Source organism: Actinomadura syzygii (assembly GCF_008085905.1).
GTDB classification, from domain to species: domain Bacteria; phylum Actinomycetota; class Actinomycetes; order Streptosporangiales; family Streptosporangiaceae; genus Spirillospora; species Spirillospora syzygii.
Genome location: NZ_VSFF01000001.1, coordinates 222,096 through 279,766, shown reverse-complemented (window position 1 = coordinate 279,766; position 57,671 = coordinate 222,096). Strand labels below are relative to the sequence as shown.

Genomic DNA, 57,671 nt, shown 5'->3' with positions numbered 1-57,671 from the left:
CCGTTCTGTATCTGCCGATGCACGGGCTTGACTACACTCGTCAGGATTCAAGTGCTTTCGTCGTGCTGGATACCGCGAAGTTAGGGGATCGGTGTCCGTTCGAGACTGGCAGCACGATGTGCTGCAGGAACTCGGTGTTCTGGAAGCCGGTCTTGTTCCTCCGGGGCCGCGCGCCGACCAGCGGCATGAAGCCCCGTCGGGCGCCGCTCCGTCAGGTGAAGGGCAGGACGGTGCCCCTCCAGCGGCCTTTCGCCACGTCGACGTCGAACCGGAGACCGCGCCGCCCCACGATGAACGGGAGCCGCCCGTCCCGATTGCGTCTGATGAGGCTGACTGGCAAGCGGAGCTTGAGGCGCCGCGAACACGTCCGGAAAGGCAGCGGCCAGAGCCGGACCCGGCCGTGCCCCTTCCCCTGACGGACGGACCGACCGAGGATGCCGGCCGACCGGAGTCGCCGCCGCCCAGCCTGCCGCCCAGCCCGCCGTCCGGGACGGTCCTGCCCGCGCCGACGAGCGGCTCGCAGCCCGTGACGGCTCCGGAAGCTCCGCTTGGCGCTGTCCCCGCGCCGTCCGCGCCCGCTCCGGCGTCCGCGTTCTCTCGGCCGTCCTCCCCAGCGCATGGGACGTCCCCGGCAGTTCCCCCCAATCGCGCGGATCAGCCGTCGCCTGGCGACCTGGTCCGGGGCAATCCGCACGGTGATCCGGGCGTTCGACGGTTGCGCCGGGGCGTGTGGAGGGCCGTGGGTTCGTCGGTGGCCAACCAGGCGCAGCACTCCGCCGATCTCGCGGCGGCGCTCGGCAGGCCCGTGCCGTCGTGCCGAAGGATCGCCGTCACGAGCATCCGCGGGGGCGCCGGGAAGTCGACGGTGACCGCCCTCGTGGCCGACGCCATCCGGGCGTATCGCCAAGATCGGACCATTGCCATCGACGCCGATCCGGGACTGGGATCGTTGCCGATGCGGCTGGGCGTCACCTCGACCCGCTCCGTGCGGGATCTCGCTGCCGCGCGGTCGCGGTCCTGGGAGGAGATGTCGGCCTTTCTGGCCAGGACCCCCCAGGGGTTGTGGGCGCTGTCGGGCACCTCCGGCGGCCAGGTCGGTGAGGAACTCGACTACACCGTCTTCGACCGGGGGGTCGGACGGCTGAGCCGCTACTTCGCCGCCTCGGTGGTCGACTGCGGCGCGGGGCTGGTCTCCGGCCTGCAACGCAGCATCCTGCGCTCCGCGCACGCGCAGGTGTTCGTCGCCCCCGGGACCAGCGACGGCGCGTTGAGTGCGCGGTCGGCGCTTGACTGGTTCGTGGAGAACGGTCTCGAATCGCTGCTGATGCGCACCGTCATCGTCTTGGTCGCCCACACTCCGCACCCCGATACGGATCTGGAACGCGCCCGCCAGTGGCTCGCCGCCGGCGGCCTCCGGGTCGAGATCATGCCGTACGACCGGCACCTGGCCACCGGCGCCGTCATCGACGCCGACCGGATCGGCGGGGCCAGCCGGACGGTGGCGCTCCAGGTCGCCGCGCAGGTGTTCGCGCATTCGCTCACCTGGACCAGGACGTGAGCCGGGAGATCATCGTGCTGTGCCCCCGGCGGCCCGGGATCGGCGCGTTGCTTGAGCGGGTCGGTATTCGGGTCGGGGTCCGCGGGGACGACGGCCTCAAGGCGCTTTCGCAGGCCGCCGCGACGCAGGTCTTCGATGCCGCGGACCGGATGCTCCTGGTCATCAGGGATCCCGTCCTGGTGGAAGTGCCGGGGGAGGCAGAGCGGCTCCTCGGCATCGAGGTGCCGTCGCCGGTGTGGTGGGTCGAGATTCGTGCGGCGGCGGGCGTCGCCGAAGGCGAAGAACTCGCCGCGCGATGTGCCGGGGAAATGATCGTCCTGGACGGTGGAATCATTTGTGATGGGACGAGGCGGTGAGCGACCAGGCGGCCTCGCCCTCGGCCGGAGGAGCCGACGCCCGCACGGATGAGGCCGAGGTCTTCCTCGTCGACCGGCAGCCGGTGGCGCTCAGCCCGAGCCTGTCGGAGGCGGCACGGGAATGCGCGGCGTCTGGTCGCAAGCCGCAGATCGTGACGTGCTACGAGACACGGCTGACCGTGCCGATGCGGGAGTTGACGGGCGGCGGCGCGGAATGGATCGTCAGGGCGGACGGCGGCTATTACGACGGCAACACGGGTCGTCCGCTGCACTGGAATGGATCGGCTTTCGTGCCCGTCCCCGACGCCCAGGACTACGCCCCCGGTTACAAACGGCGCCCGGACGAGCCACTGGGCACTCACCTGACCCTTGTTCTCCGGGCGCCGCACCCCGCCAACGGACCACTCGGCGGGATCGTCGAAGACCTCATGCACATGCTCACCGGGGAGGCCCCGGCCGGGTGGGGGCCCGCCGAGCCGGCCCAGCACCTCTGGAGCTGCGTCGACCTCGGTGCCTTCGTCCGCGGTCAGCGCGGCCTCACGCCGCCGGTCGTGAGCGTCGGGGCCGGCATGTTCCCCGCGATCGCCTTCACGGAGTACGCCCAGAGCCGGGACGGCGGCCACAACGAGCTGACCACCCTCGTCCTCGGCTGCCCACCGGGTGAACCGCCCCCGGTGAAGGAACTGCCGGCGTTGATCGGTGAGATCGCGAGCAGACATCCCCTGGTCTCGCTCCTCGCGCATGTCCGTCCGGGACGAGCCGATCTGACCGTGGGCCCTCAATGGGCGGGCCCGTCCATGCCGGTGGCGTTGGCTGTCCGCGGAGACCCTCCCGGCCTGAACGGCGTCCCCGCGGCCAGGATCGGTCCGCCCCAGGCGCCGGTCACCTGGTTCAGCCTGAGCAGTGGCAATCCTCGCGACGATTGGCGGAACTACCACCGGCTCCTCCAACAGCTCGGCCAGCGGCGATGAGCCTGGCATTCCGTCCGCTGCCGTCGCGGATCCGCGGTCACGGGGCCGATCGTTGCGGGATCGTCTAATGTCGTGCGACGAGATCACTGTTCTGGAATGAGGGCAGGATGCGTGGAGCCGGGATGGGAACGGCGGGCATATGCCTGGTGTTGAGCGCGGTCGTCGGATTCGTGCCGGCCGCCGCGAGTACGCAATTACCCGGCCGGGCCCACCCGGCCATGAGAAAACCGAGCCCGCCGGCCGTGAAGAAGCCGAAAGGGCCGAATGCGCCGGCGTCCTCAGAATGCAATCCGAGCAAGGGCTACCGAGGAACCATCGGTGAGTCGTGGGCGCAGAAACGTCTGGGCCTCGAGCGTGTCTGGCCTTTGACCCGGGGGCAGGGCGTCACGGTCGGGCTGATCGACAGTGGCGTCGAGCCGGACCATCCGATGCTCACCGGTCAGGTGTCGCGGCTGGTCGACCTGTCCGGTGCGAACACGGGCGGACGCGACTGCAACGGGCACGGGACCGGGGTGGCGGCCCTGATCGCCGGCCGTGACATGAGCGACCGGAAGATCCCGTTGAGCGGTGTGGCGCCGCAGTCCAGGCTCTACGTCATCAAGCACCAGAACGGCGACAGCGACCAGGAGGGCGGCGCGCGGCTGCCCAACGCCATCAGGGAAGCGGTGGCCGGCAACGCCAAGGTCATCAACATCTCGATCAGTACCGGTGATTCGCCCGCGCTGGCGGAGGCCGTCACGTTCGCGCAGCGCCGCGACGTGGTGATCGTCGCCGCCGCGGGCAACGTGCGCAAGACGGACGGTGCCGACGGTCCCGCCTTTCCGGCCGGCTACCCGGGCGTGATATCCGTGGCGTCACTCGGGCCCGAAGGCGACCGGGCCGAGACCTCCGGGCCCCGCTCGAAGGTCGATGTCGCCGCCCCCGGCAAGGACGTGGTCACCGCGTGGACCCGTGGCGGCTACAACCTCCAGGCCCAGGGCACCAGCTTCGCGACCGCCTACGTTTCGGGCGTCGCCGCGCTGGTCCGGTCTCGCCGCCCGGACCTCGACCAGCGGCAGGTCGTGCACAGGATCCTCAGCACCGCGGACGGGAACGTCGGTGAGGGAACCGGCCAGGGCATGGTGAACCCGTTACAAGCCGTGACCGCCGTCCTCCCGGGGGAAGGCGCCACCGCCTCGCCCGCACAAGCGGGCCCCGCGCGGTTCGCCGGCAGTCCCGAGACCGACCACCGAACGCGCACCGTCGCCGTCTCCGTCGCCGGAGGGGCGCTCAGCGCGGCGATCCTGGCGGCCCTCGCCGGCGTCGTGGTCCCCTTGGGACGGCGCCGCGCATGGCGGCCGGGCCGCGCGTCCCATCAGATCGGCACGGGCGAGGACGACGCGACCGTGAGCACCAGAAGCGGCCCCATCGGCCTTCGCCCGCACCGCGGCGGCACGGAGTAGCCCAGCCGCGGCGCAGCTCCGGCGAGCAGGTCAGACGGGCCGCTCGCCGGCGTCCCGGTGGACGGTCTGGATCAGGCGGGCGCCGCTGCGCCGCTTCGTGAACGTGCCGCGACCCGGGGGCAGCGGAGCGGGCCGGACCTCCCCGAACAGCTGCCCCTCCTCCCGGCTGCCGGACATGATCAGCGCGGGGGCGGCCATGTCCTTGAGTTGCTGGAGCACCGGCTCGAACAGCGCCCGGCTCACCCCGCCCATCGCGCGCGACAGGATCAGGTGAACTCCGACGTCGCGGGCTTGGGGGAGGAACTCGACCAGCGGCAGCAGGGGATTCGACGCCGTGGCCACGAGGTCGTAGTCGTCCACGAAGAGGAAGACGTCGCTGCCCTTCCACCAGGACCGGTCGCGCAACTGCTGGGCGGTGAGATCGGCGGGCGGCAACCGGTCCTTCAGGGCGTCGACGAGGTCGTCCACCAGTTCGGCCGCCGCGGTGGGCGAGGCGGCGTAGCCCACCCGGTGCTCGGTGTCGGCCGTGTCGAGCAGCGACCGCCGGTAGTCGATGAAGATCATCTTTGCTTCGGCGGGGCTGTGCCGCGCGACGATGCCGTCGGCGATCTGGCGCAGCAGGTTCGACTTCCCGCACTCGGTGTCCCCGACGACGACGAAATGCGGGTCGGTCTGGAAGTCGAGCGAGACCGGCGCGAGGGCGTCCTCGTCGATTCCGATCGGCACCCGCCAGCGCTCCCGCGGCACCTCCGCCAGCGCCGAGGCGGGCAACAGTTCGGGAAGCAGCCGCACCGGCGGGGCCGTGGGGCCCTGCCAGGCCGCTCCGATCGCCTCCACCAGTTCGGCGACGCCGTCGGCCAGGTCGCCGGCGGCGCCGCGTCCGTCGATGCGGGGGAGCGCGGCGAGGAAGTGCAGGCCCTCCCGGGTGAGGCCGCGGCCGGGCCGGCCCTCGGGCACGTTCTCGGCCAGCCGGCGGTCGATCTCCGACTCGTAGCTGTCGCCGAGCCGCAGTTCGAGGCGTGTGCCGAACATGTCGCGGATGCCCATCCGGAACTCGGACCACTTGCCGGTCGTGGCGACGATGTGCACGCCGTATCCCAGCCCGCGGGCCGCGAGGTCGGTGATGGTCTCCTCGAGTTGCTCGTACTCCTGCCGAAGCGTTCCCCAGCCGTCGACCACGAGGAAGACGTCCCCGAACCCGTCGCCGGGGATCGTGCCCGCCGCGCGAAGCCTCCGGTAGGTGGCGATCGAGTCGACGCCGCGTTCGGTGAACTCGCGTTCGCGCTGGTCCAGCAGGGTGTGGATCTCGGCGACCGTGCGACGCGCACGGTTGGCGTCGAGCCGGCTCGCGACCCCGCCGACATGCGGGAGATCGGCGAGCGCCCGCAGCGTTCCGCCACCGAAGTCCAGGCAGTAGAACTGCACCTCCTCCGGCGTGTGCAGCAGCGCCAGCGAGGTGATCATCGAGCGCAGCATGGTCGACTTGCCGGTCTGCGGCGCGCCCGCGATGCCCACATGCCCGGCCGCCGCGGAGAGGTCGACCCAGAACGGGTCGCGGCGCTGGTCGAACGGCCGGTCGATGACCCCGACCACGGCCGCCAGCGTTCCGCGTCCCTCCCATTCGGCGCTGGTCAGCCCGTACTGCTGCGTCACTGACAACGGCGGGACCAACTGGTCGACCGTGGGCGGCTCGTCCAGCGGCGGCAGCCAGATCTGGTGAGCGGGCGGACCGTGCCCGGCGAGCCGGTCGATGACGGTGTCGAACAGGCTCTCCGCGGCCTCCGGCTCAGACCGGGCCTGCGGGGCCGGCTGTTCGACCTCCTGCGGCTGGATGTAGCCGACGCCGTACGGGAGGATCATCCGTCGCGCGCTCGGCCCGTGCTCGACCCGGGCCGCCTGCTCCTCGGCGACCGGTCCCGACACGTAGGCCGCCTTGAACCGCACCATGTCGGTGACGTCGACCTTCAGGTAGCCGTTGCCCGGCGCCGAGGGAAGCTCGTAGGCGTCCGGCACGCCGAGCACCACGCGCGACTCCATCGCCGAGAACGTGCGCAGGCCGATCCGGTAGGAGAGGTGCGTGTCCAGGCCGCGCATCCTGCCCTCTTCGAGACGTTGCGAGGCGAGCAGCAGGTGCACGCCGAGCGAACGGCCCAGCCGTCCGATCATGACGAACAGCTCGGCGAACTCCGGCTTGGCGGCGAGCAGCTCGGAGAACTCGTCCAGCACGACGAAGAGCGTGGGCACCGGCGTCAGGTCGGCGCCCTGCTCGCGCGCCTTCTCGTAGTCGCGGAGCGAGACGTAGTTGCCCGCGGCGCGCAGCAGTTCCTGGCGGCGAATCATCTCTCCGTGCAGCGCGTCGTACATCCGGTCGACGAGCGGGAGCTCGTCCGCCAGGTTGGTGATGACGGCCGAGACGTGCCGCAGCCGTTCCAGCCCTAGGAACGTCGCGCCGCCCTTGAAATCGACCAGGACGAAGTTGAGCGTCTCGGACGAGTGCGTCATCGCCAGACCGAGCACGAGCGTGCGCAGCAGTTCGGACTTGCCGGAACCGGTCGCGCCGATGAGCAGGCCATGGGGGCCCATGCCGCCCTGGGCGGACTCCTTGATGTCCAGCTCGACCGGTCGTCCATCGGTGTCTACTCCGATGGGCACGCGCAACCGGTTGCGCGGTGCGCGCGGTTGCCAGGTTGACCGCAGGTCGATCGCGTCCGGGCCGCTCAGCCCGAACAGCGAGGTCAGCGTGAGGTTGCCGGCGAGCGCGTTCTGCTCGGGCTCCGGTGGCGCGTCCGCGCGCAGCGGCGCCAGCCGCAACGCCAGCCCCTCCGCCTGGGGGTAGGAGAGGGCGTCCGCACGGCCCAGCGGAGTGGTGACGTCCTTGCCGGTGCGATCGCGTTCCAGCATTTCCAGGCCGTCGGACGTCACCCGCAGCCGGAGCATCGTCGCGTCGGAGGTCGGGGCGACCGACTCGCCGAGGTCGATCACGCACACGTTCTTGATGCCGTCCGCCCCGATCTGCGAGTCGGCCGTCACGGCGCCGCCGTCCACGATCACCACGTGGAAGGGAAGGTCCTGGCCGTCGGCGCCGACACCGGCACGGAACCGCGGCCGATCCTTGATCTCGTCGCCGATCAGCTTCTCCAGCGCGGACAGCGAGTGGGCGAACATGCGCACCGGCCCGGCCGCGTCCTGCATGGTCGGGTGCAGGCAGTGCGGCAGCCACTTGGTCCACTGCCACTGGGGCATCCGCTCCGCCGACACGCAGAGCGAGATACGCAGGTCGTCGGGAGTGTGGAAGGACGCCATCTGCGCGACCATCGCGCGCGTCATCGCCCGTGCCGCCGCCGCGTCCCCGTCGACCTTGATCCGGGCGAACGCGGAAAGGGACACCGACACCGGCAGATCCGGGACGGTCGAGTGCGCGCGCAGGAATCTGCGGAGCGCGCCCGCGCACATGGGCTCCAGGTCCTCGATCGGCCTGGTCTCCGGGACGATCAGTTCCAGCGCCAATTGTTGCTTGCCGAGACCGATCCGGACGTTCCCGAAGTCCTCGTCCGCGGGACGCCGTTCCCACAACCGATGACTCAGCACCAGCGACCACAACGTCCGCGGGCTAGGGCCGGTCCACTCGAGAGCCTCGCGTTGCTGCTTCGCGACCTTTCGCACGCGTGACCGGATCTGGTCGAGATATCGGTAGTAATCGCGGCGGGCGGCGTTGAGTTGTTGCTTGCGTTCCCCGGCGCCCTGCCCCATGTGCCCGAAGCCCATGCCGACCATCGACAACATGAACAGGCCGCCGGCCACCCACATGATCGGATTGCCCTTTCCGGCGCCGCCCGAACCGCCCATGAACATCAGCCCCATGGCGGCGCCGCTCGCCGCCATCGGCAGGTACATCAGCGCGTTCGTGAAGCTCTGCCGGACCGCCTCGGGGATCTCGGGCGGCGGCTCCAGCATCAGCTCGCCCTCGGGCAGCCGCGGCGGCGGCCGGCGCTCCGGACGACGTACGAGAACGATGCTCACCGTTCGGACCCTTCCGCGTCACCGGCGCGAACACCCGGACCGGCAATCGATAGGTCAGGCGGGTGACCGCATGTGGCATTCGGTACTTGTACGAGGTCGCACGAATGACCCCGATAGGTGGATCGGGTAGATCGAGGCCATCCGCGCCAGACATCGGCTCTGCGTAACGTACCCCCGTTCATGACCGATGGCGTAAGTTCTGTCGCACTGATAGTCAAAGTGCGGTCCTCGTGAAGAACCCCAGCCGAACCAGGTGGAAAAGACCGGAGGTCCGAGCTGAATCCGACGACTGGTGCCGACCTGTGCCGTATCGCCCTGGTAGCTCCGGGGCGCCGCATCGATCTGTCGCTCCCCGCCGACGTCCCCCTCGCGCACATGCTCCCGACGCTGCTCCAGGCCGCGGGCGGTGACCTGGCCAACGCCGGTCTCGCGCACTCGGGCTGGGTGCTGCAGCGCCTCGACCAGACTCCGTTCGACGAGTCGAAGACGCTCGCCGGCCTCGGCGTGCGCGACGGTGAGGTGCTCTACTTCCGCCCCGAGATGGTGCAGCTCCCCGAGCCGGCCTTCGACGACGTCGCCGACGTCGTCGCCACCGGGATCAATGAGCACTCCGACCGCTGGAAAGCTCGCGACACCCGCCGCTTCGGCCTGCTGGCGAGCGCCGCGCTGCTCGTCGCGGGCGCCGTGGGACTGCTGCTGTCCGGTCCCGCCTGGGGCATCATCGCGATCGCCGCCGCGGTCATGGCCGTGGTGCTGCTGCTCGCCGGATTCGTCCTCTCCCGGGCCCTCGGCGACTCCGGCGGCGGGGTGGTCATGGGCTTCGGCGCGCTGCCCTACGCCTTCCTGAGCGGGCTGGTGGCTCCCGCCCGTCCGGTCGGGCTTCTGGATCTGGGCGCGCCCCACGTCCTGGCCGCCACCGCGGCGACGGCCCTGGCCGCCGTGGTCGCGGCCTTCGCCGTCGTCGACGGCGTCCCGACCTTCCTCGGCATCGCCTTCGCCGCCCTCTTCGGAACCCTGGGAGCCGGGCTCGTCCAAGCCTTCGATCTGAAGCCGAGCGGGACGGCGGCCGTAGCCGCCGCGCTCTGCCTCGTCCTGACGGCCCTCATCCCGTCCCTGGCCTTCCGGCTCGCCCGGCTCCCGCTGCCGCCCGTTCCCGAGAACGCGGAGGAACTCCGCAGCGCGCAGATCTTCGACGGGCCCTCCCTGCTCCGTCGCACCCGGGAGGCGGACCGCTACAGCACGGGCCTCGTCGCCGGCGTGGCCGTCGTCTGCCTGGGCGCACAGCTCATCCTGGTGACGGCCCAGGGGTGGAAAGGCACGACGATGAGCGTGTGCGTTTCCCTTGTTCTCCTCTTACGCGCCCGCGTCTTCCACAGCCGTGTCCAGCGCCTGTGGCTTCTCGGCAGCGGCCTGGCAGGGGCGGCGCTCCTCGGCTGGTCCTGGGGTACGACGTCCTCACCCGCCACGTTCGTCGCCGCGGTCGTCCTGCCGATGGTCCTGGCCGTGACGGTGATGCTCGTCATGGCGATGCGCCTGCCGGACCACAAACCCTCGCCGTTCTGGGGCCGAGCCGGTGACATCCTCGACCTGATACTGATCGTCAGCCTGTTCCCGCTCGCGATGGCCCTGCTCGATCTCTATTCCTGGCTACGCGGCTTGGCCGGCTGAGATGCAGACACGTAAGGACCTCTACCAGGCGCACAAGCTGATGACCCAGCGCGTCGCGCTCGCCCTTCTGCAAGGCAAGCCCGGTGCCGCCGAGTCACCGCTCCGCCGCACCGGGGTGGGCGCGCTGTCCGGCCTCATGGTCGTCGTTCTGATGGCCGCGGGCTTCGGCGTCACCGGCATGCTCTTCCCGGGTGGTACCCGCAATCTGGAACAACCTGGTCTCGTCCTCATCGAGAAGGAGACCGGCGCCGCGTACTCCTACAGTGCCCAAGAGCGCCGCCTCATCCCGTTCCTCAACTACGCCTCCGCCCGCCTGGCGATGACCAACAACGACGTCCAGCGCAAGCTCGTTTCCAGTCGCTCTCTGGCCAAGTACCCTCGCGGTCCCATGACCGGAATCCCGGGTGCCCCCGAGTCCCTTCCCGATCCTGGCAAACTCGTCCGCGCCCCCTGGTCGCTCTGCGTGCGGAACACGGCCGCGTCCGCCCAACTCCCCGAGTCCCTGGTCTCCCTGGTCGGCGGCCGGGACGTGGGCGGCCACGTCCTCACGGATCGGGAGGCCGTCCTTGTCCGCGGCGGCGATCAGACCTGGCTGGTCTGGCGCAACTCCCGGCTGCGCATCTCGCCCGACGCCGCCCGCACGCTCACCCAGGCCCCCGTATCCGCGATCGACGAACGCTGGCTGAACGGCCTCCAGCAGGGCCCCGACTACGCCGCCCCGGACGTCCCCGGCAAGGGCGAGAAACGCGCCGGCCCCGATGGCCAGCCCTCAGCCGCAGGTCAGGTCTACAAGGTGCGGGCGATCGCGGGCTCCGCGGAACGCTGGTACGTCCAACTTCCCGACGGCCTTTCCGGCATCTCGGAAACCCAGGCGGGTCTGCTCATCTCCGCCGGCTCCTCCGGCCCGGAACGGCTCATTCCGCCGACCACGGCCAATGCGAACATCGCCCCGACGAGCCTGTTCAGCCGGGACCTTCCGGAGCATCCGCCCGCCCTCGCCGCTCATGACCCGTCAGCTCCGCTCTGCGTCGTCTATCGGGACACCGAGAAACTTTCCACCAATGCGCGCTTCACCGTCGGAGGCATTCTCCCGTCAGGTCACACGGCCAATCCTTCTGGCCCAGATCAGATAATCCTCCCTGGTGGAGGTGCGTTCGCCGGGACGCTCACCGGCCCCGGCCAGGGACCCCAATCTTTCTCGCTCATTACCGAGCAGGGCGTACGCCATCCGATCCCCACATCTGACGACGCCGCCAAGCTGGGTTACTCCACCGGCTCCGCCGCTCCCGTCCCGGCCAACCTGCTCCAGCTCTTCCATCTGGGCCCCGCGCTCACGTCAAGTGCCGCGCGACGGTCGGTTCCGGCCGGCTAGCTTTGAGTTTCGGGAACTTGATCACGTAAATACAGATAGCGCCACGACAATCCGGACAGACCTCAACCCTCCTTTCATAACAAATCCCTTGACTTCTGGACAGTCGATCTGTGACGTTTGTATCGTCGTGTTTGATTGGGTCACGGGGTGACGTCGCGTAACCAACGGGGCAGTGATGGCGATTGGTTCGCGCCGGGCGTTGTGATCAACCCGCCTACCAACGTGCAGGAGCGCGCAGATGACTGACCGGTCGACACATAGCCGGGATGGAATGCGTCGTGGTGCCGACGCCATCGAAGAAGCCGAGAACAAGCTGCGGAAGACGCGGTCCCGCCTCGCCTCTGAGCAACAGGCACTGGCCGCCACCTGGAAGGGCGACGGCGCGACGGCGTTCGTCAACGTCTTCCAGCGTTTCGACCAGCAGTTCGTCAAGGTCCTGACCGACCTGAACACGATCCAGCAGAAGTTGGGCGACGCCCGCGTGACCTATGCGGCCAACGAGGCCGAGACGGTCGCCCGGGTGAACGCACTCAAGGGCCTCATCAACGACTGAGCCGACTCAACGCACCGACACCGGAGGAACGAGATCATGACCGATCTGACGCGAGTGCATTTCGGCTCCATGAAGCAGGCCCAGGCCAGTTTCCAGAACGCCCTGAACGAGTACAAGGCCGCCCTCGACGAGCTGGAGGGCAAGATCAAGTCCACCCTCGCGGAGTGGGAGGGCGACGCTCAGCTGGCCTACCGCAGGGCACAGACGCAGTGGAACCAGGCCGGCGTCGAGCTCGGCAACGTCGTGCACCGCATGGGATCCGCCATCGGCGAATCCCACGACGGCTACCGGACCACCGAGAACCGCAACGCCGCCAGCTTCGGCGGCTGACCAGGGGCGTTGTCGATCCCATGCCATCAAAGCCAGGTGCGACCCCGTCCGGACCTCGTCCGGACAGCGAGCACAGCCCGGAGAAGATGCGCCAGGTCGCCCGGGCGATGCGCGCGGAGTTGGCGAAACTTCAGGCCGGCACCAGCGGCCCGCCGACCTCGGTCGGCGCCATCGGCGACTGGGACGTGCCCGAGGACCTCGCCAAGAACGTAGGGACCGCCCACGAGTCGATGCTGGGGTATGTGGCTCAGTTCGCGGCGGTGTACGAGGGCCTGATCGCACGTATCGAGTCTTCCGCGAAGAACTTCGACCTGAGTGAACTGGCCTCGCAGAACTCCAGTAAGAAGGCGGGCCAGGGGTTGGAGCCACAGCCGAAGCACGAGAGCCAGAACTAGCACACCGAGGTCCGGGGGAGGCCAAAGGCATGGGCGAGTCCTATCCGATCAGGCATGGGGCGATCGGTAAGGGAAGTCCCGAGCAGTTCGACTACCACCAGATCTACCAGAAGATCCGGGCCGCCGACTCCGCCGGGCTGCACAATCTCTCGCGCACCTACGAGGCGTTGAGGAAACTGCTAGACCAGGCTGAGTCGGACCTCGCCTTCCACCATGGCCGGTTGAAGGCCGCGTGGCCGGAGGGGCCATCGTCAGAAGCGGCGCTGGGACAGATCAAACGGCTGGAAAACGCCGCGGGCGAGCTTGCCAACGCCAGCAATGCGTTCGGGTTCGCCCTTCAGCAGGCAGGCAGTCAGGTCGATACGTATAAGCAGAACGCCCCGGCTGAGCCCAAGGGCCCCTTCGGGGTCGGCCCTCTCCCGGACCCCAAGCATGAGTTGATGATGGAGAAGTACGGGAAGGATCGCGAAGCTCGGCAGTACATGGCCAGGATGAACCAGAGCCTCGCCGACGCCTACTCGATCGTCCCAACCTCGATCAACATGGACCTCCCCGGCAAGGACCGTGAGCGGGGCTACGGGGCGCCGGGAGCCGGCGGGGGAAGTTCATCAAGTGTGGGAAGTCCCGGTGGTGCCCCTGGAAGTACCGGGGGCGGCAACGGCGGTGCCTCCGGCGGAGGGGCGGCGCCGACCCCCGGCCGACTTCCGGACGTTTCCTCGCCGCCAAGCCATCCTGACCCGGGACATCTGCCGCCGGGAGGTGGCGGTGGCTCGGACCTTGAAGGAGTCGCGCCGGGGACTCTCCCTCCAGCGCAGGGTGGACCTGGACTCAGTACCCCACCGCCTGGACCCTTGGCGCCCGGTCCTGGGGGTGGTCAAATCGGGCCCGGCATGCCTCCGGGCATGGGGCTTGGCCCAACGCCTCTCAGCCCCGGACTCTCCGGGCCGGCGAGGCTGGAGCCCGTCGTACCGGCCGGCACCGGAGGGAACCTACGCCCGTTCCTTCCAACATCAGGCGCTCCAGGTGTTCCTGGCCCTGGTCCGATCGGTCAAGGCCCCAGGGGCTCTGGGCCTGTGTCTGGCGGATCGCCGCCGCGAGGTCTGCGGCCGGGGCCGCTCGGCTCCGCCCCGATCGGGGGCGGCTCGTCCACGACTCCTGGCACTCAGCGTCCGGGGAGCACGCCGGGGCTACGCGCGCGGACTCCCGGGGCCTCGGGATCTGGTGCTGGTGGAGTGATCGGCCGAGAGCCAGGGACCGGTGCGGGACGAACCGGCACAGGCTCCCGGTCTGCATCCCGCAGCACCGCTCCTGGAGGAACCTCGGCGTCCTCTGGAGGGAGCGCCCGCAGACGCAATCGATCGGATGAACGGGAGACGTGGCTTTCTGAGGACGAAGATGTCTGGAGTGACGATGAGGGTACGGCACCTCCCGTGATTCAGTAGCTGAGCGACATGCTCAGTCGACCCGTTGCCGACCGAGGAAGGAGCCCTGTGCGGGCGAGAGCGCGGTGGTTAGGAGTGCTCGGCGCGGTTGTGGCGCTGCTCCTCCTCTCGCCGACGCCTGCGTTGGCCGTCCCTGAGCCGCGCAAGGAGCTCTACTGGTTCGATTGGTGGGAGCTGCAAAAGAAGGTCTGGCCGATCACCACGGGTAAGGGAATCACTGTCGCTGTCGTCGACAGAGAGGTCGATATTGACCTGCCGGATCTTAAAGGCGCCGTCCTGCCGAACGTGAACATGAACGATGTCCGCATGAAGCCGGACCCTGAGAATGGCGGGCATGGGGCCGCGATGAGTGCACTCATCGTAGGCCAGGGACGCGGAACCGGAATGGTCGGTGTAGCGCCGGATGCCAAGGTCCTTCCGCTGTCAGCCCAGAGCGCGGGTGCGTGGGCGAAGGCACTGCGTTACGCCACCGACCACGGAGCGAAGGTCGTCAACATCTCCCAGGGCGACGTGACCTTTCAACCGTGTGACCCCCTTCTGCAGGCCGCCGTCTCGTACGCAGTTCAACGAGACGTCGTCGTAGTGGTTTCCGCCGGCAACGAGGGACGCCACGGTGACTGGAGAAGTTCGCCGGCCAACTGCGCCGGCGTCTTAGCCGTCGGCGGCCTTGACGGGCAGGTCGAGCCGTGGTCCGGGTCGACCCCCGGTGAGTACGTTATGGGGGCGGCCCCCGCGGTGGAGGTGGGCAGCATTGATGGCTTCGGCCATTTCGTTGGGCGAGGGCACGCGGGAACTAGTCCAGCCGCGGCCCTAACCTCCGGTGTGGTTGCGTTGGTCCGGGCCAGGTTCCCGAACATGCCCGCTCGCGAGGTGGTTCGCCGAATTCTGGCAACGGCCAAGGACGTGGGCAAACCCGGCTGGGACGACGTAACGGGCTACGGCTTGGTCCGTCCGTACCGAGCGCTGGTCGACAACGTTCCCGCCACCGCGCCGAATCCGGTGTACGACCGCTGGCAGGCGACACAGGCAGGTTCTCGGCCCTCCGTCCGGCCATCGACGGCCTCTCCGGCTGCGAAGTCGGCGAAGAAAACATCGGGAAATACTTGGTGGGTATGGCCTTCTCTGTTCGGCGCGGTGGTCGCGATCGTTGCGGGATCCCTCTTCATATACCGCAAGCGGTTACGACTATCTCGTTGACATGAGGGTGGTGACGGACGTGCCGCATTCGGTACCCTACGCCGATATCTCTGCCGGGGAGCGCATCGGGCAATGACGACCAGAAGGAACAGCCTCAAAAAGCAGCTCAATGAAGAGGCTCCATTAGCCCCCAAGGACCAGTACGAGGCGAGGGAAAGACTGCGCGCCGGAACGATCCGGGCTGAGCCGGAAGAGCAGGATGCCGCATCGCAGGATGCACCGACATCCCAAGACCTTGACACATCCGGCTTGGCGCTTCCAGGTATTTCGCCGATCCCGATCCCGATCCCGGCGTCGCCGAGCCCTTCGGTCGACAAACCAGTGGATGCGGAATGGCTCGATATGGGCATGGGGTCGAATCCACCTGCCCCGATGCCGCAGCCGGACGACTCTGCGGAGACCGGTGACGATGCGGCGAACGCAGCGGACGTCGAGGAATTCGAGACCCATATGGAAGATCTGCGGTCTAGGGCTGATTCCATGTACGGTGAACTTGTGGAGAAGCGGATCAGCTACACGGATCCGACGGACACGATCACGGTCACCGCGGATGGTTTCGGGGAGATCATTGACATCCAGTTCGCTGTCGATCGAGCACTCGACGCCAGGCAGATCAATCTGGCCCTGACCCGTTCACTCTCCGAAATGAAGGCCCTCGCCGAGGCGGCCCTTCCAGATATGGCGGGCGCCTTCAACCTTCCGACCGAGGCGAGTGTTCTCCAGCGGCTCGACGATATCTCGGTGGACGCCTACGTCGATCTGGATGACGCGAGGTCACAGTTGATCGAGCAGCATGCCATGGAAACCCTGGTGAAGATACGGGATCTGAAGCCTGCCCAGGAGAACCGGACCATCGAGGAGCGAATCGGCCGCGGCCTGGGCAATCTCAAGATGACCGTTGCGGGTGATCCCGTGCAAGTGGAAATCAAAAAGGAAGCCATCCGTGACGTCACCCTTGAGCGCCTCGCCGAGGCGATCCTCGCTGCTCTTGGATCGGCCGGCGAGCGAACCGCTGAAATCCGGGAGGCCGAAGTGCGCGAGATCCAGCGTCGTTATGGCAGGCTGATGTATTGAATGGGCCCCACCGTTGATTGGACTTTGGTAGCGCCGAGGATGCTCGACTAATAGTGGGAGGGAAACTTGACCGGGTTTCAGGTCTACCGTAGGACGCTTTACCGGCACGCCAAGGACTTGGACGCTCATCGGAAATCAATGGCCACGGAACTCAAGCGCGCCACCGCCAACCCTGATCTCAATCTTACCGGTGATGACGTGGGCTGGTTCGCCAAAGACGTACTGGGCGCGTACCAACTTGAGAAGCAGTACTTCCTGTGGTCCTTGCAGCAGAACATCAATGCGGTTCACGATGTTCGCATCGGCGTGCTGACCGCGGCGCGGCTGTATGGTCAGAAGGAGAGCGAGGTGGCCGCCTCGCTCAGGGCCTTGCGGAAGTCAATGAAAATCTATGGTCCCGGCAAAACTCCCGATGACATGCACTTCTGATGCAGAAATCATTGCTGCCGCGGAGGAAGAGACATGACTGAGATCAACCTTGAGCCGGGCTTCTATCAAGGTAATGCCTATCCTGAATCCGTCAAGTTCGCGATCGATTTCACTGGCCAGCTCGGGATCAAGCAGGTCGGCGACCTCGTCCACAAGATGTGGGGGAACCCCGCCAAGCTCGACCATGCGGCGGAGAGCTGGAGCTATCTCGCGCAACACGTCCTCGCCAGCACGCAGGGCGAGTTGGAGAAGAAGGCGGCGATCTTCGACGGCGGCGGCTGGGAAGGTCCCGCGAGGTCCTCCTACGACAAGTGGATCAACAGATTCGGCTTGCGGGTCGGCGTGCCGATGTCCGGCAGAGCCAGCGAAATGAGCGGCGTGATGTCCGACCTCGCGAAGCATCTTCGTTCGGTCCGAAGCCAGATCATCTGGCTCTGTGGCGAGTTCGTAGCCGCCGTGGGCGGCGGCGCGTATCTCAACAAGAAGGGCGGCGGTCTGCACGCGAAGTCGCCTAGTGCGCCTTATGAGGGCAAGCATGCCGGGGGCAAGGCCGGTAAGGGAGGGGCCCTCATTTTGCTGGCCATACTCTACATAGTCTGGGACTTCGTGAAGAAGCTCCAGTCCCTGTTCGACAAGCTCACCGGCGACATGGCCGCCTTCAAAGCTCGGATATACAAGGCGAGAGAGAAGGTGCTCGTTTATCCCGCATCGCCGGTGACCTTGATGGCGAACCCGAACAGGTGGTCTAAGTAGCTTGCTTCGACGCGCGTTCCTTTTTCTGGTTGTAGCGCTGGTCGTGGTGGGCGTGGTCTGGGGCAGTGCGCCGTGGCGCAAGCCTTGGTGGCCGGGCCGAGACGAAGCGTCAACAGCGCCTGCGCCGTGTACGGTCGTCGACCTGCCTTCCGTCCGCGCGGCCGTGGGTCTCCAACCGAAGCCGGGCCAGGACAGTGAGAAGAAGTTCGAGTTTCACACTGTCGTGTCTTGTTCCTGGTCCTTCGTGGACGACAAGCAGGACCCAATGGATCCGGCCGAAGCGGGACTGCGGCTCGAATACGACGTTTATCACGGCGACGGCGGACGCGGCGGCGGCATTGAAGGCGCTCAGCGGCGGTTTGCCTCTGCCAAGCGGGTCGCTTCTCACCTGCCGGATTCGGGTTCCGATCAGGTAAGCGATGCGGAGTTGGGGGACGAGGCGTTCGCCAGGTCCGTTTACAGGCGGGCCGAGGTCGTTGTCCGTCGCTCCAACGCCGTCATCACGGTGACCTTGACGACACCGAAATCCACGCAGGCTGATTCATTGGCTGCCGCACAACGAATCGCGCAAACGGCAGTCGCAGAGCTGTCCCTCGACGCATGACGCCGCACACCGCGCGGCCGGTCGGCCTGGTTCATCCAGTTTGGCAGGTGGGAATCGACTGATTCCTGGGTCCTTCGCGAGCTGGACGCTTGACTTGTCGTCCTGATGCGCCAGCTCGACGGCGCGACAGCGGAACTCGGGCGGCGTGGTGAGGGCATGACGGGCATCATCTCCTGATGATCAAGGGTGACCTCAGGCCAGCCGTCCGTGCTTGGGGAAGCTGACCCTGACGCCGCACGGCTCGCCCTCCGAATGGACGCCCGCCAGGTCATGCCCATCAGCGCTTCTTCGGGCGGCCTACCGTGGTGAGATACCGGGCAACCCACTCCATACCGATCACCGCCAGGACAAGCGTGATCCAGGAGAACATTCCGCTTGTCAGGTCGCCGAGTGCGACGACCGCCACGACCCCGCCCAGCGCACCGCATGGCAGTGCCACACCCCAGCGGACGGTCGGCGACGTCCGGCGGGCGATCACAACGGCGACGAACCCGGCTGATAACGTCACCAGTGCCGTGATCAGCGCGGCGATCGAGCCACTCCGCCCGAAGAGCTGCTTTTCGGTGGCGTCCGGAACAATGAGCCAGGCGAAAAGTGTCCCACCGAGACTGACCTCCGCTATGCCCGCCCACATCAGCGCCTCGGTACGCCCAGGGATAAGGTCGATTCGCTTCATACCAGCAGAGGCTATCCGCACCGGCGTGCACGAGACCGGATCATTGAGTCGAATGGCAGTGATCCGTTAGATCGAGGATGTTCGCGGATAAGCGCTGGTGATGGTGGTCATCTCCCACCCCGACACGCCGCTCGATCATGGCCCGGCAGGCCGGGGCTCACCGCCGACGGCGACAGCCCGTGCTCCGCCGCCAACGTGCCTGAACCCGTCCGCATCTACGGGCTGCACAACTGGGTCGAACAGTCCTACAAGCAGATCAAGGATGAACTCGGCTGGACCGACTTCCGGGTCCGCTGCCCGATCGCGAATCCGCCGCCAAAAGACCCTGATGCATTGCGCCTTCACCTCCTTTGCATGCCACCTTGATCCAACGGACCATCGATGGTGTCCATCAACCAAGGAATCGACATTAAACCTCCGGTCGACCGTGATTTCGTTACCCTCTTCTAATGAATCAGTAGGTCAGCAGGCCCGGGGTGTGCCACGGGAGACGGGCTCGCAGGTGGGAAAGGGACCCGATGGACGATCTCAATCGCGAGTTAGCGCGCTTCCATCGTTACGCGGAGCACATGCGGACGCTGGTCGGCGAGGCGCAGTCCAAGGCGCCGCCGCGCAGTGAAGGGACCGACTCCGCCGAGGTAGTGCACGTGGTGCTCGGGCCGGACGGGATCCCGGCCTCCATCCGGGTCGCGATGGACTGGCGGCAGAGGACGAGTCCGCAAAACCTCCGATCCGCGGTGATCGAGGCCTGCGAGGCTGCGATGGCCGAACGGCTCGGCGCATGGACAAGGTCGCTGCAGCAGGACGGGTGGCAGGACCGGATGGACAGAGTTCAGGCGGGCTTGGACGGCAAATCCGCTCCCGAGCCGGAGACGGGTGGTCTACCCCCGGCTTTCCGCCGCGACCCGAACAGGCCGCCTCCCCGCCCCGTGGACCAGATTGCCGAGGACATGATCAGGGCGTTCGACACCCTCGACGACCGGGAGGCGCGGTCCGCGGATATGGCCACCGGAATTGTCACCGGCTCGGGCACCTCCGGTCGGCTGACCGTCACAGTCAATCCCACCGGCCTGGAGTCCGTCACCGCCGAGGAGTCCTGGCTGGCCGGCCGGTCGGGTGACACGCTCACCGCCGCGTTCGAGAACGCGCTCGCCGCGGCCAAGGCCGATCTCAAACGCGCCGCTCAGGATCCGGCCCCCGGGTCCCGAACCGCGATGAAGGACCTGTTCGACGAGACGCTGGCCCTGCTGAACGATGCATCTCGTCTGTCGGAATGACTCGAAGGGAAGCGACCGTTGAGCCCGATTCTCAAGGTTCTGACCCAAACCCTGCGGAGTGAGGCCGGCGTCTGGGACGCCCAGGCCGAAGCCATCGCCGACGCCGGGAACAAGGCGGATGGGCTGCATCTCAACCGCATTGAGGCTGGCGTCTTCCAGGCTTTCGTGACCGCCTACGGGACTACCACCGGCGAAGTGGTCGCCCGGTGTCGCGAAGGCGAAGCGCGTATGAAGGAGATCGCCAACGCGCTGCGCAAAGTGGCCGGCAACTACGACAAAACCGAGGCTGAGGGCGCGGCCTTATTCAAGCAGATCTTCTAGTCCAAGCAGGAGTCTGGAATGGGATTCTCGATTGCGCAGTACCAGGCGGCGACTGACAAGATCAATGTCGGGATGACGACCATCACCAACAAGATGGGAGAGATTCCCGGCGCGGTCGAGAAGGCGCAGAGTCATTGGTATGTTCCTGGCTGGCTAAAGGATTCACTCGCCTGGATAGGTGAAAAGTTGTGGGATCTGTGTGTCTGGTTCAAGGACCGGGTCCTCGACCTGCTCAAGGGCGTGTTGGCTCCGATAATGTTCTTCAAGTACGCCTGGGACTGGACTGGCGTTCGCGGCGGTGCCACCGGCGTTCAGGGCGCGACCGATCCCGCGGTCCTGGATATCAGTCGAAGATGGGAGGGCGACGCGAACGCCGACTACCTCAAGGTGATCCCTTTGCAGGGGAAAGCCGCCGGGCGCGTCGGCAGCATTTCCATGCAGATGTCATTGGCGCTGACGACCTGCGCCACCGCCGGATTGGCGTTCTACGTCGCGCTGGCCATCATCGTTTATCAGTTCATCAGCTGCGAGACGGCGGCCATAGCCGCCCTGTGCTCCGGGATTTTGTCGTGGGCGGGCGTTGTGGGGGCGTTCACGGATGCGGGCGTGACGGCCGCCATGATCTGGGGCGCAGTCGGGACGTTGACCGCCGCGCTTGGCGCCCAGGGTGCCTGGATGGTCTCTCTCAAGGGCGAGGCATCCGATTCCAGTACCTTCCCCAAGGGGCACTGGCCCGATGCTACCTACGACTAGGCGTATGTGCAGGAGACCAGACCCGGGCTAATGGCGAACAGCCCAGCTGATAGGTGAATCACGCAACCCGATCCCACTCGACGTGTTCACCAGAGGGACCAAGTCAGCCGATCGGCAGGACTGGATCGGTCCCGGCGGAGGATGTGCTCCGAACTGCTGGATCAGCTTCCATTCGGAGCGATCGATAATGCAGCGGGACGCGGTGCGTGCGGCGACCGGGGCCGGGGCAGCAAAGCCACGCGCCGGACTGGGTGGTACCCCCTACCGGATTCGAACCGGCGCTACCGCCTTGAAAGGGCGGCGTCCTAGGCCGCTAGACGAAGGGGGCCCGGTGGTGGCGGGGACGGCCGCCACTCGACCTGGCCAAGTGTAGAGGACGGGGCGGGGCGGCGTGCAAACGGTTACCCGGGTTGGGTGGTGCGGGGGGACGACGTGGGGGACGTGCGGGGCGACGACGTGGGTGTCGAGGGGGTCCGCGACGGCCAGTCGGACGGGAACTGGGACGGGAACGGCGAGGTCGGCGACGCGGGCGGGGACGGGGCCGGCGGGGACGGCTTGATGGCGCGGTCCGGGTTCGGTTCGAGGTGGCGTTCGATCTGGGCGGAGGTGAGGCCGAGGCCGCCGAGGCGGAGGTCGTCCCAGCCCTGGAGGCGGTGGGTGGCGCGGCTGAAGTAGAGGACGGAGAGCTCGATCGGGGTCGGTTCCTCGTGTTCGAGGCCGCGGAGGCCGGCGCCGCCGGTGGAGCCCTGGACGAAGAGGCGGGTGCCGGTGGGGAGCAGCTTGGTGGAGCGGGCGTGGGCGTGGCCGGAGACGATCAGGGGCGTCATGCCGGAGAAGGACTCGCCCTCGGACGGGTCGTGGACGACGACCAGGTCCGGGGTGGTGCCGGAGGCGCGGAGGCGGTCGGCGACGACGAGGCCCTGGGCGCGCATCTGGTCGGCGCCGACGAAGTCGTCGCGGGTGCTCTTGTCGGGGGTGAAGCGGGGGTCGCCGATGCCGAAGACGCGGAGGCCCTTGACGTCGCGGGTGGCGTCGTCCAGGACGACGGCGTTCTTGTTCTTGGCGACGGCCCGCTGGGAGGACTTGGAGTCGTGGTTCCCGCGGACGTAGACGTAGGGGACCTTCAGGTTGGAGATTTCGCTCGCGAAGCGGTCTTCGGCCTTGCTGCCGTGGTCCATGAGGTCGCCGCTGTCGACGATGAGGTCGATTTTGAACTGGGTGGTGACCGACTTCATGACGTTCCACGCGGCCGGGTTGAGGTGGATGTCGGAGACGGACAGCACGCGGATGGTCGACGGGTCCGGCTCGTAGGTCGGGAGGGTGGACGCGGCCGCGTACAGCTGGGAGACGTTCCCCACGAGGTGGGCGAGCTGGGCGCGGTAGGCGGAGAAGCGCTCGTAGACGTTGCGGGTGTCTCCGAAGATCTGCGGGGCGTTGCCGAGCAGGCCGGTGTAGCGGGGCTCGGCGACGGACTGCGGGTTGAAGGTCGTCCAGGTCAGGAGGGTGACGGCGACGAGCCCGAGGGCGGCGGAGCCGAGGCCGACCAGGGCGCGCCGCCAGGAGCGGAACAGCAGGAGGGCGGCGACGAACCCGGAGAGCAGCGCGAACAGCGCGGCACGGATCAGCAGGTCGGTCAGGCCCTCCCGGAGCTGGACCGCGATCTCGTCGGTGAGCCGGTCGACCTCGGAGCCGTTCTCGATCAGTTTCTGCGCCTGGTCGGGACGGACGTCGGTCAGGCTCGCCTCCAGCGACACGGGGCCCCAGTGGGTGTCGAGGCGGAGGGAGCCGAGCGGGGGCAGGTCGAGGGTCGTCCCGCCGTGCAGGGACGGGTGGAGGCTGAGCTGGACGTCGGTGGGCCCGACCGGGGTGACGGAGCGTCCGCCGAGGAGGAGGCCGACGTAGCCGCCCGCCAGCCCGACGGCGACGACCAGGAGGAGGCGGGCCCAGCGGCCCGTGACGACGGGCCGGACGCGCCGTGCCACCGGGGCGCCGACGGCGCGGACGCGGGCCGCTCCGGGGGCGGTGAGCCCGCGCAGGCGGCGCCAGGCTCGGGCGGCGCCGCGACGGGGGGTCGCGAGGGCGGTGGTCAGCGCGGCGGGGGCCTTCGGCACGTCTGTCCCTTCTGTCGAGCAGAATTGGCGGTGTGATGGAGTTGTCGCGCGACGAGTTCGAGGACCTGGTCTCGGAGGCCCTCGACAGCATCCCGTCCGAGCTGACCGCGCACATGCGCAACGTCGTCATCGTCGTCGAGGACGACGCGCCCGAGCGGGGGCTGCTCGGCCTGTACCAAGGGGTACCCCTTACCGAACGCGGAGACTGGTACGGCGGCGTCCTGCCCGATCACATTTCCATCTACCGCAATGAGATTCTCCGAATTTGCGACACCCCGGACGACGTGGTGGAAGAGGTCCGCATCACGGTCGTCCACGAGATCGCCCATCATTTCGGCATCGACGATCGGCGGCTCCATGACCTCGGATATTGATCCCTTTCGTCCGGCCTGGGCTGCCCCGGCGGATGAAAACAGGTCATGCCAGGCCATGATTTGCGCACTGTAGGTCACATAACTGCCACGCAGCGTGAGTTAATAGGGACGTCGCCCGAAGGCGGGGCGGCGGAACTGGAGCATGCGTGGCGGAAAGGCAGACCGGTCGGCATCGTCGTCCGCCGGAGGAGCAGGCGACCTACCGCGAGGTCTTCGCGGTGGGCGAGTTCCGTGCCCTCTGGCTGGCGCAGGCGCTGTCGTTCGTCGGCGACCAGCTCGCGCAGGTCGCGCTGGCCGTTCTGGTGTACGACCACACGAAGTCCGCGCTGCTCACGGCCGTAGTGTACGCGCTCACCTACCTGCCCCCGATCGTCGGCGGACCGGTGCTGTCCGGGCTCGCCGACCTGTTCCCGCGGCGCACCGTGATGATCGTGTGCGACGTGCTGCGGGCCGGGCTGGTCGCCTTCATGGCGCTCGTGGCGATGCCGGTGGGCGTGCTGTCCGCCCTCGTGTTCGTGACGGTCCTGCTGGGCACGCCGTTCACCGCCGCCCGCGCCGCCGTCCTGCCGGACGTCCTGGAGGGCGACCGGTACGTCGCGGGCACGGCGATCAACAACATCACCCACCAGGGCACGCAGATGCTCGGCTTCCTCGCGGGCGGCGCGGTCGTGGCCGCCGTCGGCACCCACGGCGCCCTCGGCCTGGACGCGCTGACCTTCGGCGCGTCCGCGCTCATCCTGGTCGGCGGGCTGCGGCGGCGGGCCCCGTCCGTCCGGCGGGAGCGGGAGGCGCTCCGGCTGTGGCGCGGGACGCGCGACGGCGTCCGCCTGGTCTTCGGCGACCCCGTGCTGCGGTCGCTGGTGCTGTTCGCGTGGCTGTGCGCGTTCTACGTCGTCCCTGAGGGGCTCGCCGCGCCGTACGCGGCGACGTTCGAGGACAGCGACGACCGCGCGGTCACGGTGGGCCTGCTGCTGTCGGCGATGCCGACGGGGATGGTCATCGGGGCGTTCCTGTTCAGCCGGTTCGTCCGTCCGGCGAACCGGCTGCACGCGATGGGGTGGATGTCGATGCTCGCCTGCCTGCCGCTGGTCGGCGCGGGCGCGCACCCGCCGCTGTGGGGCGTGGTGGTGCTGTGGGCGCTGTCCGGCGTCGGCAGCGCCTACCAGCTCGCGGCGAACGCCGCGTTCGTGGCCGCGGTGCCGGCGTCCGGACGGGGCCGCGCGTTCGGCCTCGCCCAGTCCGGCATCCTCGCGGGCCAGGGCCTCGGCATCCTCGTCGGCGGCGCCGCGGCCCAACTGCTCGGCCCGGAGACGGTGGTGGCCCTCGCGGGCGTCCTCGGCCTCTCGGCCGCCGCCATGCTGACCCTGGTCTGGAACCAGCACCGCGGCGCCGTCGCGGCCGGGGCCCGCGACCGCACCGACCCCCTCGTCGTCGCCGCGCCCCCATCGGGCGGCGACGAGCTGTCGGGCGTCAGCGGGTCGGCGCCGGCTCCCTGAGCCATCCGCCGGTCAGACGTGCGTGCGGTTCTTGTTCACGGCGTCCTTGGTCTTCTGCATGGCGTCCTGGACCTTCGGGGAGTCGCCGGCCTTCTTGAAGAGGTCCTCGGCGATCGACGTCGGCTTGCCCTCCTCGGGGATCAGGATCCAGGCGATCGCGTAGAGGGCGACGCCGGCGCCGCCGAAGAGGGTGAAGACGCCGAGGCCGAGCCGGATGATGTTGGCGTCCACGCCGAGGAACTCGGCGGCGCCGGAGCAGACGCCCGCGATCATGCGGCCCTCGCGGGTGCGGCGGAGCTTCCTGTCCGAAGTGGTGTCCTTGTTCATGTCCATGCCTCGATGATGCCCAGCCTCGGGGGAGTGTGACATCCGGATTCGCCCTGATTCGTCCCTGAGAGGGTCTCTGCCGGGTCAGGGACGGCCCCGACGTACGCTCGGGGGAGCCCACCGGAGGAGGCCCCCATGGACGTGCTGCGCGTCGACGACCGGCTCACGGACGAGGAGCGGCTCGTCCGCGACACGGTCCGGGCGTTCGCGGCGGAGGCGGTCGCGCCGCGGGTGGCCGGGTGGTTCGAGGAGGGCACGTTCCCCGTCCGGGAACTGGCCCCTGAGCTGGGGAAACTCGGGCTGCTCGGGATGTGTCTGACCGGCTACGGCTGCGCCGGGACGGGCGCGGTCGCCTACGGGGTCGCGTGCCGGGAGTTGGAGGCGGCTGACTCGGGGCTGCGCAGCTTCGTGTCCGTGCAGGGGTCGCTGGCGATGACGGCCGTCCACAAGTACGGGTCCGAGGAGCAGAAGGGCGAGTGGCTGCCGAGAATGGCGGCGGGGGAGGCGCTCGGCTGCTTCGGGCTGACCGAGCCCGACCGCGGCTCCGACCCCGGTGACATGCGCACGCGGGCGCGCCGGGACGGCTCCGACTGGGTCCTGGACGGCGCCAAGATGTGGATCACGAACGGGTCGCTCGCGGACGTCGCGGTCGTGTGGGCGCGGACCGACGACGGGATCCGCGGGTTCCTCGTCCCCAAGGGGACGCCGGGGTTCAGCGCCGGGGACGTCCATCGGAAGATGTCGCTGCGGGCGTCGATCACGTCGGAGCTCGTCCTGGACGGCGTGCGCGTCCCCGCCGACGCGATGCTGCCCGGCGTGAAGGGTCTGAAAGGGCCGCTCGGCTGCCTGACCGAGGCGCGGTACGGGATCGTCTGGGGCGCCATCGGGGCGGGACGCTCCTGCTATGAGGCGGCCGTCGACTACGCCAAGACCCGCGAGCAGTTCGGGAAGCCCATCGGCGCGTTCCAGCTCACTCAGGAGAAGCTCGCGTGGATGGAGGTGGCCCTGGGGCAGGCCGGGCTCGTCGCGCTCCACATCGGGCGGCTCAAGGACGAGGGCGGCGCCACCCCGCAGCAGGTGTCGTTCGGCAAGCTCGCGAACGTCCGCGCGGCGCTGGACGTCGCCCGCGAGGCCCGGACGGTCCTCGGCGCCAACGGGATCACGCTCGAATACCCGGTGATCAGGCACATGAACAACCTGGAGAGCGTCCTCACCTACGAGGGGACGCAGGAGATCCACCTGCTCACCCTGGGCAAGGCCGTCACCGGGCTGGACGCGTTCCGTTAAGGGAAGCTTGAACCGTCTGCGTAGGGTTATTGACTGGACGACCCTTCCGACCTGGGCAACACTCCAGGTCGAACCACCAGTGCAGGTCAGAGCGAGCAAACCAGAGGGAGCGGCATGAGAATCGGGATCGTCGGCGCCACCGGCCAGGTAGGGGCCAAGATGATCGAGATCCTGGCCGAACGCGGATTCCCGGTCGACGAGCTGCGGCTGTTCGCGTCCGCCCGGTCGGCGGGGCGCAGGCTGCCCTGGGACGGCGCGGAGGTCACCGTGGAGGACGCGGCGACCGCCGACTACTCCGGGCTCGACATCGTGCTGTTCTCGGCGGGCAAGACGACCTCCAAGGAGCTGGCGCCGAAGGTCGCCGCCGCGGGCGCGGTCGTGATCGACAACTCCTCCGGCTGGCGGATGGACCCGGACGTCCCGCTCGTCGTCGCCGAGGTCAACCCGCACGCCGTCGCGGACCGGCCCAAGGGGATCATCGCGAACCCGAACTGCACGACGATGGCCGCGATGCCGGTGCTGCGCCCGCTGCACGCCGAGGCCGGGCTGACCGCGCTCGTCGTCTCGACCTACCAGGCGGTGTCGGGCAGCGGCCTCGCCGGTGTCGCGGAGCTGCACGACCAGGCGGCGAAGACCGTCCAGGGCGCCGACCGGCTCACCCACGCCGGGACGGCCGTCGAGTTCCCCGAGCCGTCGGTCTACGTGCGGCCGATCGCGTTCAACGTCCTGCCGATGGCCGGGTCGATCGTGGACGACGGCCTCGCCGAGACCGACGAGGAGCAGAAGCTCCGCAACGAGAGCCGCAAGATCCTCGGCATCCCGGACCTGAAGGTGTCCGGGACGTGCGTGCGCGTCCCGGTGTTCACCGGGCACTCGCTGCAGGTGAACGCGCGGTTCGAGCGTCCGATCGGGCCGGAGCGAGCGAGCGAGCTGCTCGCCGGGGCGCCGGGGGTCGTGCTCTCGGACGTCCCGACGCCGCTCCAGGCCGCCGGGCAGGACCCGACGTACGTGGGCCGCATCCGCCGCGACGAGACCGTGGAGAACGGGCTCGCGCTGTTCTGCGCGGGCGACAACCTGCGCAAGGGGGCGGCGCTCAACACCGTCCAGATCGCCGAGCTGATCGCCGCCGAGTAGCCGCTGAGGCCCTAGGCGGAGCGGCGGGCGCCGCGGATCTCCAGGGCGTCGAGGAGGGCGGCGGTGCTGCGCGCGACCTCCTCGACCGCCCGGTCGAACGCCTCGGCGTTGTGGGCGGCGGGCGCGCGGAATCCGGAGATCTTGCGGACGTACTGGAGCGCGGCGGCCCGGACGTCCTCGTCGGTCACGTCCTCGCTGAACGGCGGGCGGAGCGTCTTGATACTTCGGCACATGCTCCCATTGTGACCCGCGCCTCGGACGTTTCACGCCGGTCCGCAACCCGCCGACCGCGACCCGCCGGTCCGGGTCACGCCGGGCGCCGGACCGGGCGCCCGGCGTGGTTACCGGAAAGTCAGGGCCACGGCGCCGGCGGAGCGGCCGGCACCGTGGCCCGGCGGGGGGCGGGGCCCCGATGGGGCGGCGGGGGCACGGGCCGGGCCGAGATTCGTCCCGTGCGGCCGCCGGTTGTCAGCCCGGGGATGAGGGGGATGGGCTGTCCCAAAAAGAACACCGTGGCGGCCGGTACTCTGTCAACGAATCCATTCGCCACTGTATTTTCAAGGTTGTGAACGGGGCCTGTTGAAATTCTGAAAAAGGCTCCTGAGCTGTGCCGTTACCGGCCCTACTTGGTGATCTTGAAGTTGTCGAGCCCGGCCTCGACGAGGCTCGCGCCGCCCGCGTCGGCGGCCTCGGCGACGATTCGGACGCTCTGCCCGGCGTAACCGGAGACATCCGCCGTCTGGGTCTGCCAGGCCCCCGCGCGGTTGGCCGCGGCGCCCGACTGGTCGAGCACGGTCGTGGATCCGTTCGGCCCGATGACCCGCACGCGGAGGTGGTCGTCCGTCCCGCTGTTGTTCAGGTGGGCGAAGAGCCAGGAGAACGAGAGCGTCTTCGCGTCGGCGGGCAGCGTGAGCGCCGCCGACTGGACGGTGGTGACGCCGCCGTCGAGGTCGTTCGCCCCGGCGTCGGCCCCGGCGGCCGCGCCGGTCACGAGCGCGCCGCTGCCGCCCGCCGCGGCGAGTTGCAGGCCGGTGCCCGAGTACGTCGTCGGCTGCGGCGTGCCGCGCTCCCAGGCCCCAGCGGTGGCCGTGTCGGTGCCGGACGGGTTGACCGTCCAGCCGGTCGGGGCCTCCAGGTCGTCGGAGTAGACGACCTCGCCGGGCTGCTGCGTGCCGCCCGCGCCCGCGAGCGTCCAGACGGCGTAGGCGATGGCGTCGGAGTTGCGGTCCAGCGCGGTGTCGTTGATGTTGGACGTCGTGTCGCACGACGAGTGGTAGCAGCGGTCGAACGGCGCGTTGGCCTGGCCGCCCCACTTCTGCGCCTCGGCGGCGGTCTTGTAGTCCTCGGCGCCGGTGAACAGGCCGCCCGCCGCGATGCCGACGTTGATGAACGGGCCGTAGTCGGAGCGTCCGTCGAACGCCGTGTCCTCGACCGGCACGTTGATCTTGGCGAAGTAGTCGCGCAGCACCTTCTCGATCTCGGCGGACCCGGCCGGGCCGCCGCTGCCGCTCGTCCCGTCGCCGTCGTAGGCGAAGTAGCCGGGGTTCGGGGAGCCGACCATGTCGAAGTTCAGGTAGCCCTTGATCTTCGACCGCTCGGCCGCGGGCAGGCTGCTGACGTAGCGGCTCGACCCGATCAGGCCGAGCTCCTCGGCGCCCCACCAGCCGAAGCGGAGGTGCTTCTGCGGCTGGAGCTTCTCCCGCGCGACGGCGAGCGCGACCTCAAGGTTCGCGGCCGAGCCGGACCCGTTGTCGTTGATGCCGGGCCCCGCGTTGACGCTGTCCAGGTGCGCGCCGGTCATCAGGACGTTGCCGGCGTCCCCGCCCGGCCAGTCGGCGATCAGGTTGTAGCCGGTGGCCCCGTTGTAGCTGAACGACTGGACGGACGTCTGGTAGCCGGCGGCGTCCAGCTTGCCCTTCACGTAGTCGATCGACGCCTTGAAGCCCGCGCGCCCGTGGGCGCGGTTGCCGCCGTTGGCGCTCGCGATGCTCTGCAGCTGCGACAGGTGCGCCTTGACGTTCGCGAGCGGGATGTCCGGCGCGGCCGCCGTGGCGGTGGCGGTGGCGGGGGCGGGGGAGGCCGCCGCGGCGGCCCCGGACAGCAGGGCGGTCGCCGCCAGGGCGGCTGCCCCGATGGTCGCCGTCATGCGCGATCTCATGTGTTCTCCTGGGAGGGATGCGGCCCGCGACGAGGGAGCGGGCCCCGTCGCGGGCCGCGGGCAGGGGGCGGTCAGGAACTGGTGACGGTGATGTCGTCGAGCCCGGCCTCGACGAGCCTCGCGGCGCGGACCGTCAGGGTGTAGGTGGCCGTTCGGTCGACGGACGCGCCGTCGGCGAGGACGGTCAGCGTGTACGTGCCGTCAGCGGTCCCGGCCGGAACGTTCACGGTCATCGTGGACGACTGCCCCGCCGTGACGGTGCTCGGCGCGAACGTCGCGGTCGGTCCCGCCGGGCTGCTCGTCGCCGACAGCGCGACCTGCTGCGCGCTGCCGCCGGTGACCTGAGTGGCGACGGTGGCGGTCGCCGTCCCGCCCGCGGTGGCCCGGCCGGAGCCGGCGCTCAGCGCGAGGGAGAAGTCGTTCTGCTGGGTTCCGCAGGACGCCTCGCCGGTCTGTGCAGGGACGCTCACCGCGTCCCACGCGGCCTTGACGGCGTTGCACTCGGTCGCCGAGCCGGGGAACGCCTGCACCGCGGCGTTGATCGTCTGGACGCGCGCCGTGGCGTGGCTCCAGTTCGTCACCTTGCGGTTCAGGCCGCCCATGAAGACCTGTCCGGCCTTCTGGATGCCGATGCCGGTGACGGCCTTGCCGTTGCAGGTCGGGCTCTTCGGGTTCCCGTTGGTCGGGTTCGAGCCCTCGGCCAGCAGGTAGAACCAGTGGTTCTGCGGACCGGCCGCCGAGTGCACCTCGGTGCGCGGGATCTGCGTCGAGTAGCAGTTCGGGTCGTTCAGCGCGCCCGGGTGGTACATGTTACGGATCGGGCCCTGGCCGACGAGGTCGACCTCCTCGCCCACCAGGTAGTCCGGCGGGTCGAGGTTCGCGGGCTCGTTCATGTAGTGCTCGGTCAGCGCGCCGAAGATGTCGCCGGCCGACTCGTTCAGGCCGCCCTTCTCGTTGCCGTTCCCGCCGCTGTCGCCGCCGGGCGTGGTGGTGAAGACGGCGTGGCCGTTCTCGTGGGCGACGATGTCCGTGGACGTCGCCTGCCTGTTGCCGGCCGAGTTGTGGCCGAAGCTGGTGTAGCGGCCGTTCCAGAACGCGTTGGCGTCGTTCAGGCCGACGCGGAGCGGGAACCCCCTGCCGCCGCCGTCGATGCCTCTCCGGCCGAGCCACTGGCCCAGCATGTCCCATTCGTTCTGGACGGCGTACATGGAGTCGACGCAGGCGGTCTCCAGGTCGGTGCCGCTGCCGTTGCCCCAGGCGCTGTCGGGGCCCGTGAAGGGAGCGCCGTCCTGGCCGCCGCACTGGACGCCGGGCCGCAGCGGGTCCGTCATCGTCGTCGGGGCGGTGCTGAGGTCGACGGTGGCGTGGTAGAAGCTGCGGTCGTCGGCGACGTCCTTGACGTCGTCCCACTTCTGGACGACCTTGCCGCTCTTCGCGTCGACGAGGACGTGGAGCTTCGTCGGGGCGCCGTTCTTCCTGGCTCCGGTGACGACGGTCTCGTAGACGAGGCGTCCGTTCCCGTCCGCGAGGACGCTCAGCTGCGGCGCGCCTGTGCTCTCGACCTTGGCGACCTCGGCCTTGGACGTCTTCGCCGCCGTGGCGGCGGAGACCGTGGCCTTGGTCCCGAGGTTCAGCTTCGCGGGCTGCGCGACGGACGTGCTCAGCACGCCGCCGCTCGCGTCGGTGGTGACGACGAAGTCGCCGCCGATGACGGGCAGGCCGCTGTACGTGCGCGTGTACGCGACGTGCTGGAGGCCCTGCCGCTCGGACGTGACGCCGAGCCTGACGGCCTGCTCCCTGGCCGTCTTCTTGAACACCGCGGGCCTCGCCGCCACCAGCCGGTCGGCGGCCGCGGCGGCGACGGCGCGGGGGTCGGGCTTTGCGGGGGACGCGGGGGCGGTGCGGGGCGAGGCACCTGAGGCGGGTGCGGACATCGCCACGGCGAGGCCGACGGACATCGCCGCCGCCCCGATCGCGGTCTGGTGTCTCACGGGGGTGCTCCTTCAGCGGGTGCCGGGCATGGCGCGGCGCCCGGAGGTCCGCGTGGGAGCGCTCCGCGTGGGGCCGCCGCCCGTCCGGCGGGGGATGGGGGTACTCATCCGGATGAGCTGACCCGAAGTGCACCTCTAATTGTTAAAAGTGTCAATGAATCCATTTGGTCCTGGATTTTCAATTCCCTGGGAACCGTCAAATGGAATTTCGGAAAGAAGGGCGCTGAGCAGCGCGAACGGGCCGGGCCGATCGTTGGTCGGCCCGGCCCGTTCGGTGTCCGCCCGTTCGGTGCCGCCGCCCGGGAACCATCGCGGGGCGGCGCGCGTTTGTGTGCCCTCCTCGGCAGGGGGTCAGGGGCCGGGGGCGTCAGGGGGCGATGGCGCGGCAGAGCCAGGCGAGGGCGAGGGGGTAGCGGTAGTCGATGCCGCCGTGGCCCGCGTCGAACAGCTCGAAGCGGATCACGTCCTCCTTGACGCCCGCGTCCAGGAGGGCCTGGCGGAACGCGTCCGCGCCGACGTCGAGGAACCATTCGTCGCGGGTGCCGCCGTCGATCCAGATCGCGCGCTGCCCGCGCATCGCGTCGGCGTGGGCGGGCACCATGCGGACCGGGTCCCAGGCGAGCCAGCGGTCCCAGACGTCCTGCCGCAGGACGCCGGTGACCGGGTCGAACGGCAGCTCCGGCGTGCCGTCCTCGCGCGCGGAGTAGCAGACGGCCATGCCGAGGACGTTGAGCAGCTCCATGTCCTCGGGCTTCGTGAACGAGGCGCGCGAGTTGAAGTCGGCCCACCAGCGCCAGATGTCGCCGTCGTACTTGCGCAGGTGCCGGACGCATTTCGGGAACTCGGGCAGGTAGCAGTACTCGAACAGCGCGTCGCCCGCGTGCGTCGCGAGCGCGCCGAACAGGTCGGGCCGCAGCATCGGGGTGATCATCGCGCCGTAGCCGCCGCTGGACTTGCCGCTGATCGCGCGGTGCGCGGGGGCGTCGAGCGTGCGGTAGCGGGCGTCCACCCAGGGGACGACCTCGTCGCAGATGTAGGAGTGGTAGCGGCCGGTGCCCGGCGAGTCGACGAACTGGCTGCCGCCGTGCGCCGTCCAGGCGTCGACGAACACGACGATCGCGGGCGGGGCCTCGCCGGAGGCGAACACCGCGTCCGCCGTCTCCGGGAACGGCTGCCGGTACGGCATCCGGTTGCGCCAGATGCCGACGTGCCCGGTGAACCCGGTGATCACGTACACGGTGGGGTAGCGGCGGTCCGGCTCGTCGTCGTAGCCCGGCGGGACGTACACGAGGACGGGCCGGTCGTGCGGGTCGTTCAGCGGGTTTCCGCGCAGCAGCTCACTGCTGACGACGTGCTCTTCCAGGCGTCCGGCGAACTCGATCGACCACGGCAGCATCGGGGTACCCCCTCGTCGGTGGTGATCATTCGACGGTACCCCGACATGGACCGCGCCACTGTCGGAGGCGGATGTCACAATCGTGCCGTCGAGCCGGTCCCCTGGGGGAGGGAAAGGAACCAGCCATGACCGACAACGCCGCCGTATTGCGCGCTCTGCACGTACCCGGCGATCCGCTGCTGCTGCCGAACGTCTGGGATGCAGCGAGCGCCGCCGCCGTCCAGGAGCTCGGGTTCCCGGCGCTCGCCACGGCGAGCGCGGCGGTCTCCGCGATGCTCGGCTATCCCGACCACGAGGGCGCGCCGGTCGAGGAGATGCTCGCCGCCGCGGGCCGCGTCGTCCGCGCCGCGTCGGTGCCCGTGACGGTGGACGCCGAGGCCGGGTACGGGCTGCCGCCGGCCGAGCTGGTCGAGCGCCTGCTCGTGATCGGCGCCGCGGGCTGCAACCTGGAGGACTCCCGCGCCGGTGCGCTGGTCGAGCCCGAGACGCAGGCCGAGTACCTCGCCGCCGTCCGGGCCGCCGCCGGGGACGCCCTGGTGATCAACGCCCGGATCGACACGTTCGTCGTCAAACTGCCGGACGCCCTGGACGCCGCGATCGCGCGCGGGCGGATGTACTTCGAGGCCGGAGCCGACTGCGCCTACCCGATCACCGCGCCGTTCGAGGCCCTCCCCGACCTGGTCAAGGCCCTGCCGGGCCCGGTCAACGCGAACAACAGGCCGGGTGTGACACCGTCCGACCTGGCCGCCGCGGGCGCCGCCCGGATCTCCTACGGCCCGCTCCCGTACCTCCGCGCCCTGGACGCCCTCAAGCAGTTCGCGACCCGCGTCAAGGCGGGCGAAGACCCGCACGCCTAACGCGGGCCGGGCGGGTCAGCGGCGTGCGGTGATCCGGGTGGGCAGCGAGGCGAAGCCGCGGTCGTTGGACGAGCGGACCCGCACCGCGTCGTCGACGTCGATCTCGTAGTCGGCGACGATGCTCGTGATCTCGTTCAGCGCGAGCCGCGCCTCCAGCCGTCCGAGGTTCGCGCCGAGGCAGTGGTGGCGGCCGTTGCCGAACGCGAGCGACGCGCCGGTGTCGCGGTCGAGGTCGAAGCTCTCCGGCTCGGGGAAGACGTCGGGGTCGCGGTTGGCGGCGCCGACGAGCAGGAGGACGCGGGCGTCCGCCGGGATCGTCGTGCCGTGCAGCTCGACGTCCTCGGTGCTGGTGCGGGCGAGCGCCTGGGACGGCGGGTCCCAGCGGAGGGTCTCCTCGATCCAGTCGGCGGTCCGCCCGCCGAGCGCCTCCTCGCGCTGCTCGGGGTGCCGCCAGGCGGCGTGCCAGGCGTTGCCGAGCGTCAGCATCGTCGTCTCGATCCCGGCTCCGACCAGCAGGATCAGGACGCCGACGATCTCCTCGGGGGTGAGCCGGTCGTCGCCTTCGGCGGCGTCGAGGAGGCCGGAGAGCAGGTCGTCCGCGCGGCGCTTGGATCGTTCTATCGTCAGCTCCGTGTAGTAGCCGACGAGCGCGCCGATGGCCTGCCGCGCCTCCGGCGGCAGGTCGCCGCCCGCGTCGTCCTCGTCCCGGTACATGATCGCCATGCCCAGCTCGCGGACCTTGTCGCGGTCGGCCTCGGGCACGCCGACCAGCTCGGAGATCACGTCCGTGGGGAAGCGCCCGGCGACGTCCCTCATCAGGTCGAACGTGCCGCCCTCCAGGTGCGGCCGGACGCACTCGCGGGCGATCTCCCGGATCCGCGGCTCCAGCTCCTGGACGCGCTTCTGCGTGAACGCCCGCGACACGAGCCCGCGCATGCGGGTGTGCTTCGGCGGGTCCATCGCGACGAACGAGAAGAACCGCTCCGCGTCCGGGCCCCAGAACGCCGGTTCGATCCGCAGGCCGTTCCGGCTGGAGAAACGCGCCGAATCCTTCAACGCGGCGACCACGTCCGCGTGCCGCGACAACGCCCAGAAGTCGTCATTGTCGTTGCGGTACACCGGTGACTTCTCGCGCAGCCGCGAATACACCGGGTAAGGGTCGTCCTGAATCGCGAAGTCGAACGGACTGTAGAAGAGGTCCACTGCTGCCTTCCGGGTCGGCGCCGTCTTGTGGAACGATCCTTTACCGTCGAGCAACGGTTCGCCCACCATTTCACAGCACCGGCCCCGATGATCCACCCCGGACGTGCGGAACGGCCGTCCCCCCTGCACAATGGGCTGTTGTGATCTCCATTTCCGGCGCGGGGGCGCGGCGGACGACGAATCGAGGTGGGGTGTGGAGGTTCCGCCGGGGATAGACCCGACGAAGGCGCATCCGTCCCGCCGGTACAACTACTGGCTCGGCGGCAAGGACAATTTCGCGGTGGACCGCGAGTCCGCGGAGACCGTCGCCTCCGCCTTCCCGACCGTCCGCCTGTCGGCCTGCGAGAACCGCGCGTTCCTGAAGCGCGTCGTCACCTATCTGGCGGGCGAGGCGGGCATTCACCAGTTCCTCGACATCGGCACCGGGCTGCCGTCCGCCGGGAACGTGCACGAGGTCGCGCAGGCCATCGAGCCGACGTCCCGCATCGTGTACGTCGACAATGACCCCGTGGTCCTCGTCCACGCCCGCGCGCTGCTGACCAGCGCTCCCGCGGGCCGGACCGCCTACATCGAGGCCGACCTCCGCGACCCGGAGAAGATCCTCGCCGACACCGACCTCGCGCACACCCTCGACCTGTCGCGCCCGGTCGCGCTGATGCTGGTCGCGACCATGCACTTCATCACCGACGAGCACGACCCGTACGGGATCGTCCGGCGGCTGCTGTCGGCGCTGCCGTCCGGCAGTTACCTGGTCATGACGCACGCGACGAACGACTTCCTGACGCCCGAGCAGTACGCGGAGAGCGTGGAGGCGAACGAGCGCAGCGGCGTCCCGTTCCGGCTGCGCAGCACGGACGAGTTCACGCGGTTCTTCGAGGGCCTCGAACTGCTGCCACCCGGGGTCACGTCGGTGGTCGACTGGCGTCCGGAGATCCCCGCGGAGCAGCGGCCGTCCGTCGCGGACGTCTCCATGCTCTGCGCCGTCGCCCGCGTCCCCTGACTCACCCGCGCGCGTCGTTCACCGCCCGGACGAGTTCCTCCACGTCGGCGGACGTGGTCCGGTGGCTGATCACGCAGGCGCGGAGCGCGGGACGCCCGGCCAGCTCGACCGGGCTGATCCAGGCACGTCCGCCCTCGACGACCGTCCGCGCGAGCGCGTCGTGGTGCGCCCGCGTGCCGTCGCCGGGGTCGGCGAAGCAGACGACGGGGAACGGGGTGTCGTTGACGATCTCCCAGCCAGTCTCGGCGAGCCGCGCGCGGAGGAGGTCGGCCAGCTCGGCGTCGTGGTCGAGTTGCTCGGCGTATCCAGTGCGGCCCGCGACGGCCAGGCTGAGGAACAGCTTCAAGCCGATGAACCGCCGCGACCACTGCATGCCGGACGTGTACGGGTCGACGGTGTCGGGGACGTCCGCGGGCATGTAGGACGTCGTCACCCGGAACGTCTCCGCGAGGCCCGCCGCGTCCGTGCACAGGAAGGCGCCCGCGCCCATCGGGACGCTCAGCCACTTGTGCGCGTCCACCGTGATCGAGTCGGCTCGCTCGATCCCGGCGAGGGCGGGGCGCAGCCGGTCCGACAGCGCGGCCGCACCGCCGTAGGCGGCGTCCACGTGCAGGCGTAGGCCCTGGTCACGGCACAGGTCGGCGAGGTCGTGCAGCGGGTCGACGGCTCCGGCGGCGGTCGTCCCGGCGGTCGCGACGGCGAGGAACGGCAGGTCGCCGCCCGCCCGGTCGGCGGCCACCATCGCGGCGAGCCGGGACACGTCGAGCCGCAGGTCGGGCCCGGTCGGGACGAGCCGCACGGCGTCCCGTCCGAGCCCGGTCGCGTGCGCGATCTTCAGCCAGGCGAGGTGGCTCTCCGCCGACGCGTACATGACCGGACGTCCGGGCAGCGCGCGCAGGCCGCCGGTGCCGTAGCGCGGCCAGGCCCGGGTCAGCGCGAGCAGCACGGCGGTGTGGTTCGCCTCCGTGCCGCCGCTGGTGAACGACCCGGCGACCGCCTCCGCCGGGTAGCCGAGCCGGCCGCCGAGGAAGCGCAGCAGGTGCGCCTCGAACTCGGCGGCGGCGGGCGCGTGCGACCACGCGGCGAGCTGCGGGTTGAACGCCGCCGCGAGGGTCTCGCCGACGACGCCGAGCGGTGTCGGCGTCGGGTTGAACAGGCCGAAGTAGCGCGGGTGCGTGGTGTGGACGGTCGCCGTCCGCAGCAGCTCCGCGACCGCGCCGAGCACGTCCTCGGCGGGCGCCGGGCGAGCGAAGTCGTAACCGCCGATCACGGTTCGCAGGTGTTCGACGTCGACCGGCGGGCTCACCGCGCGTCCGGCGACGTCCGCGCGCTCGTCCTCGATCAGCTCGACGGCGCGCCGCCACAGCTCGTCCGCCGCGGGGCGGGACGGGCCGAACGACGCCCGTCCGACGGGAAAGGGCTCCATGGTCCGACTCTCGCGTCCGCGCCCGGCCGTCCCCAAGTGGCAGTAGTGACCATTGGCGCTAAATTAGTGACATGCCGCACCGCCTGGCCGTCGCCGTCACCGACGGGGTGCCGATCTTCGAGTTGGCGATCCCGTGCGAGGTGTTCGGTTACGAGCGGCCGGGGCTCACGGACTCCTGGTACGACTTCCGGCTGTGCGCGCCCGCCGGGACGCGCACCGCCGCCGGGTTCGCCCCGCGCGCCGACGCCGGGCTCGACGCGCTCGCCGCGGCCGACACCGTCGTGATCCCCGCGTGCGCCAACCTGCTGGACGACCAGCCGCCCGACCTGGTCGAGGCCGTCCGCGCGGCGCACCGCAGCGGCGCCCGGATGGTGTCGCTGTGCACGGGCGCGTTCGTCCTCGCCGCCGCCGGGATCCTGGACGGACGTCCCGCCACCACCCACTGGATGCACGCCGGGCAGCTCGCCGCGCGGTATCCGAAGGTCCAGGTCGACCCGAGCGTGCTGTACATCGACGACGGCGACGTCCTGACCAGCGCGGGCACGGCGGCCGGGCTCGACCTGTGCCTGCACATCGTCCGCGCCGACCACGGCGCGGCGGTCGCGAGCGCGCTGGCCAAGCGGCTCGTCATGCCCGCGCACCGGCCGGGCGGGCAGGCGCAGTACATCGAGGCGGCGACCGCCGTCCAGAACACCGACGACCTCGGCCCGCTCCTCGACTGGGCGCGGGAGCGCCTGCACGAGCCGCTCACCATCGCCGCGCTCGCGCGCCGCGCCGGGATGACGCCCCGCACGCTGATCCGCCGCTTCCGCGCCGCGACCGGCACGACCCCGATGGCCTGGCTGCGCGGCATCCGCGTCGACTACGCGCGGGAGTTGCTGGAGACGACGGCGCTGCCCGTCGACCGGATCGCCGAGCGCTCGGGCCTCGGCAGCCCCGCGAACCTCCGCCATCACTTCACGCGTGCCGTCGGAGTGCCCCCGACGGCCTACCGGCGGGCGTTCGCGGCGGACCCCGGTCGCTGATTTTTCACTGGTCCAGTCGCCATGCTGGACCGGTTCAGACTGTATGACACCGTTGAAATTCAACTCTTGCACACCGCCTGAGGTGCGGTTATTGTCACGGCAATTTGTATAGTTTCCTAACTATTTGAAGGGACAGGATTGCCGTGGCCGCAAGCCGCTCCCCACTCCGGGCGATCCTCACCGGGTGTAGCGCCATCCTCCTGATGCTCGGCATAACGGCGGTGCTGACAGCACCCGCCAATGCCGCCGGGCCGACCGCCGCCTGCCATACCGTCCAAGAATGGGGCGGTGGGGCACAGTACGGCTGCACCATCAGCAACGGTGGCAGCGCCTCCATGTCGAACTGGAAGCTGGAGTTCGACCTCGCCTCCAACGTCAAGATGGGCTCCTACTGGGACGCCTCGCTCGCCAGCTCGGGCAGCCACCACACGTTCACCAGCAGGGAGTACAACGGCACGGTCGCGCCCGGCGCGACCGCGACGTTCGGCTTCCTCGTGTCCTACACTGGCGCGCTGACCGAGCCGCAGAACTGCCTGCTCGACGGTCAGCCGTGCGGTGGCGGCACCGTGGACGCCCCGCCGAGCGCACCCGCCAACCTCCGCACGACCGAGATCACGTCGACGTCCGTCACCCTCGCCTGGGACGGCGCGGCCGACGACAAGGGCATCAAGAACTACGACGTGCTGAACGGGACCGCCGTCGCCGCGACCGTCACCGGCACCACCGCCAAGGTCACCGGGCTCACGGCCGGGACACGCTACACGTTCCGGGTCGTCGCCCGCGACACCGCCGACCAGGTGTCCGACGCCGCCGAGGGCGTCACCGTCACGACCCCCGGCAGCGGTGAGGACGCCCCGCCGTCCAAGCCCGCCGACCTGAAGGTCACCGAGACGACCAACGACTCGGTGTCCCTCTCCTGGGGCGCCGCGACCGACGACCACGGCGTGACCGGGTACGACGTGCTGCAGAACGGCTCGGTCGTCCAGTCCGTGACCGGCACCACCACCAAGGTCGCCGGCCTGACCGCGGGCAGCTACAAGTTCGCGGTCCGCGCCAAGGACTCCACCGGCCAGGTCTCCGAGCTGAGCAACGAGGTCACCGCCAAGATCGGGTCCGGCAGCGCTGGCTGCCGTCCGGACGGCCTCTACCAGACGCCCGGCGTCTCGCCGGCGTACTGCGACGCCTACGACAACGACGGCCGCGAGAAGATGGGCGACGGCCACCCGCGCCGCGCCATCGGCTACTTCACCAGCTGGCGGACCGGCAAGAACGGCGCGCCGCGCTACCTCGCGAGCGACATCCCGTGGGACAAGGTCACCCACATCAACTACGCGTTCGCGCACATCGACGGCCAGAACAAGGTCTCGGTCGGCAACGACTCGCCGAACAACCCGGCGACCGGGATGGAGTGGCCGGACGTCAAGGGCGCGGAGATGGACCCCTCGCTCCCGTACAAGGGCCACTTCAACCTGCTCAACAAGTTCAAGAAGCAGCACCCGAACGTCAAGACGCTGATCTCGATCGGCGGCTGGGCGGAGACCGGCGGCTACCTCGACGACAACGGCAAGCGCGTCGCGTCCGGCGGTTTCTACACGATGACCGACAGCCAGGACAAGATCAACACGTTCGCCGACTCGGTCGTCGCGTTCCTGCGCAAGTACGGCTTCAACGGCGCGGACATCGACTACGAGTACGCGACGTCGATGAAGTACGCCGGGCACCCGGACGACTTCACGTTCTCCAACGCGCGGCGCTCGACGCTGATGGCCAACTACGTCTCCCTCATGAAGACGCTGCGCGAGAAGCTCGACGCGGCGAGCGCGGCCGACGGCAAGTACTACATGCTGACCGCCGCCACCTCGGCGTCCGGCTGGATCCTGCGCGGTCATGACACCTACCAGGTGAACCCGTACCTGGACTACGCCAACCTCATGACCTACGACCTGCACGGTTCCTGGAACCACTTCGTCGGTCCGAACGCCGCGCTCTACGACGACGGCAAGGACAACGAGCAGGCCGACGGCGGCGTCTACACCGCCTACGGAATGGGTTACCTGAACACCGACTGGGCGTATCACTACTTCCGCGGTTCGATGCCCGCCGGACGCATCAATATCGGCGTGCCGTTCTACACCCGCGGATGGCGCGATGTCTCCGGCGGCACGAACGGGCTGTGGGGCAAGGCGGCGCTGCCGGACCAGACGAAGTGCCCGCCCGGCACCGGTAAGAACGTCGGCTCCACGACGCCTTGTGGAAACGGCGCCGTCGGGCTCGACAACCTGTGGCACGACGACGACGCCGCCGGCGTGGAACAGGCGTCGGGCAGCAACCCGATGTGGCACGCCAAGAACCTCGAAAAGGGAATCCAGGGCGACGACTACATCGGCGCCTACGGCCTCGACCCGGCGAAGGACCCGGACGACCGCCTCACCGGCACCTACACCCGCCAGTACGACAACACGATGAAGTCGCCGTGGCTGTGGAACAGCACCAAGAAGGTGTTCCTCTCCACCGAGGACGACCAGTCCATTGCCGCCAAGGCGCAGTACGTGGCGGACAAGGGCATCGGCGGCATCATGATCTGGGAGCTCGCCGGAGACTACGCCTGGGACGCCGCCCGCAACGGCGGCAAGGGCGAGTACTTCATGGGGCAGACGCTGATCACGGCCATCAACGACAAGTTGAAGACCGCGACTCCGTACCAGAACCGCAAGTCGGATCACACCATGCCCACCGAGGTGCTCGACGTGAAGGTGGCCCTGACCAACTTCCCGGTCGGCGACGCCAACTACCCCATCACGCCGAAGATGACCATCACCAACAACTCGGGCCAGACCATCCCGGGCGGCGCCACGTTCAAGTTCGACTACGGCACTTCCGCGCCGTCGACGATGACGCAGCAGACCGGGTGGACGCTCTCCGTTCAGGCTGGTCACACCGGAAACAACACCGGCGGCCTGAAGGGCGACTTCCATAGGGCGACGCTCACCGTTCCCAGCTACACGAGCATTCCGAACGGTGGCAGCGCGACGGTCGCGCTGAGTTACCAGCTACCGATATCGTCCCCGTCGAACTTCCAGCTCACGTTCGGCGGCAAGTCCTACGCGCTCGCGCAGGACTACCCAGTAACCGCGTCAGTAGGCGGCACACACCGCTGACCTGAGCGGCTTCACATAGAAGGCAGGGCGTATGCCACCACCCGGCATACGCCCTGCCCAGCCGTTTCCGGTACCGAAATTCCCGTTCCCGAGAGCTGGAGAGTGTGCGGTGAATCGTGCGAGAGGCCGCTTAGCGGCGGTTCTGCTGGCGGTCGTGCTGGGCGCGGCGGTCGGCGGATGCGACGGTTCCGGGTCGGACCGGACGTCGGCGCGCCCCGTGCCCTCCTATGCCGCCATCACGGACGTGCCGGAAAGCCTTTCCCTGGACGGTACGACAGTCACGGTCGGGAATCCCGCCGCGCTCGTCCTCGTCCATTTGTACGAGGACCCGCGCTGCCCGACCTGCAAGGCGTTCGAAACGATCGGCGGTGGCCCTGTGCTGCGCGACTGGGTCGTCCAGGGCAAGGCGAGGGCCGACTACACGATGGCCTCGTTCCTGGACGGACGGCTCGGCGGCCACGGCTCCGAGAAGGCCGTCAACGCCCTGCGCGCGGCATTCGAGCAAAAGAAGTTCGCCGAATACCACGAGGTCCTCTACCAGAATCAGCCCGAGGAGACCGTGGACGGCTTCACCACCGCGCGCCTCCTGGAACTGGCGGGCAAGGTAGAGGGGCTGCGCGGACCGGCCTTCGACTCCGCCGTGAAGACGATGAAGTACCGGAATTTCGTCGACACTGCGCAGGTGGCGTACGTGCGGGCCGGACGCAGGGGCGGAAACGGCCCCGGCACCCCCACCCTGGAGATCGACGGAATCAGGGTCCCGGACGAAACCTACAACTCCCTCTTCGACAAGACGGCGTTCACCCAGATACTCACTAGGGTGTACGCGGTGATAGCGAGGGAGACTCCTAAGCCAGCGCGTGCCTGATCGCCGCACCTACCGGTTCTGACGGGTCAACGGGACCGGCTGAGTGGAGCGGTGGTTGTCCCAGGAAACGCGGGACCGTGCCGTGATGAGGCTGGCCCGCGTGGACCACGAACGGGTGGCAGAGATAGACGGTGCCCGCCGGGCCCGCGGCGTAGGCGATGGGGCGGTCGGCGCTCGCGGCTTCCGCGCGGCTCGCCAGTTCCACGGCGTCTAGGCCGTCTTCGCCTTCCGGTTCGAGGAGGCGGGCCACGTCCAGGTGGGAGCCGATCCGGAGGCGGGTGGGCGCGTCCTTCTCGGTCACGTCCGAGAAGAGGAAGAGCATCAGCAGCGCGCGGTCCTTGGAATGGACGTTCGCGCGCCAGGAAAGGTAGTCGGTCGGTGACGAATCGGGACCGGCGAAACTGACGTCCACGTGCCAGTTGTCCACGGCGGCCGATTCTCCGCCCGGGAACCGGATGACGAACCCGCCGAGGCTGGTGGGCGGCGTCCAGCGTCCCTCGCCGACGAGCGTGTCGAACGCGGCGCGCAGCTTCGGCGTGTTGGCGGCGGCTCTGAACGGCGCCTGCCCGTAGCCCGGACGAGTCGCGATCGGCCCCGGCCAACTCGACGGATCGTCAGGGTCGGCGCCGAGGTCGTTCCAGATGATGGCGCGGCATTCGTCGGCCAGGTCGCGGGGGAAGGCGCCCTCCACCCGGACGAAGCCGTGCTCGATGAAGGCGTCGACGTCGATCACGGACCCACTCTGGCCGAGCCACGTTCAGCGGTCCAACGATTATTCGCGCTCAGAACACGGGCTCAGAACACGGGCGTGCCGTCGCGGACGAGCTTCCAGTTGACCACGTGAAAGGCCGCCGGGTCGATGGTGCCCGCCTTGGCGGCGTACTCGACGATCGCCTCGCGAATGGCGACCTGCGCGTTGTAGACGACGGGCGCGGCCGTGACGTTCGGGAATCCGCCGCCGCCCGACTGGCGGTAGTTGTTCACCGCCACCACGAATCGCTGGTCGTCCGCGACGGGCTTCCCGTCGTAGGCGAGATTGGCGATGCGCGAGCCTTCGGTCTTCGCGATGTCCACGTCGTACGTGACGCCGGAGAGTTGGTCGTAGTTGTAGTCGGGACGGTTGTGCGCGTTCGTCCACGACGCGGGATCGACGGGCGCGCTCGCCGCGACCTGCTTGAAGTACTGCGCGGAGTATTCGAGGTACGCCTTGATCTGCGAGCCGGTCAGCACGCTGGCCAGAAGCGTGTTGTCGTAGATGTAGAGCCCGGCGATGTCCTTGATGGTGACCTTTCCGGCGGGGAACGTCGCGGAACGGCTGAACGGCGCGGCTATCGACAGCACTGGGAGGGCGGCGTTCTCCGTCCCGGCGATGGCGTCCTTCACCTTCGCCGTCTGGACGAGGTGGATGTAGTCCAGGATCGCCGTGTCCTTCCAGCAGGACTCGGCCGCCGACATCTCCTCCGTGGAAGTGGCGACCTCCTTGTTCACATAGGCGACCACCGCGTCGTGCTGCTTCTTGACGAGCGTGACGAGTTCCGGGTCCTCTTGGACAGTGTTCGTGTTCACCGACGTCGCGGATTTCCCCGTGACCTTCCAGCGTCCCCGCTCGTGGGTGAGCGTGAGGTCGAAGACGGACAGCCGCTGCCCCCAGCATTTCGGCTCGCTCATCACGACCGTCCGGCCGGTGGCCTTGTTCGTGACGAAACGCTCCGGGATGTCGAGGTGCGCGTGCCCGAACAGGATGGCGTCGATGCCGGGCACCTGCTCGGCGACCAGCGCGGCGGCGTTCTCCACGGGCAGGTCGCCGGTGTAGGACGAGGTGCCGCTGTCCCCGGAGTGCGCGCTGACGATCACGACGTCCGCGCCCTGGTGGCGGATCACCGGCACCCACCGGCGCGCGGTCGCGACCAGGTCGAGGAAGTCGAGCTTGCCGGAGACGTTGCCGCGGTCCCAGATCGCGACGCCCGGGTTCGTCAGCCCCAGCAGGCCGACCGTGATCGGCGGGAACCCGTGGACGCGCATCCGCTTGAGCATGTACGGCCGGAAGGCGGGACGGCGCGTCCCCGCGTGTACGGCGTTCGCGGCCAGCACCGGCGCGCGCATCTGCCGGATCCACGTGTTGAGGAACGGCAGGCCGTAGTTGAACTCGTGGTTGCCGAGGGCCACCGCGTCGTACCCGATGGCGTTCATCTGCCGCGCCATCGGGTGGACGGCGCCGGTGTCGGTGATCGGTTCGACCGACGCGTAGTAGAAGCCGAGCGGCGTGCCCTGGATCGTGTCCCCGGCGTCGAACAGGAGGGTGCGCTCGCGCCCCCGCGCGGCGCGGATCTGGTTGACCAGGCTCGACACGCGCGCGAGGCCGACGACGTTCCCGTCGCGGTCGCCGTACTCGGCGTCGGTGTAGTAGTCCCAGTCGAGGGCGTGGCTGTGGAGGTCGGACGTGCCCATGACGGTGATCGTCACCGTCCGGCCGCGCGGCGCGGCGTCCGCCCGGCCGGGCCAGCCCGCGACGGCGAGGGCGCCCGCGGCGGTCAGCCCGCCGAGGACCTGCCTGCGGCTGACGTCGGGAACGTGACAGGAACACCAGCGCGGCTGCATATCGGACCGTTCCTTCCGCAGGGGACGGGAGAACGATAAGGCCGCCGCCGATGGCCGGGACTGGTGAAATCTTCCGATTCCCAGGGGAGATCATTGGCAGTCCACGCCAAACCGGACATCCCCTCCGCCCGGCGATCGCCAGACCGGGACCGAGGTGTGGGCTACATCACAAAGCGCGCTGAACCGCCCTGGAGATCACTCTTGAAGCGGCTTCTCCCTTTTCGGGGCTGTTGCCGGGTATAGCGATTCGTGCTCATCTATTTACAGCGATGTCCGGTTGTGGACGCTCCCAGCCGGTCCCCACCACCCGACCGACCCGCCACCGAAGCCACCCGCCACCGAAGCCACCCCGCCACCGAGTCATCCCGCCACCAGTCACCAGCCACCGACGACGCACGCAGCGACAGCGGAGGTCCGGATGCGCAAGGAGACGCTGGAGAGCTTCGTCCTCGGGGACGTCCTCCGGTCACAGGCGCAGGTTCACCGACGGCAGACGTTCCTCAAGTTCCGCGACGGCGAGATCACCTACGGCGAGGTGGACGACGCCGCCGACCGCATGGCCCGCGCGCTGTCGGCCGCCGGGATCGGGCGCGGCGACCATGTCGGCCTGATGCTGCCGAACTGCGCCGACTTCGTCCATCTGGTGTTCGCGCTGGCACGGATCGGCGCGGTCGCCGTGCCGATCAACATCGCCTACCGGGGGGAGCTGCTGCGGCACGTCCTGGACAGCTCCGACTCGTCCTGGCTGATCGTCGACGGGCCGTACGCGGAGCGGCTCACCGGGATCGCGGAGCGGCTGCCGAAGCTCGGCGGCGTGTTCGTCCGGGACGCGGCCGGCGGCGGCGTGCTGCTCGACCGGCTCGGCAAGCCCGCCCGCGAGCTGACCGCGCTGCCGGACGACGGCGACGGCGACCGCCGCGTCGACCTCGACATCCGCTTCGGCGACCTCCAGGCGATCATGTACACGTCCGGCACGACGGGCCCGTCCAAGGGCGCGATGGTGCCGCACGCGCTTGCGCTGACCTGCGCCTACGACTCGCTCGACTTCCTCGACCGGTGGGGCAAGACGATCTACTGCCCGCTGCCGCTGTTCCACGCCGCCGCGCTCTGGGACGGCATGCTGTCCGCCCTCCTCGGCGGCGGCTCGATCGCGCTCGTGGAGCGGTTCAGCGCGTCGAGGTTCTGGGACGACGTCCGCCGCTTCGACGCCCAGGTCTGCATGAGCGTGTTCTCGATGATCCCGATCCTGCTGAACCGCCCGCCCACGTCACGCGACCGCGACCACCGGTTGGAGACGTTCTACATGGGCAAGTCCAACCTGGACGAGCCCATGCGGGAGCGGTTCGGCGTCCGGTCGGTGGAGACGTACACGAGCACCGAGGCGGGCATCGCGACCGGCAGCCCGTACGGCGAGTGGCGCGTCGGGTCCTGCGGGCAGGCCCACGACGAGCGGTTCCACGTCGCGGTCGTGGACGAGCACGACCGCGAACTCGGCTCCGGGGAACCGGGCGAGCTGGTGCTGCGGCCGAAGCAGCCGTTCGTCCTGACGACCGGTTACTACGGGAACTGGGAGGCCACGACCCACTGCTTCCGGAACATGTGGTTCCACACCGGAGATCGGGTATGGCGCGATGACGACGGTTACTTCTACTTCCTTGACCGGATGAAGGACGCCATCCGCCGGCGCGGCGAGAACATCTCCGCCTTCGACCTGGAGACGGAGATCAACCAGCACCCGGCGGTCCTGGAGTGCGCCGCGATCGGCGTGCCCTCGGAACTGGAGGACGAGGACATCAAGGTGTCGATCGTGGTGCAACCGGACACCGGCATGGACCCGGCCGAGCTGATCGCCTACTGCGAGGAGCGGCTGCCGCGGTCGATGGTGCCGCGCTACGTCGAGTTCGTGGAGGCGCTGCCCCGCACGCCCACCGACAAGGTCGCCAAGTACAAGCTTCGGGCGCAGGGCGAGCACGGCGTCACCGACACGACCTGGGACCGGGAGGCGGGCGGCCGGTGAACTGGGACGACACGCCGGAGCAGGCCGCCTTCCGCGAGGAGGTCCGCGCCTTCATCCAGGACAACTTCCCCGCTGAATACCGTCCGGCGGACGACGAGGAGCAGAGCCTCGAACCGGAGGACGTCGCGGGCTACAACTGGCCCGTCGACCGCGTCGCCGACGACCCGGAACGCCGCGAGGGCGCCCGCGCGTGGGCGGCGGCGCTCGCCGAACGCGGCTGGATCGCGCCGCACTGGCCGGAGGAGTTCGGCGGGGCGGGGCTGTCGGCGCTGGAGGAGTTCGTCCTGCACGAGGAGATGATGCGCGCGCGGGTGCCGACCGTGAACGGCATCGGCGCGTTCCTCCTCGGCCCGACCCTGCTCGTCCACGGGACGGACGAGCAGAAGGCCGCGCACCTGCCGCCGATCGCGAAGGGCGAGGCGACGTGGGCGCAGGGCTTCTCCGAGCCCGGCTCCGGCTCCGACCTGGCGTCGCTGCGGACGCGGGCCGTCCGCGACGGCGACGAGTACGTGGTCGACGGTCAGAAGGTGTGGACGTCCCTCGGCCAGTACGCCGACTGGCTTTTCGTGCTCGTCCGCACCGACCCCGACGCCGAGAAGCCCCATCGCGGCATCACGTTCCTGCTCATCGAGGCGGACGCGCCCGGCGTGACGATCCGTCCGATCGAGGACCTGCGCGGCTCGGCGCCGTTCTGCGAGATCTTCTTCGAGGGCGTCCGGGTGCCGGTGGCGAACCGGGTCGGGGACGAGAACCGCGGCTGGTACGTGGCGATGTCCGCGCTCGGCTTCGAGCGGGCCGGGATCGGCGCGACGATCAAGTACGAGCAGGCCCTCGCCGAGCTGGTGACGTACCTGCGCTCCCCGGACGGCCGCCGCCACGCCCGCGTCACGCCCGCCCTCCGGCGGGAGATCGCGCGCCGCAGGACGGAGATCCGCGTCCTGTACAACCTGGCCCGCTACACCGTGTCGCGGCAGGCGGAGGGCGCGGAGCCCGACTTCGAGGCGTCCATCAACCAGCTCTTCGGCGCGGAGCTGCACCAGCGCCTCGCCCGGACGGGCGCCCGCGCGTTCGGCCGGTCCGCCGCGCTCTGGCAGCGCGACGGCGCGCCGCTCGACGCCGTGTTCACCCACATGCGCCGCGACTCGGTGGCGTCGACCTTCCTCGGCGGCACCACCGAGATCCAGCGAAACGTCATCGCCACCCGGGGCCTGAGCCTGCCCCGCTGACCGACCCACCGGAGGAGCGAACCGCATGCCCGCCGAGAACCCGTATGAGACTGTCGACCTGCGGATCGAGGAACGCGTCGCCTGGCTGACCCTGAACCGCCCGGAGAAGCTCAACGCGCTGACCCCGACGACGATGACGGAGCTGCGCGACATCTTCACCCGCGTCGACGACGACGAGGACGTGTGCGTCGTGGTGCTGCGCGGCGCGGGCGAGCGCGCGTTCTGCGCCGGGATGGACCTCGGCTGGTCGGAGAAGCTGACCCCGCGCGAGCGGATCGAGCAGGGGCGGCTCGGCGAGAAGACGTTCGCGATGATGGAGCGCCTGTCGGTCCCGGTGGTCGCGGCCGTGCACGGCTACGCGGTCGGCGGCGGGCTGGAGCTGGCGCTCGCGGCCGACTTCATCATCGCGTCGGACAACGCGAAGATGGGCCTGGTCGAGATCACGCTGTCGGCGCGTCCGCCGTACCGGCCGAAGATGACCGAGGACGGCGACCCCGACCAGCCCGAGTTCGGCGGCTCCGCGCCCGGCTGGGGCGGCGTGAAACGGCTCCCGGAACGCATCGGAAAGGCCCGCGCGAAGGAACTCCTCTTCACCGGAGCGCGCATCGACGCGGAGCGGGCGCTGCGACTCGGCCTGGTCAACGACGTCTACCCGGCCGAAGAATTCGACAAGCGCATTGGCGAACTGGCCGAGCGCATCGCCGCGATGAACCGCTACAACCTGCGTCTCGTCAAGGAACTGGTCACGTACGGCTACGACTGGATCGAGCCCCACCCGAGCTAGGAGGACCCGTGCAGATCTACCGCATCGATCACGTCGCGCAGGTGACTCCCGACCTGGACGCCCAGGTCGAGTTGCTGGAGCGGCTGTTCGGGTTCCGGCGCGTCCGGGCCTGGGACAACCCCGCCGAGGGCGTGCGCGGCGCCCGCCTCGAAATCCCCGGCAGCCGCGGGCAGGCGTGGGAAGTGCTCGCGCCCGCCGGTGACGGCTCGGCGTTGCAGACGTTCCTGGACGAGCACGGCGGACGTCCCGGCCTCCATCACGTCGGCGCGGAGGTGCCCGACCTGGAGGCCGTCCGCGCCGAGTTGGAGTCGCGCGACGTCAAGCCGACCGACGGGGTGCGCGGACGCTGGCTGGAGGCGTCGCTGAGCCCGCCCGAGCACGGCCCCGGCGTCCTGTGGCGGCTCCGCGGCCCCGGCAGCCTCGACATGTGCGGCGACACCTCCGGATCGGCGGCCGAGCCGGGCACTCCGGACGGCCCGTCGCTGGGTGTCGTCGCGCTCGACCACATCTGCCAGGCGTTCCACGACCGCGACGCGCTCGCCGACTGGTACCGCGACCTCGCCGGGTTCGTGCAGGTCTGGCGGACGCCCGAGGACGAGCACCCCGACATGGCGGACCTCGTCCTCAACATCCCCGGCTCCGCGATCTGCTGGGAGGTGATCACGTCGCGCGGCGAGGACTCGTTCATCGACCGGTTCCTGGAGCGCAGCGGCCCCGCCGCCCACCACGTCACCTTCGAGGTCGACGACTGGGACAAGGCGCTCGCGGCCTGCGACCACCACGGCACGCCCACCTTCGACGACGAGGAGGGCGTCACGGACGGCGCGGCCTGGAAGCACACGTTCATCCATCCGAAGCACACCGGCGGAATCCTCGTCCAGTTGTTCTGGGAGGAACGGCCGGGCGTGTGGGTCCGCTCCGACAAGATCCCGCCGTCATGAACCTGGGTCTCAGCGAGGACCAGGAACTCATCGCGTCCACGGCCCGCGAGCTTCTGGAGTCGCGGACGGCGACGGCGGGCGCGCGGGCGGTGGACGCCGATCCCGCCGGGTACTCGGTCGCGCTGTGGAAGGAAATGGTCGACCTCGGCTGGCCGGGCCTCGCGTTCCCCGAGGATTTCGGCGGCGTCGGCGGCGACTTCCTGGACGTGTGCCTGCTGTTCGAGCAGCTCGGATACGCGCTGGTCCCGAGCCCGCTGCTGACATCGGTGGCGTGCGCCGGGATGCCGGTCGCGCGGTTCGGGACGGACGCGCAGAAGGAGCGGTGGCTCGGCGCCATCGCCGAAGGGCACGTCGTGACGGCGGCGCCGCCGCCGTGGGACCGTCCCGGCGACGGACCGGTCGCCGCGCCCGACGGCGACGGGTTCACGCTGAACGGGACGGCGACGTTCGTGCCGTTCGCCGCGTCCGCCGAGAGCCTGCTCGTGGCGGCGCGGCTCGACGGCGAACCGCGCGCGTTCTGGGTGGACGCCTCGGCCGTGACGATCCGTCCGCTGGACACGGTCGGGCTCGACCGTCCGTGCCACGTCGAGTTGGCGGACGTCCGCGCCGACGACGCGCTCGGGCCAGAGGCGGTGCAGGCCATGGCGCGGTTCGGCGCGGCGGCCGTGTGCGCGGAGATGGTCGGCGGGGCGCAGCGCGTCCTCGACCTGACGGTCGCGTACGCGACGGAGCGGGAGCAGTTCGGCAAGCCGATCGGGTCGTTCCAGGCCGTCCAGCACCACTGCGCGGACATGGCCATCGACGTGCTGGGCTCCAGGTTCATCGCCTACGAGGCCATCTGGCTGCTGGCGTCCGGACGCGACGCCGCCGACGAGGTGTCCATGGCGAAGGCGTGGGTGAGCGAGGCGTACGAGCGGGTGTGCGCCCTCGGCCACCAGGTGCACGGCGCGATCGGCTTCACCGCCGAGCACGACCTGCACCTGTTCTCGCGGCACGCCACGTCCGCGGCGCTGGCCTTCGGCGACGGCGACCAGCACTACGACGCCCTCGCCGCCGCCCTCGACGTCCAGGACACCTGACGCCGAATCACCGGACGCCCGGCCGGGGTCAGTCCCGGCCGGGCGCCTTTCAGAGCGTCGCTACGGATAGACGGAATAGACCATCCGCTTTCCCGGGTGCTCGCCCAGCGTCCAGATGGTGCCGAGCGTCGGGCTGTTGGGGTCGGAGCCGCCCTGCCAGTGCGACAGGTCCTCCGGGCCGATGGCGAGGTCCTGTTCCTTCGCCGTCGACAGGGTCGTGGTGGACGACGTCGCCGGATCGGTCGTGTAGAGCGTCCCGGCGCCGGTCTCGCCGTGGCTGCGGCTGAGGTACCAGCGGCCGTTGAACCTCAGCGCGCCCTGGACGTTGCTGACCGGCAGCTTGTGCGCCACGTCGGCGTTCCACGAGTACTCGGGGTCGAGGATCAGTTCGCCGCTGGTGGTGAAGGCGTTCGAGACGGGCCACGCGGCGACCCGTCCCTTGGCCGTCTGGTCGCCGTCGCAGTACTCGCCCGAGATCACGTGGTCGGCGCCGCTGCGGTCGAGGGAGACGTAGGAGAAGTTGGGCGACCCGTCCTTGTCGGTGCACGTGGTGCCGGTCGGGGCCGTCCGGGTCCAGGAGCCGACCTGCGGCATGATGTAGCGGTAGCCGTACCCGTAGTAGGTGTCGCCGACCTTGCCGACCCAGTCCGGGTTGGACGTCGTCCCGTTCTCCGACGCGCCCAGGTCGTAGATGCGGCGCATGTCGAACATCCGGTAACCGCGCTCGGTGTCCGCGACGAACAGGTGGTTGCCGTACCAGAGGATGCCGCCCGCGTGCAGCGGCTTGCTGTAGTCGGTGCTGGACGGGTCCTCCGACACGCGGATGGTGTCGTAGTCGCCGTTGGCCCGCGGATACACCAGCAGGACGTGCCGGTAAGCGCCGGTGTACGGGTTGATGAAGCTGATCCGGACGCCCTTGACGGGGTTCTTGGGGCCGCCGACGTGGTCGTACCAGCTCACCAGGACGGGCTGGTACCCGTCGCCCCACACGCGGTCGCCCTGCATGTCGGCGACCGTGGTGATGCCCTGCGGGTACCACTCGGTGGTGTTGTTGTCGCCGCTGTTCCAGCAGATGCTGCGCTGGATGGCGACGGAGCTCCCGGACGCCACGGCGGCGGGCTGGCAGGCGGACCCGACCGAGACCGGCCGCGTCGTGTCCTTCCGGTTGAGGTCGTTCATGATGGTGGTGACGGTGCCCTTCACCAGCGGAAGGGCGTCGGCGCGGTCCCGGAGGTCGGACCCGTAGGCGTTGGGGCGGAGCGCGAAGTTCGCGAGCGACAGCTCGTCCGCGGAGGCGGGGGCCTCCAGCGCGGCGACGAGCGGGGCGGCCAGGGCGAGGGCGGCGATTAAGGCGAGACTGCGACGACGGCGCATGCGCACTCCTCACGGCCGGACCCGCGCCGGTGCGTCCCGGGGGCGCGGGCCCCGACCAAGATCGTTTCTTTGGCGAGTGCAACATGACACGGATATCCCGATTAGGCCATACCGAGTATGCGCCAAAGTGATCAACTTCACATGTGGCCCACCTGGTGACAAGTAGGTTTGCGGGATGGACGTGGTAGTCGCCGTCGCCGCGACGTTGCTGCTCACCTGGGTTCCGGCGCTGGCGTGGCGGTGGTGGCGGCGCGGGCGCGGCGGCGATCTCGGCGGGCCCGCGCGGCGCGCCACGTTCGAGACGCTGCACACCGCGTCCCGGGCGACGCCCGCCTTCCGCGCCGGGCTGACCAGGCAGGGCGCGCAGAAGGCGGCCCGGCACCTGCGGGCGCTGCTCGGCTGCGAGGCCCTCGCGATCACCGACGGGGAGCGGCTGCTCGCCTGGGACGGCGAGCACGACCACCATTCCGCGCAGAGCCCCCGGCACGCGGAGGCGACGCTCGCGACCGGACGCACGCAGGTGCACGACGTGCCCTGCGACCGGCTCGACTGCCCGATCCGCCGCGTCGTGGTCGTGCCGCTCGCCACCGACGACCGCGTCGTCGGGACGCTCGCCGCCTACGGCGAGGACGTCCCCGCGGGCCTCATCCGCGCCGCCGAAGAGGTCGCCCAATGGGTGGACGCGCAACTCGAACTCGCCGAACTCGACCATTCCCGGACGAGGTTGATGGAGGCGGAGATGCGGGCGCTCCGCGCGCAGATCTCGCCCCATTTCATCTACAACTCGCTGACGACGATCGCGTCCTTCGTCAGGTCCGATCCGGAGCGGGCGCGGGAGCTTCTGCTCGAATTCGCGGGGTTCACGCGGTACTCGTTCCGGCGGCACGGGGACTTCACGACGCTCGCCGAAGAACTGCGCTCGATCGACCGTTATCTGCTGCTCCAGCGCGCCCGTTTCGGTGAGCAGTTGCGGGTCACGTTGCGGATAGCGCCCGAGGTGCTGCCGGTCGCCGTCCCGTTCCTGTCGCTCCAGCCGCTGGTGGAGAACGCCGTCCGGCACGGGCTCCAGGACAGGTCCGAGCCCGGCCTCATCACGATCGTCGCCGAGGACGCCGGGTCCGACTGCGTGATCAGCGTGGAGGACGACGGCATCGGCATGGAGCCCGACGACGTCCGGCGGCTGCTCGCCGGGGAGGAGCGCGCCGCGAACGACGACGGCGAGACCGCCGGGATAGGGCTCGCCAACGTCGACGGGCGACTCCGACAGGTGTACGGCGACGAGTACGGCCTCGCCGTCGAGACCGGACCGGGGGCCGGGACGAAGGTCACCGTCCGGGTTCCTAAGTATCGTCCTGGTGTCACCGCGTCCTGACCTATTGACTCGGCGGTCGTCCGTTGACTGGAATGTGGCGAGCGCTTTGGGAAGGACGGTGCGGTGGGCCTGCGTGTCCTCGCTGTCGATGACGAGGCTCCCGCGCTGGACGACCTCGTCCACCTCCTGCGTGCCGACCCCAGGATCGGTGAGATCCACACCGCCCGGGACGGCGCCGACGCCCTCCGCAAACTCGACCGGGCCCTCGCGGACGGACGTCCCATCGCCGCCGTCTTCCTCGACATCCGCATGCCGGGCCTGGACGGCACCGTGCTCGGCCGCGTCCTCGCCCAGTTCGCCCGCGCGCCGCAGATCGTGTTCGTCACCGCGTACGAGGGGCACGCCGTCGACGCCTTCGAGATCAAGGCGACCGACTACATCCTGAAGCCGGTGCGGCCGGAGCGGCTCCGCGAGGCGATCCGGCGCGTGTCGGAGTCCGCCGAGCTGGACGACGACGAGGCACCGCCCGCCGTCCCGGCCGAGCCGGAGCCGATGCCCGTCGAGCTGGGCGGCGTCATCCGGTTCGTCACGCCGTCCGAGGTGCTGTACGTCGAGGCGCAGGGCGACTACGCGCGGCTGCACACGTCCGGCGGCAGCCACCTGGTGCGGATCCCGCTGGCCGCGCTGAGCGAGCGGTGGACGGGCGCCGGGTTCGTCCGGGTGCACCGCAGCCATCTGGTCGCGCTGTCGGCGATCAAGGAGCTGCGGCTCGACTCGGGCCGCTGCACCGTCCTCGTCGGGGACGTGGAGCTGCCGGTGAGCAGGCGGCACGTCCGGGAACTGCGCGACCTCCTGGTCCGCAGAGCGAGGCGATCCCCCTGACCGCGGGCGGCGGCACCGACCGGCCGCAGGGGATCGCGCCGGGGCGGGTGCTGGTCACCGGGCCGCGGACGCGGGCCGTCCGGCGTCCGCGCTACCCGGTCACGCGGGAGATCGACGAGCAGACCGGGCTCGGCGAGGCGTACATGCGGTCGCTGATCCGCACGCAGCTCCGCCTCGCGGCCGGGCTGTGCCTGGTGCTCGGCGCCGTGGCGTTCGGGCTGCCGCTGCTGTTCGAGGTGTTCCCGGCCGTCCGCGAGCAGGAGGTGCTCGGCGCGCCGCTGCCGTGGGTGCTGCTCGGCGGGCTGATCTACCCGTGGTTCGTCGGGGTCGGCTGGTGGTACGTCCGGCAAGCGGAACGCAACGAGGACGACTTCGCCGAGCTCGTCGACCGCTCGGAACGCTCCGCCGCGGAGGAGCGGTGAGCGCGGCCTACGGGCTGGCGGGCGTCGTGCTGGTCGTCGTCGCGACCGTGCTGATCGGCGTGCTCGGGGTGCGCATCTCGCGGACGACGTCCGACTTCTACGTCGCGTCCCGGACGGTGACGCCGCTGCGCAACGCCTCCGCGATCGGCGGCGAGTACCTGTCGGCCGCGTCGTTCCTCGGCATCGCGGGCCTCATCCTCGCCTACGGCGCGGACATGCTGTGGCTCCCCGTCGGCTGGACGGGCGGCTACCTCGTCCTGCTGGTGCTCGTGTCGGCGCCGCTGCGCCGCTCCGGCGCGTACACGCTGCCCGACTTCGCGGAGGCGCGGCTGGAGTCGATGGCGGTGCGGCGGGTCGCGAGCGTGCTCGTCGTGCTGATCAGCTGGCTCTACCTGCTGCCGCAGTTCCAGTCCGCCGGGCTCGTCCTGCGGACGGTGACCGGCGCGCCGGTGTGGGCGGGCGGCGTCCTGATCGCGGTCGTCGTCGCGGTGAACGTGCTGGTCGGCGGGATGCGCAGCGTGACGCTCGTCCAGGCGTTCCAGTACTGGATGAAGCTGACGGCGCTCGCCGTCCCGCTGGTGTTCCTGCTGCTGGCGTGGCGGTACGACGGCGCGCCCGGCCTGTCGTCGGACGTCCCGCCGCGGTTCGACGACCGCACCACCGTCAGCGTCGGGCTGGCCGTCACCGTCAACGTGACCGCGCCCGTCCAGGTCGTCGTGGACGGGCGGGTCGACGGCCGCGACCACCGCTCCGACCCGATGGTGCTGGCCGCCGGGGAGCACCGCATCGAGGCGGACACGGACGTCACGTTCCCGGCGGGCGCCGACGTCCCGCACGTCCGCGGAAGCCCCGTCAGCACCGACCGCCAATGGATGCTGCCCCTGGACGGCCGCGACCATTCCCTCTACGGCACGTACTCGCTGATCCTCGCCACGTTCCTCGGGACGATGGGCCTGCCGCACGTCCTCGTCCGCTTCTACACGAACCCGGACGGACGCGCCGCCCGCCGCACCACCGTGATGGTCCTGTCGCTGCTCGGCGCGTTCTACCTGCTCCCCGCGCTGTACGGGATGCTCGGCCGCCTCTACACGCCCGAGCTGCTGATGACGGGCCGCGCGGACGCCGTCGTCCTCACCCTGCCCGGACGGCTCATCGGCGGACTCGGCGGCGACCTGCTCGGCGCGCTCGTCACGGGCGGCGCGGTCGCCGCGTTCCTGTCGACGTCGTCGGGGATCACGGTCTCCGTCGCGGGCGTGCTGGCGCAGGACATCCTGCGCGGCGGCGTCCGCTCGTTCCGGGCCGGGACGCTGCTCGCGCTCGTCGTCCCGCTGGCCCTCGCGATCACGGCCCGCTCGCTCGCCGTCGCCGACGTCGTCGGGCTGGCGTTCGCGGTGGCCGCGTCGACGTTCTGCCCGCTGCTCGTCCTCGGCGTGTGGTGGCGGCGGCTGACCGTGCCGGGCGCGTTCGCCGGGCTCGTCGCGGGCGGCCTGCTCGCCGGGACCGCCGTGATCGTGACGATCGCCGCCGGACCGCCGGGCGGCCTCGCGGGCGCGCTGCTCGCCGAACCCGCCGCCTGGACGGTCCCGATCGCGTTCACCGTCATGATCGTCGTGTCCTGGTGCACGCCGGGCCGGGTGCCGCCGGGGGTCGCGCGCATGATGGTGCGGCTGCACACGCCCGAGTCCCTCGACGTCGACCGGGGCACCTGGCGTCCGCGAAGGGTCTGAACAGGGCCTCAGAGGGCCCGTTCGGCCCGACCGTTCATCGTGCCAGAGGGACCGTTCGCCGACGCGGCGCGCAGGCCGCCGACGATGAATGGCTGCTGACCGCAGCCCCGGGGCGGAACCCTCGCCCGACCCTTGGAGCGTCCTTACGGTGGCGCGTGACCGGGGTCACAACACAGGAGGGTGGTCGTGTCCTTCGAAAAGAACGCCGCCGGTACCGTTTACGAACGGTTCCAGAGCAGCGCGGAGTTCCAGGATCTTCGCCGCAAGTTCCGCCGTTTCGTATTCCCGATGACCGCCGCCTTCCTCG

50 protein-coding genes and 1 tRNA gene (1 of these 51 only partly in view) are annotated in these 57,671 nt (G+C 69.8%); 36 read left to right on the top strand and 15 right to left on the bottom strand.

What is annotated here, in order from left to right; translation table 11 throughout:
• The first annotated feature begins 739 nt into the window (after positions 1–739).
• The 4 genes from FXF65_RS43415 to FXF65_RS01460 all read left to right on the top strand — a co-directional run bounded on the left by FXF65_RS43415 (position 740) and on the right by FXF65_RS01460 (position 4,327).
• A complete protein-coding gene (locus tag FXF65_RS43415) occupies positions 740–1,558 on the top strand; it encodes a MinD/ParA family ATP-binding protein (protein ID WP_187412018.1) in 819 nt (272 codons plus the stop codon).
• Complete coding sequence (locus FXF65_RS01470; RefSeq protein ID WP_148347693.1) at positions 1,555–1,914, top strand: hypothetical protein; 360 nt, start codon at positions 1,555–1,557, stop codon at positions 1,912–1,914. Before FXF65_RS43415 ends, FXF65_RS01470 begins: the two co-directional genes overlap by 4 nt.
• Complete coding sequence (locus FXF65_RS01465; RefSeq protein ID WP_148347692.1) at positions 1,911–2,885, top strand: DUF6177 family protein; 975 nt, start codon at positions 1,911–1,913, stop codon at positions 2,883–2,885. The genes FXF65_RS01470 and FXF65_RS01465 overlap by 4 nt, the downstream gene beginning before the upstream one ends.
• Before the next feature lie 122 nt (positions 2,886–3,007).
• Entirely contained in the window at positions 3,008–4,327 is a 1,320-nt protein-coding gene (locus tag FXF65_RS01460; protein ID WP_187412017.1) for a S8 family serine peptidase, read from the top strand.
• A 30-nt stretch (positions 4,328–4,357) separates the two neighbouring features.
• On the opposite strand, the gene eccCa is transcribed toward FXF65_RS01460, so the two are convergent.
• On the bottom strand, positions 4,358–8,347 hold the full coding sequence (gene eccCa / locus FXF65_RS01455; RefSeq protein WP_148347690.1) for a type VII secretion protein EccCa: 3,990 nt from the start codon (positions 8,345–8,347) through the stop codon (positions 4,358–4,360).
• Positions 8,348–8,623: 276 nt separating this feature from the next.
• Between eccCa and eccD the strand changes: the two genes are divergently transcribed.
• The 5 genes from eccD (at position 8,624) to FXF65_RS01430 (ending at position 12,665) form a co-directional block, all read left to right on the top strand.
• Complete coding sequence (gene eccD, locus FXF65_RS01450; protein WP_148347689.1) at positions 8,624–10,015, top strand: type VII secretion integral membrane protein EccD; 1,392 nt, start codon at positions 8,624–8,626, stop codon at positions 10,013–10,015.
• Between the two features lies 1 nt (position 10,016).
• Entirely contained in the window at positions 10,017–11,387 is a 1,371-nt protein-coding gene (gene eccB / locus FXF65_RS01445) for a type VII secretion protein EccB (RefSeq protein ID WP_148347688.1), read from the top strand.
• Between the two features lie 238 nt (positions 11,388–11,625).
• Entirely contained in the window at positions 11,626–11,940 is a 315-nt protein-coding gene (locus tag FXF65_RS01440; protein ID WP_148347687.1) for a WXG100 family type VII secretion target, read from the top strand.
• 36 nt (positions 11,941–11,976) lie between these two features.
• Positions 11,977–12,270, top strand: a complete 294-nt coding sequence (locus FXF65_RS01435) for a WXG100 family type VII secretion target (RefSeq protein ID WP_148347686.1) — start codon at positions 11,977–11,979, stop codon at positions 12,268–12,270.
• Positions 12,271–12,356: 86 nt separating this feature from the next.
• Positions 12,357–12,665, top strand: coding sequence for a hypothetical protein (locus tag FXF65_RS01430; protein ID WP_148347685.1), 309 nt, complete (start codon positions 12,357–12,359; stop codon positions 12,663–12,665).
• A 251-nt stretch (positions 12,666–12,916) separates the two neighbouring features.
• Here the strand turns inward: FXF65_RS01430 and FXF65_RS01425 are convergent, their stop codons facing one another.
• Positions 12,917–13,099 (bottom strand): hypothetical protein, encoded by a 183-nt coding sequence (locus FXF65_RS01425; protein ID WP_148347684.1) that lies wholly within the window; start codon positions 13,097–13,099, stop codon positions 12,917–12,919.
• Positions 13,100–14,182: 1,083 nt separating this feature from the next.
• On the opposite strand from FXF65_RS01425, the gene FXF65_RS01420 reads away from it, so the two are divergent.
• The 5 genes from FXF65_RS01420 (at position 14,183) to FXF65_RS44330 (ending at position 18,164) form a co-directional block, all read left to right on the top strand.
• Positions 14,183–15,304 carry a S8 family serine peptidase gene (locus FXF65_RS01420; RefSeq protein ID WP_222868309.1) on the top strand — a complete coding sequence of 374 codons (1,122 nt, stop codon included), beginning with the start codon at positions 14,183–14,185 and terminating at the stop codon, positions 15,302–15,304.
• 72 nt (positions 15,305–15,376) lie between these two features.
• Complete coding sequence (locus FXF65_RS01415; protein WP_148347682.1) at positions 15,377–16,378, top strand: YbaB/EbfC family nucleoid-associated protein; 1,002 nt, start codon at positions 15,377–15,379, stop codon at positions 16,376–16,378.
• 138 nt (positions 16,379–16,516) lie between these two features.
• Positions 16,517–16,807 (top strand): hypothetical protein, encoded by a 291-nt coding sequence (locus tag FXF65_RS01410; protein ID WP_148347681.1) that lies wholly within the window; start codon positions 16,517–16,519, stop codon positions 16,805–16,807.
• 33 nt (positions 16,808–16,840) lie between these two features.
• On the top strand, positions 16,841–17,560 hold the full coding sequence (locus tag FXF65_RS01405; RefSeq protein WP_148347680.1) for a hypothetical protein: 720 nt from the start codon (positions 16,841–16,843) through the stop codon (positions 17,558–17,560).
• 244 nt (positions 17,561–17,804) lie between these two features.
• Positions 17,805–18,164, top strand: coding sequence for a hypothetical protein (locus tag FXF65_RS44330; RefSeq protein ID WP_148347679.1), 360 nt, complete (start codon positions 17,805–17,807; stop codon positions 18,162–18,164).
• A gap of 277 nt (positions 18,165–18,441) precedes the next feature.
• Here FXF65_RS44330 and FXF65_RS01395 read toward each other — a convergent pair whose 3' ends face one another.
• A complete protein-coding gene (locus tag FXF65_RS01395; protein ID WP_148347678.1) occupies positions 18,442–18,840 on the bottom strand; it encodes a hypothetical protein in 399 nt (132 codons plus the stop codon).
• Positions 18,841–19,358: 518 nt separating this feature from the next.
• Here FXF65_RS01395 and FXF65_RS01390 point away from each other — a divergent pair.
• Genes FXF65_RS01390 through FXF65_RS01380 form a run of 3 tightly spaced genes read left to right on the top strand, consistent with a single transcriptional unit; the run spans position 19,359 to position 21,191 of the window.
• Positions 19,359–20,117, top strand: a complete 759-nt coding sequence (locus FXF65_RS01390; RefSeq protein ID WP_148347677.1) for a hypothetical protein — start codon at positions 19,359–19,361, stop codon at positions 20,115–20,117.
• A gap of 18 nt (positions 20,118–20,135) precedes the next feature.
• Positions 20,136–20,438 carry a type VII secretion target gene (locus FXF65_RS01385; RefSeq protein ID WP_148347676.1) on the top strand — a complete coding sequence of 101 codons (303 nt, stop codon included), beginning with the start codon at positions 20,136–20,138 and terminating at the stop codon, positions 20,436–20,438.
• An 18-nt stretch (positions 20,439–20,456) separates the two neighbouring features.
• On the top strand, positions 20,457–21,191 hold the full coding sequence (locus tag FXF65_RS01380; RefSeq protein WP_148347675.1) for a hypothetical protein: 735 nt from the start codon (positions 20,457–20,459) through the stop codon (positions 21,189–21,191).
• A gap of 252 nt (positions 21,192–21,443) precedes the next feature.
• Here FXF65_RS01380 and FXF65_RS01375 read toward each other — a convergent pair.
• Together FXF65_RS01375 and FXF65_RS45750 are read right to left on the bottom strand one after the other, a co-directional pair.
• A tRNA-Glu gene (locus FXF65_RS01375) sits at positions 21,444–21,519 on the bottom strand.
• A gap of 73 nt (positions 21,520–21,592) precedes the next feature.
• Positions 21,593–23,302: a metallophosphoesterase family protein gene (locus FXF65_RS45750; protein WP_281288856.1), complete on the bottom strand. Its 1,710-nt coding sequence runs from the start codon at positions 23,300–23,302 to the stop codon at positions 21,593–21,595.
• 32 nt (positions 23,303–23,334) lie between these two features.
• Here FXF65_RS45750 and FXF65_RS01365 point away from each other — a divergent pair, with 32 nt between their 5' ends.
• Both FXF65_RS01365 and FXF65_RS01360 read left to right on the top strand, forming a co-directional pair.
• Positions 23,335–23,676 (top strand): metallopeptidase family protein, encoded by a 342-nt coding sequence (locus FXF65_RS01365; protein WP_148347674.1) that lies wholly within the window; start codon positions 23,335–23,337, stop codon positions 23,674–23,676.
• 146 nt (positions 23,677–23,822) lie between these two features.
• Positions 23,823–25,172, top strand: a complete 1,350-nt coding sequence (locus FXF65_RS01360) for an MFS transporter (RefSeq protein WP_148347673.1) — start codon at positions 23,823–23,825, stop codon at positions 25,170–25,172.
• A gap of 12 nt (positions 25,173–25,184) precedes the next feature.
• On the opposite strand, the gene FXF65_RS01355 is transcribed toward FXF65_RS01360, so the two are convergent.
• Entirely contained in the window at positions 25,185–25,505 is a 321-nt protein-coding gene (locus tag FXF65_RS01355; protein ID WP_148347672.1) for a PspC domain-containing protein, read from the bottom strand.
• 129 nt (positions 25,506–25,634) lie between these two features.
• Here FXF65_RS01355 and FXF65_RS01350 point away from each other — a divergent pair, with 129 nt between their 5' ends.
• The gene (locus FXF65_RS01350; RefSeq protein ID WP_148347671.1) at positions 25,635–26,786 is read left to right on the top strand and encodes an acyl-CoA dehydrogenase family protein; all 1,152 of its coding nucleotides are present in this window, start codon (positions 25,635–25,637) and stop codon (positions 26,784–26,786) included.
• 114 nt (positions 26,787–26,900) lie between these two features.
• The gene (locus FXF65_RS01345; RefSeq protein ID WP_148347670.1) at positions 26,901–27,920 is read left to right on the top strand and encodes an aspartate-semialdehyde dehydrogenase; all 1,020 of its coding nucleotides are present in this window, start codon (positions 26,901–26,903) and stop codon (positions 27,918–27,920) included.
• 11 nt (positions 27,921–27,931) lie between these two features.
• Here the strand turns inward: FXF65_RS01345 and FXF65_RS01340 are convergent, their stop codons facing one another.
• The 4 genes from FXF65_RS01340 to FXF65_RS01325 all read right to left on the bottom strand — a co-directional run bounded on the left by FXF65_RS01340 (position 27,932) and on the right by FXF65_RS01325 (position 33,465).
• Positions 27,932–28,153, bottom strand: coding sequence for a DUF2277 domain-containing protein (locus FXF65_RS01340; protein ID WP_148347669.1), 222 nt, complete (start codon positions 28,151–28,153; stop codon positions 27,932–27,934).
• A gap of 389 nt (positions 28,154–28,542) precedes the next feature.
• Complete coding sequence (locus FXF65_RS01335; RefSeq protein WP_148347668.1) at positions 28,543–30,078, bottom strand: M28 family peptidase; 1,536 nt, start codon at positions 30,076–30,078, stop codon at positions 28,543–28,545.
• Positions 30,079–30,149: 71 nt separating this feature from the next.
• Positions 30,150–32,069 carry a M4 family metallopeptidase gene (locus FXF65_RS01330; protein ID WP_148347667.1) on the bottom strand — a complete coding sequence of 640 codons (1,920 nt, stop codon included), beginning with the start codon at positions 32,067–32,069 and terminating at the stop codon, positions 30,150–30,152.
• Between the two features lie 367 nt (positions 32,070–32,436).
• Positions 32,437–33,465, bottom strand: a complete 1,029-nt coding sequence (locus FXF65_RS01325; protein ID WP_148347666.1) for an alpha/beta hydrolase — start codon at positions 33,463–33,465, stop codon at positions 32,437–32,439.
• A gap of 125 nt (positions 33,466–33,590) precedes the next feature.
• Between FXF65_RS01325 and FXF65_RS01320 the strand changes: the two genes are divergently transcribed.
• Positions 33,591–34,322, top strand: coding sequence for an isocitrate lyase/PEP mutase family protein (locus tag FXF65_RS01320; protein WP_148347665.1), 732 nt, complete (start codon positions 33,591–33,593; stop codon positions 34,320–34,322).
• Positions 34,323–34,337: 15 nt separating this feature from the next.
• Here the strand turns inward: FXF65_RS01320 and FXF65_RS01315 are convergent, their stop codons facing one another.
• On the bottom strand, positions 34,338–35,579 hold the full coding sequence (locus FXF65_RS01315) for a cytochrome P450 (RefSeq protein ID WP_246198294.1): 1,242 nt from the start codon (positions 35,577–35,579) through the stop codon (positions 34,338–34,340).
• A gap of 139 nt (positions 35,580–35,718) precedes the next feature.
• Between FXF65_RS01315 and FXF65_RS01310 the strand changes: the two genes are divergently transcribed.
• Positions 35,719–36,525 (top strand): SAM-dependent methyltransferase, encoded by an 807-nt coding sequence (locus FXF65_RS01310; RefSeq protein ID WP_246198293.1) that lies wholly within the window; start codon positions 35,719–35,721, stop codon positions 36,523–36,525.
• 1 nt (position 36,526) lies between these two features.
• On the opposite strand, the gene FXF65_RS01305 is transcribed toward FXF65_RS01310, so the two are convergent.
• The gene (locus FXF65_RS01305; protein WP_148347663.1) at positions 36,527–37,951 is read right to left on the bottom strand and encodes a pyridoxal phosphate-dependent decarboxylase family protein; all 1,425 of its coding nucleotides are present in this window, start codon (positions 37,949–37,951) and stop codon (positions 36,527–36,529) included.
• A gap of 71 nt (positions 37,952–38,022) precedes the next feature.
• Between FXF65_RS01305 and FXF65_RS01300 the strand changes: the two genes are divergently transcribed.
• The 3 genes from FXF65_RS01300 (at position 38,023) to FXF65_RS01290 (ending at position 43,002) form a co-directional block, all read left to right on the top strand.
• A complete protein-coding gene (locus FXF65_RS01300; protein ID WP_148347662.1) occupies positions 38,023–38,976 on the top strand; it encodes a GlxA family transcriptional regulator in 954 nt (317 codons plus the stop codon).
• A 221-nt stretch (positions 38,977–39,197) separates the two neighbouring features.
• The gene (locus tag FXF65_RS01295; protein ID WP_246198292.1) at positions 39,198–42,134 is read left to right on the top strand and encodes a glycosyl hydrolase family 18 protein; all 2,937 of its coding nucleotides are present in this window, start codon (positions 39,198–39,200) and stop codon (positions 42,132–42,134) included.
• Positions 42,135–42,243: 109 nt separating this feature from the next.
• Complete coding sequence (locus FXF65_RS01290) at positions 42,244–43,002, top strand: DsbA family protein (protein ID WP_222868308.1); 759 nt, start codon at positions 42,244–42,246, stop codon at positions 43,000–43,002.
• Here FXF65_RS01290 and FXF65_RS01285 read toward each other — a convergent pair.
• The gene (locus FXF65_RS01285; RefSeq protein ID WP_148347659.1) at positions 42,983–43,735 is read right to left on the bottom strand and encodes a phytanoyl-CoA dioxygenase family protein; all 753 of its coding nucleotides are present in this window, start codon (positions 43,733–43,735) and stop codon (positions 42,983–42,985) included. The two genes, FXF65_RS01290 and FXF65_RS01285, sit on opposite strands and share 20 nt — an antisense overlap.
• Positions 43,736–43,797: 62 nt before the next feature.
• The gene (locus tag FXF65_RS01280; RefSeq protein WP_148347658.1) at positions 43,798–45,600 is read right to left on the bottom strand and encodes a bifunctional metallophosphatase/5'-nucleotidase; all 1,803 of its coding nucleotides are present in this window, start codon (positions 45,598–45,600) and stop codon (positions 43,798–43,800) included.
• Positions 45,601–46,018: 418 nt separating this feature from the next.
• Here FXF65_RS01280 and FXF65_RS01275 point away from each other — a divergent pair, with 418 nt between their 5' ends.
• The 5 genes from FXF65_RS01275 to FXF65_RS01255 are packed head-to-tail and all read left to right on the top strand — an operon-like array spanning position 46,019 to position 51,647.
• Complete coding sequence (locus tag FXF65_RS01275) at positions 46,019–47,617, top strand: AMP-binding protein (protein ID WP_148347657.1); 1,599 nt, start codon at positions 46,019–46,021, stop codon at positions 47,615–47,617.
• Positions 47,614–48,843, top strand: coding sequence for an acyl-CoA dehydrogenase family protein (locus FXF65_RS01270; RefSeq protein ID WP_148347656.1), 1,230 nt, complete (start codon positions 47,614–47,616; stop codon positions 48,841–48,843). The genes FXF65_RS01275 and FXF65_RS01270 overlap by 4 nt, the downstream gene beginning before the upstream one ends.
• Positions 48,844–48,868: 25 nt before the next feature.
• Positions 48,869–49,627: an enoyl-CoA hydratase/isomerase family protein gene (locus FXF65_RS01265; RefSeq protein WP_148347655.1), complete on the top strand. Its 759-nt coding sequence runs from the start codon at positions 48,869–48,871 to the stop codon at positions 49,625–49,627.
• 8 nt (positions 49,628–49,635) lie between these two features.
• Positions 49,636–50,568 carry a VOC family protein gene (locus FXF65_RS01260; protein ID WP_148347654.1) on the top strand — a complete coding sequence of 311 codons (933 nt, stop codon included), beginning with the start codon at positions 49,636–49,638 and terminating at the stop codon, positions 50,566–50,568.
• Positions 50,565–51,647 carry an acyl-CoA dehydrogenase family protein gene (locus FXF65_RS01255; RefSeq protein ID WP_148347653.1) on the top strand — a complete coding sequence of 361 codons (1,083 nt, stop codon included), beginning with the start codon at positions 50,565–50,567 and terminating at the stop codon, positions 51,645–51,647. Before FXF65_RS01260 ends, FXF65_RS01255 begins: the two co-directional genes overlap by 4 nt.
• Positions 51,648–51,707: 60 nt before the next feature.
• Here the strand turns inward: FXF65_RS01255 and FXF65_RS01250 are convergent, their stop codons facing one another.
• Positions 51,708–53,021, bottom strand: coding sequence for a hypothetical protein (locus tag FXF65_RS01250; protein WP_222868307.1), 1,314 nt, complete (start codon positions 53,019–53,021; stop codon positions 51,708–51,710).
• A gap of 175 nt (positions 53,022–53,196) precedes the next feature.
• Between FXF65_RS01250 and FXF65_RS01245 the strand changes: the two genes are divergently transcribed.
• From FXF65_RS01245 to FXF65_RS01225, 5 genes are all read left to right on the top strand, one after another.
• Positions 53,197–54,393 carry a histidine kinase gene (locus FXF65_RS01245; RefSeq protein ID WP_148347651.1) on the top strand — a complete coding sequence of 399 codons (1,197 nt, stop codon included), beginning with the start codon at positions 53,197–53,199 and terminating at the stop codon, positions 54,391–54,393.
• A gap of 63 nt (positions 54,394–54,456) precedes the next feature.
• Positions 54,457–55,215, top strand: coding sequence for a LytR/AlgR family response regulator transcription factor (locus FXF65_RS01240; protein WP_148347650.1), 759 nt, complete (start codon positions 54,457–54,459; stop codon positions 55,213–55,215).
• 47 nt (positions 55,216–55,262) lie between these two features.
• Positions 55,263–55,637: a DUF485 domain-containing protein gene (locus tag FXF65_RS01235; RefSeq protein ID WP_246198291.1), complete on the top strand. Its 375-nt coding sequence runs from the start codon at positions 55,263–55,265 to the stop codon at positions 55,635–55,637.
• Positions 55,634–57,364 carry a sodium/solute symporter gene (locus FXF65_RS01230; RefSeq protein WP_148347649.1) on the top strand — a complete coding sequence of 577 codons (1,731 nt, stop codon included), beginning with the start codon at positions 55,634–55,636 and terminating at the stop codon, positions 57,362–57,364. Before FXF65_RS01235 ends, FXF65_RS01230 begins: the two co-directional genes overlap by 4 nt.
• A 186-nt stretch (positions 57,365–57,550) precedes the next feature.
• Positions 57,551–57,671, top strand: the 5' end (the start) of a protein-coding gene (locus tag FXF65_RS01225; protein ID WP_148347648.1) for a DUF485 domain-containing protein. 248 nt of this gene lie beyond the right edge of the window; the window shows 121 of its 369 coding nt (coding positions 1–121); it begins with the start codon at positions 57,551–57,553; the stop codon falls past the right edge of the window.

Excerpts from the sequence above, each read along its gene's own strand:
- FXF65_RS01460 (WP_187412017.1), top strand. The coding sequence starts at position 3,008 with ATGGGAACGGCGGGCATATGCCTGGTGTTGAGCGCGGTCGTCGGATTC.
- eccB (WP_148347688.1), top strand. The coding sequence starts at position 10,017 with ATGCAGACACGTAAGGACCTCTACCAGGCGCACAAGCTGATGACCCAG.
- FXF65_RS01440 (WP_148347687.1), top strand. The coding sequence starts at position 11,626 with ATGACTGACCGGTCGACACATAGCCGGGATGGAATGCGTCGTGGTGCC.
- FXF65_RS01435 (WP_148347686.1), top strand. The coding sequence starts at position 11,977 with ATGACCGATCTGACGCGAGTGCATTTCGGCTCCATGAAGCAGGCCCAG.
- FXF65_RS01430 (WP_148347685.1), top strand. The coding sequence starts at position 12,357 with ATGCGCCAGGTCGCCCGGGCGATGCGCGCGGAGTTGGCGAAACTTCAG.
- FXF65_RS01425 (WP_148347684.1), bottom strand. The coding sequence starts at position 13,099 with ATGCTTGGGGTCCGGGAGAGGGCCGACCCCGAAGGGGCCCTTGGGCTC.
- FXF65_RS01415 (WP_148347682.1), top strand. The coding sequence starts at position 15,377 with ATGACGACCAGAAGGAACAGCCTCAAAAAGCAGCTCAATGAAGAGGCT.
- FXF65_RS01410 (WP_148347681.1), top strand. The coding sequence starts at position 16,517 with ATGGCCACGGAACTCAAGCGCGCCACCGCCAACCCTGATCTCAATCTT.
- FXF65_RS01405 (WP_148347680.1), top strand. The coding sequence starts at position 16,841 with ATGACTGAGATCAACCTTGAGCCGGGCTTCTATCAAGGTAATGCCTAT.
- FXF65_RS01395 (WP_148347678.1), bottom strand. The coding sequence starts at position 18,840 with ATGAAGCGAATCGACCTTATCCCTGGGCGTACCGAGGCGCTGATGTGG.
- FXF65_RS01390 (WP_148347677.1), top strand. The coding sequence starts at position 19,359 with ATGGACGATCTCAATCGCGAGTTAGCGCGCTTCCATCGTTACGCGGAG.
- FXF65_RS01380 (WP_148347675.1), top strand. The coding sequence starts at position 20,457 with ATGGGATTCTCGATTGCGCAGTACCAGGCGGCGACTGACAAGATCAAT.
- FXF65_RS01355 (WP_148347672.1), bottom strand. The coding sequence starts at position 25,505 with ATGGACATGAACAAGGACACCACTTCGGACAGGAAGCTCCGCCGCACC.
- FXF65_RS01350 (WP_148347671.1), top strand. The coding sequence starts at position 25,635 with ATGGACGTGCTGCGCGTCGACGACCGGCTCACGGACGAGGAGCGGCTC.
- FXF65_RS01345 (WP_148347670.1), top strand. The coding sequence starts at position 26,901 with ATGAGAATCGGGATCGTCGGCGCCACCGGCCAGGTAGGGGCCAAGATG.
- FXF65_RS01340 (WP_148347669.1), bottom strand. The coding sequence starts at position 28,153 with ATGTGCCGAAGTATCAAGACGCTCCGCCCGCCGTTCAGCGAGGACGTG.
- FXF65_RS01335 (WP_148347668.1), bottom strand. The coding sequence starts at position 30,078 with ATGAGATCGCGCATGACGGCGACCATCGGGGCAGCCGCCCTGGCGGCG.
- FXF65_RS01325 (WP_148347666.1), bottom strand. The coding sequence starts at position 33,465 with ATGCTGCCGTGGTCGATCGAGTTCGCCGGACGCCTGGAAGAGCACGTC.
- FXF65_RS01320 (WP_148347665.1), top strand. The coding sequence starts at position 33,591 with ATGACCGACAACGCCGCCGTATTGCGCGCTCTGCACGTACCCGGCGAT.
- FXF65_RS01305 (WP_148347663.1), bottom strand. The coding sequence starts at position 37,951 with ATGGAGCCCTTTCCCGTCGGACGGGCGTCGTTCGGCCCGTCCCGCCCC.
- FXF65_RS01300 (WP_148347662.1), top strand. The coding sequence starts at position 38,023 with ATGCCGCACCGCCTGGCCGTCGCCGTCACCGACGGGGTGCCGATCTTC.
- FXF65_RS01280 (WP_148347658.1), bottom strand. The coding sequence starts at position 45,600 with ATGCAGCCGCGCTGGTGTTCCTGTCACGTTCCCGACGTCAGCCGCAGG.
- FXF65_RS01275 (WP_148347657.1), top strand. The coding sequence starts at position 46,019 with ATGCGCAAGGAGACGCTGGAGAGCTTCGTCCTCGGGGACGTCCTCCGG.
- FXF65_RS01265 (WP_148347655.1), top strand. The coding sequence starts at position 48,869 with ATGCCCGCCGAGAACCCGTATGAGACTGTCGACCTGCGGATCGAGGAA.
- FXF65_RS01255 (WP_148347653.1), top strand. The coding sequence starts at position 50,565 with ATGAACCTGGGTCTCAGCGAGGACCAGGAACTCATCGCGTCCACGGCC.
- FXF65_RS01250 (WP_222868307.1), bottom strand. The coding sequence starts at position 53,021 with ATGCGCCGTCGTCGCAGTCTCGCCTTAATCGCCGCCCTCGCCCTGGCC.
- FXF65_RS01245 (WP_148347651.1), top strand. The coding sequence starts at position 53,197 with ATGGACGTGGTAGTCGCCGTCGCCGCGACGTTGCTGCTCACCTGGGTT.